This is a genomic window from Micromonospora sp. NPDC092111 (assembly GCF_044755745.1).
GTDB lineage: Bacteria > Actinomycetota > Actinomycetes > Mycobacteriales > Micromonosporaceae > Micromonospora.
The window spans coordinates 248,590-306,260 of sequence record NZ_JBIVRQ010000003.1; the positions used below are offsets into that span (position 1 = coordinate 248,590).

General features: G+C 74.2%; 53 protein-coding genes (1 of these 53 running past the window's edge). 41 read left to right on the forward strand and 12 right to left on the reverse strand.

Features of this window, described 5'->3' with window-relative positions; translation table 11 throughout:
- Positions 1-623 precede the first annotated feature (623 nt).
- The 3 genes from ACIQG9_RS09625 to ACIQG9_RS09635 are packed head-to-tail and all read right to left on the reverse strand — an operon-like array spanning position 624 to position 5,475.
- Positions 624-3,080 carry a DUF3488 and DUF4129 domain-containing transglutaminase family protein gene (locus tag ACIQG9_RS09625; protein ID WP_400399725.1) on the reverse strand — a complete coding sequence of 819 codons (2,457 nt, stop codon included), beginning with the start codon at positions 3,078-3,080 and terminating at the stop codon, positions 624-626.
- A 36-nt stretch (positions 3,081-3,116) separates the two neighbouring features.
- Positions 3,117-4,415, reverse strand: a complete 1,299-nt coding sequence (locus ACIQG9_RS09630; RefSeq protein WP_400399727.1) for a DUF58 domain-containing protein — start codon at positions 4,413-4,415, stop codon at positions 3,117-3,119.
- A gap of 1 nt (position 4,416) precedes the next feature.
- Complete coding sequence (locus ACIQG9_RS09635; RefSeq protein WP_400399729.1) at positions 4,417-5,475, reverse strand: AAA family ATPase; 1,059 nt, start codon at positions 5,473-5,475, stop codon at positions 4,417-4,419.
- A 418-nt stretch (positions 5,476-5,893) separates the two neighbouring features.
- Here ACIQG9_RS09635 and leuS point away from each other — a divergent pair, with 418 nt between their 5' ends.
- Positions 5,894-8,758 carry a leucine--tRNA ligase gene (leuS, locus tag ACIQG9_RS09640; protein WP_400399731.1) on the forward strand — a complete coding sequence of 955 codons (2,865 nt, stop codon included), beginning with the start codon at positions 5,894-5,896 and terminating at the stop codon, positions 8,756-8,758.
- Positions 8,759-9,345: 587 nt separating this feature from the next.
- Here the strand turns inward: leuS and ACIQG9_RS09645 are convergent.
- Genes ACIQG9_RS09645 through ACIQG9_RS09655 form a run of 3 tightly spaced genes read right to left on the reverse strand, consistent with a single transcriptional unit; the run spans position 9,346 to position 11,997 of the window.
- Positions 9,346-10,041, reverse strand: coding sequence for a TVP38/TMEM64 family protein (locus ACIQG9_RS09645; protein ID WP_400399733.1), 696 nt, complete (start codon positions 10,039-10,041; stop codon positions 9,346-9,348).
- Positions 10,038-10,760, reverse strand: coding sequence for a type 1 glutamine amidotransferase (locus tag ACIQG9_RS09650; RefSeq protein ID WP_400399735.1), 723 nt, complete (start codon positions 10,758-10,760; stop codon positions 10,038-10,040). Before ACIQG9_RS09650 ends, ACIQG9_RS09645 begins: the two co-directional genes overlap by 4 nt.
- Positions 10,750-11,997: a MurT ligase domain-containing protein gene (locus ACIQG9_RS09655; RefSeq protein ID WP_400400107.1), complete on the reverse strand. Its 1,248-nt coding sequence runs from the start codon at positions 11,995-11,997 to the stop codon at positions 10,750-10,752. Before ACIQG9_RS09655 ends, ACIQG9_RS09650 begins: the two co-directional genes overlap by 11 nt.
- A gap of 356 nt (positions 11,998-12,353) precedes the next feature.
- On the opposite strand from ACIQG9_RS09655, the gene mraZ reads away from it, so the two are divergent.
- The 25 genes from mraZ (at position 12,354) to ACIQG9_RS09780 (ending at position 38,973) form a co-directional block, all read left to right on the forward strand.
- The gene (mraZ, locus tag ACIQG9_RS09660) at positions 12,354-12,785 is read left to right on the forward strand and encodes a division/cell wall cluster transcriptional repressor MraZ (protein ID WP_400399737.1); all 432 of its coding nucleotides are present in this window, start codon (positions 12,354-12,356) and stop codon (positions 12,783-12,785) included.
- A 210-nt stretch (positions 12,786-12,995) separates the two neighbouring features.
- A complete protein-coding gene (gene rsmH, locus ACIQG9_RS09665) occupies positions 12,996-14,105 on the forward strand; it encodes a 16S rRNA (cytosine(1402)-N(4))-methyltransferase RsmH (protein WP_400400109.1) in 1,110 nt (369 codons plus the stop codon).
- Positions 14,102-14,698 carry a hypothetical protein gene (locus tag ACIQG9_RS09670; RefSeq protein WP_400399739.1) on the forward strand — a complete coding sequence of 199 codons (597 nt, stop codon included), beginning with the start codon at positions 14,102-14,104 and terminating at the stop codon, positions 14,696-14,698. The genes rsmH and ACIQG9_RS09670 overlap by 4 nt, the downstream gene beginning before the upstream one ends.
- Before the next feature lie 5 nt (positions 14,699-14,703).
- Entirely contained in the window at positions 14,704-16,902 is a 2,199-nt protein-coding gene (locus ACIQG9_RS09675; RefSeq protein ID WP_400399741.1) for a peptidoglycan D,D-transpeptidase FtsI family protein, read from the forward strand.
- A gap of 52 nt (positions 16,903-16,954) precedes the next feature.
- Positions 16,955-18,520 (forward strand): UDP-N-acetylmuramoyl-L-alanyl-D-glutamate--2,6-diaminopimelate ligase, encoded by a 1,566-nt coding sequence (locus ACIQG9_RS09680; RefSeq protein ID WP_400399743.1) that lies wholly within the window; start codon positions 16,955-16,957, stop codon positions 18,518-18,520.
- Entirely contained in the window at positions 18,517-19,923 is a 1,407-nt protein-coding gene (gene murF, locus ACIQG9_RS09685) for a UDP-N-acetylmuramoyl-tripeptide--D-alanyl-D-alanine ligase (RefSeq protein ID WP_400399745.1), read from the forward strand. Before ACIQG9_RS09680 ends, murF begins: the two co-directional genes overlap by 4 nt.
- On the forward strand, positions 19,920-21,053 hold the full coding sequence (gene mraY / locus ACIQG9_RS09690) for a phospho-N-acetylmuramoyl-pentapeptide-transferase (RefSeq protein WP_400399748.1): 1,134 nt from the start codon (positions 19,920-19,922) through the stop codon (positions 21,051-21,053). The genes murF and mraY overlap by 4 nt, the downstream gene beginning before the upstream one ends.
- A gap of 289 nt (positions 21,054-21,342) precedes the next feature.
- On the forward strand, positions 21,343-22,758 hold the full coding sequence (locus tag ACIQG9_RS09695) for an FtsW/RodA/SpoVE family cell cycle protein (RefSeq protein WP_400400111.1): 1,416 nt from the start codon (positions 21,343-21,345) through the stop codon (positions 22,756-22,758).
- A complete protein-coding gene (gene murG / locus ACIQG9_RS09700; RefSeq protein WP_400399750.1) occupies positions 22,758-23,864 on the forward strand; it encodes an undecaprenyldiphospho-muramoylpentapeptide beta-N-acetylglucosaminyltransferase in 1,107 nt (368 codons plus the stop codon). The genes ACIQG9_RS09695 and murG overlap by 1 nt, the downstream gene beginning before the upstream one ends.
- Before the next feature lie 31 nt (positions 23,865-23,895).
- The gene (murC, locus tag ACIQG9_RS09705; protein ID WP_400399752.1) at positions 23,896-25,386 is read left to right on the forward strand and encodes a UDP-N-acetylmuramate--L-alanine ligase; all 1,491 of its coding nucleotides are present in this window, start codon (positions 23,896-23,898) and stop codon (positions 25,384-25,386) included.
- Positions 25,383-26,201 carry a cell division protein FtsQ/DivIB gene (locus tag ACIQG9_RS09710; protein WP_400399754.1) on the forward strand — a complete coding sequence of 273 codons (819 nt, stop codon included), beginning with the start codon at positions 25,383-25,385 and terminating at the stop codon, positions 26,199-26,201. Before murC ends, ACIQG9_RS09710 begins: the two co-directional genes overlap by 4 nt.
- A 240-nt stretch (positions 26,202-26,441) precedes the next feature.
- A complete protein-coding gene (gene ftsZ, locus ACIQG9_RS09715) occupies positions 26,442-27,557 on the forward strand; it encodes a cell division protein FtsZ (protein ID WP_400399756.1) in 1,116 nt (371 codons plus the stop codon).
- Positions 27,558-27,566: 9 nt separating this feature from the next.
- Positions 27,567-28,313 (forward strand): YggS family pyridoxal phosphate-dependent enzyme, encoded by a 747-nt coding sequence (locus ACIQG9_RS09720; RefSeq protein ID WP_400399758.1) that lies wholly within the window; start codon positions 27,567-27,569, stop codon positions 28,311-28,313.
- A 193-nt stretch (positions 28,314-28,506) separates the two neighbouring features.
- Positions 28,507-29,196, forward strand: coding sequence for a cell division protein SepF (locus ACIQG9_RS09725; RefSeq protein WP_400399760.1), 690 nt, complete (start codon positions 28,507-28,509; stop codon positions 29,194-29,196).
- A 29-nt stretch (positions 29,197-29,225) separates the two neighbouring features.
- The gene (locus tag ACIQG9_RS09730) at positions 29,226-29,525 is read left to right on the forward strand and encodes a YggT family protein (protein WP_088975238.1); all 300 of its coding nucleotides are present in this window, start codon (positions 29,226-29,228) and stop codon (positions 29,523-29,525) included.
- Positions 29,526-29,577: 52 nt separating this feature from the next.
- Entirely contained in the window at positions 29,578-30,378 is an 801-nt protein-coding gene (locus tag ACIQG9_RS09735; RefSeq protein WP_400399762.1) for a DivIVA domain-containing protein, read from the forward strand.
- Between the two features lie 67 nt (positions 30,379-30,445).
- The gene (locus ACIQG9_RS09740) at positions 30,446-31,216 is read left to right on the forward strand and encodes a hypothetical protein (protein ID WP_400399764.1); all 771 of its coding nucleotides are present in this window, start codon (positions 30,446-30,448) and stop codon (positions 31,214-31,216) included.
- Between the two features lie 11 nt (positions 31,217-31,227).
- Complete coding sequence (locus ACIQG9_RS09745) at positions 31,228-31,533, forward strand: DUF167 domain-containing protein (RefSeq protein ID WP_400399766.1); 306 nt, start codon at positions 31,228-31,230, stop codon at positions 31,531-31,533.
- 22 nt (positions 31,534-31,555) lie between these two features.
- Positions 31,556-33,058 (forward strand): potassium/proton antiporter, encoded by a 1,503-nt coding sequence (locus tag ACIQG9_RS09750; RefSeq protein ID WP_400399768.1) that lies wholly within the window; start codon positions 31,556-31,558, stop codon positions 33,056-33,058.
- A 223-nt stretch (positions 33,059-33,281) separates the two neighbouring features.
- A complete protein-coding gene (locus ACIQG9_RS09755; RefSeq protein WP_400399770.1) occupies positions 33,282-33,713 on the forward strand; it encodes a TraR/DksA family transcriptional regulator in 432 nt (143 codons plus the stop codon).
- Between the two features lie 66 nt (positions 33,714-33,779).
- Positions 33,780-34,397 (forward strand): signal peptidase II, encoded by a 618-nt coding sequence (lspA, locus tag ACIQG9_RS09760; protein ID WP_400399772.1) that lies wholly within the window; start codon positions 33,780-33,782, stop codon positions 34,395-34,397.
- The gene (locus ACIQG9_RS09765; RefSeq protein WP_400399774.1) at positions 34,394-35,338 is read left to right on the forward strand and encodes an RluA family pseudouridine synthase; all 945 of its coding nucleotides are present in this window, start codon (positions 34,394-34,396) and stop codon (positions 35,336-35,338) included. Before lspA ends, ACIQG9_RS09765 begins: the two co-directional genes overlap by 4 nt.
- A 5-nt stretch (positions 35,339-35,343) precedes the next feature.
- Positions 35,344-36,315 (forward strand): hypothetical protein, encoded by a 972-nt coding sequence (locus ACIQG9_RS09770; protein ID WP_400399776.1) that lies wholly within the window; start codon positions 35,344-35,346, stop codon positions 36,313-36,315.
- A gap of 97 nt (positions 36,316-36,412) precedes the next feature.
- A complete protein-coding gene (locus ACIQG9_RS09775) occupies positions 36,413-37,942 on the forward strand; it encodes an AAA family ATPase (protein WP_400399778.1) in 1,530 nt (509 codons plus the stop codon).
- Positions 37,943-37,998: 56 nt separating this feature from the next.
- On the forward strand, positions 37,999-38,973 hold the full coding sequence (locus tag ACIQG9_RS09780; RefSeq protein ID WP_400399780.1) for a DUF2567 domain-containing protein: 975 nt from the start codon (positions 37,999-38,001) through the stop codon (positions 38,971-38,973).
- Here ACIQG9_RS09780 and ACIQG9_RS09785 read toward each other — a convergent pair.
- Positions 38,888-39,586, reverse strand: coding sequence for an LON peptidase substrate-binding domain-containing protein (locus ACIQG9_RS09785; RefSeq protein ID WP_400399782.1), 699 nt, complete (start codon positions 39,584-39,586; stop codon positions 38,888-38,890). The two genes, ACIQG9_RS09780 and ACIQG9_RS09785, sit on opposite strands and share 86 nt — an antisense overlap.
- Positions 39,587-39,693: 107 nt before the next feature.
- On the opposite strand from ACIQG9_RS09785, the gene hisD reads away from it, so the two are divergent.
- The 12 genes from hisD (at position 39,694) to hisF (ending at position 47,702) form a co-directional block, all read left to right on the forward strand.
- Positions 39,694-41,016: a histidinol dehydrogenase gene (hisD, locus tag ACIQG9_RS09790; RefSeq protein WP_400399784.1), complete on the forward strand. Its 1,323-nt coding sequence runs from the start codon at positions 39,694-39,696 to the stop codon at positions 41,014-41,016.
- Positions 41,013-42,101 (forward strand): histidinol-phosphate transaminase, encoded by a 1,089-nt coding sequence (locus ACIQG9_RS09795; protein WP_400399786.1) that lies wholly within the window; start codon positions 41,013-41,015, stop codon positions 42,099-42,101. Before hisD ends, ACIQG9_RS09795 begins: the two co-directional genes overlap by 4 nt.
- A 34-nt stretch (positions 42,102-42,135) precedes the next feature.
- Complete coding sequence (gene hisB / locus ACIQG9_RS09800) at positions 42,136-42,747, forward strand: imidazoleglycerol-phosphate dehydratase HisB (RefSeq protein WP_400399788.1); 612 nt, start codon at positions 42,136-42,138, stop codon at positions 42,745-42,747.
- Positions 42,748-42,814: 67 nt separating this feature from the next.
- Entirely contained in the window at positions 42,815-42,976 is a 162-nt protein-coding gene (locus ACIQG9_RS09805; RefSeq protein ID WP_400400138.1) for a hypothetical protein, read from the forward strand.
- Positions 42,976-43,602: an imidazole glycerol phosphate synthase subunit HisH gene (gene hisH, locus ACIQG9_RS09810; protein ID WP_400399790.1), complete on the forward strand. Its 627-nt coding sequence runs from the start codon at positions 42,976-42,978 to the stop codon at positions 43,600-43,602. Before ACIQG9_RS09805 ends, hisH begins: the two co-directional genes overlap by 1 nt.
- 45 nt (positions 43,603-43,647) lie before the next feature.
- Positions 43,648-43,971, forward strand: a complete 324-nt coding sequence (locus ACIQG9_RS09815; protein ID WP_400399792.1) for a hypothetical protein — start codon at positions 43,648-43,650, stop codon at positions 43,969-43,971.
- A gap of 17 nt (positions 43,972-43,988) precedes the next feature.
- Positions 43,989-44,717, forward strand: a complete 729-nt coding sequence (gene priA / locus ACIQG9_RS09820) for a bifunctional 1-(5-phosphoribosyl)-5-((5-phosphoribosylamino)methylideneamino)imidazole-4-carboxamide isomerase/phosphoribosylanthranilate isomerase PriA (protein WP_400399794.1) — start codon at positions 43,989-43,991, stop codon at positions 44,715-44,717.
- Complete coding sequence (locus ACIQG9_RS09825) at positions 44,714-44,836, forward strand: hypothetical protein (RefSeq protein WP_400399796.1); 123 nt, start codon at positions 44,714-44,716, stop codon at positions 44,834-44,836. The genes priA and ACIQG9_RS09825 overlap by 4 nt, the downstream gene beginning before the upstream one ends.
- Before the next feature lie 94 nt (positions 44,837-44,930).
- Positions 44,931-45,377 carry a MarR family winged helix-turn-helix transcriptional regulator gene (locus ACIQG9_RS09830; RefSeq protein WP_400399798.1) on the forward strand — a complete coding sequence of 149 codons (447 nt, stop codon included), beginning with the start codon at positions 44,931-44,933 and terminating at the stop codon, positions 45,375-45,377.
- A gap of 5 nt (positions 45,378-45,382) precedes the next feature.
- A complete protein-coding gene (locus tag ACIQG9_RS09835; RefSeq protein WP_400400113.1) occupies positions 45,383-45,811 on the forward strand; it encodes an organic hydroperoxide resistance protein in 429 nt (142 codons plus the stop codon).
- Positions 45,812-45,858: 47 nt separating this feature from the next.
- Complete coding sequence (locus ACIQG9_RS09840) at positions 45,859-46,857, forward strand: NADP-dependent oxidoreductase (RefSeq protein WP_400399800.1); 999 nt, start codon at positions 45,859-45,861, stop codon at positions 46,855-46,857.
- 77 nt (positions 46,858-46,934) lie between these two features.
- On the forward strand, positions 46,935-47,702 hold the full coding sequence (gene hisF, locus ACIQG9_RS09845) for an imidazole glycerol phosphate synthase subunit HisF (protein ID WP_400399803.1): 768 nt from the start codon (positions 46,935-46,937) through the stop codon (positions 47,700-47,702).
- A 311-nt stretch (positions 47,703-48,013) separates the two neighbouring features.
- On the opposite strand, the gene ACIQG9_RS09850 is transcribed toward hisF, so the two are convergent.
- Positions 48,014-48,472: a hypothetical protein gene (locus ACIQG9_RS09850; RefSeq protein WP_400399805.1), complete on the reverse strand. Its 459-nt coding sequence runs from the start codon at positions 48,470-48,472 to the stop codon at positions 48,014-48,016.
- A gap of 57 nt (positions 48,473-48,529) precedes the next feature.
- Positions 48,530-49,183, reverse strand: coding sequence for a YitT family protein (locus tag ACIQG9_RS09855; protein ID WP_400399807.1), 654 nt, complete (start codon positions 49,181-49,183; stop codon positions 48,530-48,532).
- A gap of 58 nt (positions 49,184-49,241) precedes the next feature.
- On the opposite strand from ACIQG9_RS09855, the gene ACIQG9_RS09860 reads away from it, so the two are divergent.
- Complete coding sequence (locus tag ACIQG9_RS09860; RefSeq protein ID WP_400399809.1) at positions 49,242-50,702, forward strand: PLP-dependent aminotransferase family protein; 1,461 nt, start codon at positions 49,242-49,244, stop codon at positions 50,700-50,702.
- Positions 50,703-50,760: 58 nt separating this feature from the next.
- The gene (locus tag ACIQG9_RS09865; protein ID WP_400399811.1) at positions 50,761-52,065 is read left to right on the forward strand and encodes a low temperature requirement protein A; all 1,305 of its coding nucleotides are present in this window, start codon (positions 50,761-50,763) and stop codon (positions 52,063-52,065) included.
- A gap of 58 nt (positions 52,066-52,123) precedes the next feature.
- Here ACIQG9_RS09865 and ACIQG9_RS09870 read toward each other — a convergent pair whose 3' ends face one another.
- The 3 genes from ACIQG9_RS09870 to ACIQG9_RS09880 form a co-directional block, all read right to left on the reverse strand.
- Positions 52,124-53,950: an AMP-dependent synthetase/ligase gene (locus tag ACIQG9_RS09870; protein ID WP_400399813.1), complete on the reverse strand. Its 1,827-nt coding sequence runs from the start codon at positions 53,948-53,950 to the stop codon at positions 52,124-52,126.
- Between the two features lie 142 nt (positions 53,951-54,092).
- On the reverse strand, positions 54,093-55,040 hold the full coding sequence (locus tag ACIQG9_RS09875; RefSeq protein ID WP_400399816.1) for a terpene synthase: 948 nt from the start codon (positions 55,038-55,040) through the stop codon (positions 54,093-54,095).
- A gap of 182 nt (positions 55,041-55,222) precedes the next feature.
- On the reverse strand, positions 55,223-55,852 hold the full coding sequence (locus ACIQG9_RS09880; protein WP_400399818.1) for a TIGR03085 family metal-binding protein: 630 nt from the start codon (positions 55,850-55,852) through the stop codon (positions 55,223-55,225).
- Between the two features lie 161 nt (positions 55,853-56,013).
- Between ACIQG9_RS09880 and ACIQG9_RS09885 the strand changes: the two genes are divergently transcribed.
- On the forward strand, positions 56,014-57,671 hold the 5' portion of the coding sequence (locus tag ACIQG9_RS09885) for an ABC transporter ATP-binding protein (RefSeq protein ID WP_400399820.1). The gene runs 220 nt beyond the window's last position; 1,658 of the gene's 1,878 nt are visible here — the first part of the coding sequence; it begins with the start codon at positions 56,014-56,016; its stop codon lies beyond the right edge, outside the window.

Below are 57,671 nucleotides of genomic sequence, written 5' to 3' on the forward strand. Positions count from 1 at the left end.
CGTTCGTACCGCCACGTCCGGATCCGGCTGGCCGCCCGGCGGTACCTGCTCGTGGCCATTCTCCCCGGTAAGGCGCATCGTTCCGACCAGAATCACAGAGCCGGCCCGGCCGGCAGCCTGGCCACGAGCCGGCACAACCGTCCTGGTGCGTCCTCCTACCCCTTCCCGTCGTTGTGCCCGGCCACGCGCTGGTCGTTGCCAGGTCGACGCGTGCTTGCCGCTTGACGCGCCGCCAGCCCAGCCGCCGGCCCCAGTCGCCGGCCGCCGGCCGCCGGCCCCAGTCGCCGGCCGCCAGTCGCCAGCCGCCGGCCCCGGTCACCAGTCGCCGGCCGCCAGCCGCCAGCAGGCGCCAGGCCCCGGTCGCCGGTCGCCGGTCTCGGTCGCCGGTTCGGCGATGTGGCGGGATCCGAGTGTCGCCGACACCGCCACATCGGCGAACCGGAGTGGATCTTTGTCGGGAGTGGCAGATTGCCTGGGCCGCTACATGCCTGCGCCTCAGCCCTTCCATGATCGTGCTCGATCGTGGATGTAGTGGCCTTCCCGTCGCGGGATACCACTACATCCAGGATCGAGCACGATCATGGCCGGCGAGGGCGAGGGCGAGGGCGGGTGGTGGGGCGGGGTCAGGCGCGGCGGGTGGCCAGTAGCCGGCGGGGGTTCCAGCGCAGCAGCACGCGGCGGACCTGGCCGGAGGTCGTCACCAGCCGGGACGAGGTGTTCCCCAGCGCCAGCCGCCAGCGCAGCAGCACCGAGGGTGGGAGTACGGCGGCGAGGAACCTGGTCCGCCGGTCCGACCGGGCGGCGAGGGTGCTGCGGACCGTGCGCAGGGCCGGGTGCAGCGGCTCACCGGTGAGCGGGTCGCGGGCGTACCGGGCCCGTTCCTCGGCCCGGCCGAGCAGCCGGACCGCCGTCGACGAGTCGGCGTCCTCGCTGACCGCGTCCCGGACCAGGCGTTCGGCGGTTGCCCGGGGGGTTTCCGTCCGGTCGATCGGGACCCGGTAGTCGACCAGGGTGTCCAGCAGTTCGTCCCAGGCGGCGTGGGCGTCCGCCCGGGCCCGTTCGGCGTCCGCGCCCACCACCACCATCGGGGTGCCGTCGACGGTGGGCGCACCGGCCAGCACCGGGGCGGGGCGGCTGTGCCGCCGTCGGCGCAGGGCCCGCCGGCGCAGCGCCGGTAGGGCCAGCAGCGCCAGCAGCGCGAGCAGTACGCCCACCGTCCACCAGGGCCAGCTCGGGACACGTTGGACGGGGGCGCCGGTGTTCGGGTCGAACCCGGTGTCGGTTTCCTTGTCGGCGGCGTCGTCGCGCTGTGGTCCGGCCGACGCGCCCGGGTCGCCCGGGGCGGCCGGGGCGGTGGTGTCGGTGGGCTCCGGGTCGGGGGCGTCGCTGTCCGGCGCCCAGGTCGACCGGGTGGAGCCCTGCACGCCGTACGCCGGGGTGGCGTCGAACGGCACCCAGCCCATCCCGTCGAAGTAGACCTCCGTCCAGGCGTGCAGGTTCCGGTTGGTCAGCGTGTAGGTGTCACCGTCGGTGTTGCTGCCGTTGGTGAACCCGAAGGCGACCCGGGCCGGGATGCCGGCGGCCCGGACCAGCCAGGCCATCGCCGCCGCGTACTGCTGGCAGTAGCCGACCTTGTTGGTGAGGAAGTCGACGATCTCCTTGCCGCTGGTGCCGCCCTTGGTGCTCAGCGAGTAGCTGAAGCCGTTCTCCCGGGAGAAGTAGTCGTAGATCGCCCGGACCTTGTCGTACTCGGTGGACTTTCCCTCCACCAGTCGGGTGACCAGCAGCTCGACCTCCCGCACGGCGGGGGTCTGGGTCTGTTGGAGGGTGATCGGGTGCTCGGCCGGCAGCGACCGGGCCGTCCGCAGCGCCGCCGGGGTGTACGTCGAGCGCAGGTACTCGAACGAGTAGCGCTTGCCCCGGGAACTGTCCCGGTTGGAGAAGATCACCCCGAGGTTGGCGTCGTACGACCAGTTGCCGTTGAGCCCCTCGACGGTGACCGGGTCGGCGTAGACCGGCATGAACGGCATGTTCAGGGTTCGGCTGACCTCCACGGTCGCCCGGTACGTCTGCTGCTCCACCCCCCGCCCGGCCCGGTCCGTCGGGTCGGTGAGCTGCCGGTTGACCGGCCGGCCGTTCGGCGTACGCACCCGGAACCCGTCCGGACGCAGTTCGTCGGCGACCCCGAAGCGCAGGTAGAACGGGCTCGGCTCGGTCGTGGTGACCTTGAGCATGTCGGTCACCTCGGACTGGTTGAGCTGCCCGCTGAGCGACGCGAAGAGGTCGATCCGGCCGGGGCTGCCGCCCTGGCCCGGCCGCCCGTTGCCGGTGCCGTCGCCGGCCGAGTTGAGCTGGTCCAGCAGCCCGCCGGTCATTCCTGGCACGGCCAGCGGCAGCGCCACGGCCAACGCCACCCCGACCACCGCCAGCCGCCGGCCGGCGGCGGCCAGCGGGGACGACTCCCAGACGTCCACGTCGCGTCCCTCGCCGGTGAACCGGCGGCCGAACCGGCGTACCCGGTCGACGTTGTCGGTGACCAGCAGCCACAGGTAGCCGCTGGCGCCGACCACGAACGGAATCGCGGGGACGCTGTCCACGTAGACCGCGACCGGCACCGAGTAGATGGCCAGCATGGGCAGCCCGGCCAGCGCCGGCCGGCGCAGCCCGACCGCGAGCAGGTCGACCACGACCGCCACCGCGCCCACCCCGAGCACGGTGACGAAGAGCAGCGGGTTGGTGTCCGGCACCTTGACCCCGTACGAGCGCATGTCCTGTAGGGAGCCCTGCAACAGCCCGCCGAAGTGGGCCAGGGTCGCCGGGGTGGGCAGGAACGCGATCAGCTCGCCGCCGCTGGGGAAGAGCCAGGTCAGGGCCAGCAGCAGGCCGGCCAGCATGCCCAGCACCTGACCCCAGAGCGGGGCCCGGACCAGCCGGGTCAACGCGGCCACGCCGGCCACCACGGCGACCGCGATGGCGGCCTGGATCAGCCAGGTCCACCGCTCGAAGATCGACGACAGCGGGGCCGCGGCGAGCAGGGTCGCCGCGGCGGCCACGAAGCCGAGGTTCCGGGACGCGATCACGACGTCACCCTCCTGTGGTCGTACGCCGGCGGCGACTCATCGCACGCCCCCGGCCACCGTCTCGGCGAGCGCCGCGCGCAGCGCGAAGCCCTGCGAACCGCGTCCCGCCTGTGGCCAGAGCGCCGGAAGCTGACCGTCGTGGTCCACCCCGATCACCCGCCACCCGCCCTGCAACAGGGTCAGCGCGGCGGCGGCGTGCGTCTGCTCGGCCTCGAACCGGGCCTTCTCCGGCAGGTTGAGCCAGGTGGAGCTGTTGAGCAGGAACCCGACGCAGGTCGCCCCGCTGCCCCGCAGCCCGCCGAGCAGCTCCGCCTCGGTGGCGTTCAGGGCGCCGAACAGGGCGATGATCAGGCCGCCGTCGGCGCGTTGGCGGACCCGCTGCACCAGGCTCGCGACGTCGCCGCGCTGGTCCAGCCGTACGTCGGCGAGGTGGTCGAGCAGCAGCCCGTCCCCGGCGGCCTCGGTGGCGTCGACGTCCGCCCCGGACCCGGTGACCAGGCGCAGCTTGTAACCGGCCTGCCGCAGGTGCGACGCGACGCTGGCGGCGGCGGAGACCGCCCACTCGAAGCTGGCCGTCGGGCCGTCGCCACGGTGGCCGTACGCCCGGGTGTCCAGCACCACGGTGGCCCGGCTCTCCCAGGGCTGCTCCTCGCGGCGCACCATCAGCTCGCCGGTGCGGGCGGTCGACTTCCAGTGCACCCGGCGCAGGTCGTCGCCCATCCGGTACTCGCGGGTGGCGGCGTCGTCCTCGCCGTGTACGGCCACCGACCGGGCCCGGCTGTCGCCGCTGCCGGCGTACTCGCCGGGCAGGCGTACCGAGGGCAGCGGGGTGACCTGGGGGATGACGGTCAGGTGGTCGGTGCTGGGGAAGGCCCGGCTCAGCTCGCAGAGCCCGAACGGGTCGGTCATCCGGACCACCAGCGGGCCCACCTCGTACCGGCCGCGCACGTCGGCGCGGACCGTGTACGCCACCGAGCTGGCCTGGTGTGCGCCGAGCCGCTCCAGCACCACCCGGGGGCGGCTGCCCAGCGCGTACGGCAGCCGGTCCTCCAGCAGCAGGGTGCCGGTGGGCAGCCGGGACAGGTTCTGCAACCGCAGCACCACCCGGGAGGCGGCGCCGACCGGCACCCGGTGCGGTTCCAGCGAGCGGTTGCAGGCCAGCTTGTACCGGGTCCGGCCGACGTAGAGCGCGGCCAGCAGCGGCAGGACGGCGAGCAGCACGGCCACCCGGAGCAGGTCCCGTTCGCCGAGGATGGCGGCGGAGATGGCCGCCGCGATCGCCGCCGCCAGGAACGAGCGGCCCCGGGTAGTCAGGCCACGCAGCCCGTCACGCACGTCACGGCCTCCGCGGCTCGAACGGGGGACGACCGTTGCCGGCGGCGGGCCGGGGCGCGTCGTACGGGGTGGCGCGCTTGCGGTCCTGTGGCAGGGCCAGCCGGTGCACCAGCTCGGCGACGATCGCGTCGGTGGTGCGCCGGGCCAGTTGGGCGTCGGCGGTGGGGATGATCCGGTGCGCCAGCACCGGCACCGCGAGGGCCTGGAGGTCGTCGGGCAGGACGTAGTCGCGGCCCTCCAGGGCGGCCACCGCACGGGCGGTGCGCAGGAGCTGGAGGGTGGCCCGGGGGGACGCGCCGAGACGCAGGTCGGGGGCCTCCCGGGTGGCGGTGACCAGGTCGACGGCGTACTGCTTCACCGCGTCGGCGACGTGCACCTGACGGACGGTGGCGATCAGCCGGCGGACGGTGTCGGCGTCGGACACCGGGCGCAGCTCCTGGAGCGGGTCGGCGGCGCCGTGGCCGTCCAACATGGCCAGCTCGGCCTCCGGGCCCGGGTAGCCCATCGCGATGCGCGCGGTGAACCGGTCGCGTTGCGCCTCGGGGAGGGGGTAGGTGCCCTCCATCTCGATCGGGTTCTGGGTGGCGATCACCATGAACGGCGTCTGGAGCTGGTAGGTGACGCCGTCGACGGTGACCTGCCGTTCCTCCATGCACTCCAGCAGGGCGGACTGGGTCTTCGGCGAGGCCCGGTTGATCTCGTCGCCGACCACCAGGTTGGCGAAGACGGCACCCGGACGGAACTCGAAGTCGTGCGTCTCCTGGTTGTAGACGCTGACCCCGGTGACGTCGCTGGGCAGCAGGTCGGGGGTGAACTGGATCCGGCGGACCGAGCAGTCGATCGACCGGGCCAGCGCCTTGGCCAGCTTGGTCTTGCCGACGCCTGGGACGTCCTCGATCAGCAGGTGACCCTCGGCGAGCAGGACGGCCAGGGCGAGCCGCACGGTCGCCGTCTTGCCCTCGATGACCTGCTCGATGTTGGCCACGATGGCCTCGCTGGCGGCGCGGAACTCGTCGTGGGGCAGCACGCCACCCACCTCGTCCCAGGTCTGTTGTGTCACGGGCCTCCTCCTCGTCGCCGGAACGGCAGCCCTGTTAAGAGCACCTGGACCCGCCGTTCGGTTCGCGACGGGAGAGCCTCGTCTGCCGCAGGAATCTCACTGGTCTCTCAGGCTAACCATGTTTACGGTGATCGCCGACCCCTGCCGGAAGACAGCCGGGTGAGCGCCGGATATTCGTCAGGTCGGGGGACGCTGACGCGTCGGGTGGTCACCGGCGGTGATCATGCGGACGGGCGGGCGACCCGCCGGCCGGCGGAGCGGGGTACACTGCCGTTCATGGCTGGAGTCTTCCTGCTTCTTACCGGGCCGTGCTGATGCGCTGACGCGCGACAGCACGGCGGCCCCTCCTGCGCGAGGGGCTTTTTTGTGCCCGCAGCAGGGCTCCCCATATCCGACATGACCGCGCCAAGGAGACGCCATGAGTGAGGCAGCCGCACCGGCGGGCGACATTCCCCCGTTCCGGTACACCGCGGCCCTGGCCGACGAGATCGAGCGCCGGTGGCAGGACACCTGGGCGCGGGAGGGCACCTTCCACGCTCCGAACCCGACCGGCCCGCTGGCCGATCCGGACCACCCGAGGGCGGGCGCGGACAAGCTGTACGTGCTCGACATGTTCCCGTACCCGTCCGGCGCGGGGCTGCACGTCGGTCACCCGCTGGGCTACATCGGCACCGACTGCTTCGCCCGCTACCAGCGGATGGCCGGCCGTAACGTGCTGCACGCGATGGGCTTCGACGCGTTCGGCCTGCCCGCCGAGCAGTACGCGGTGCAGACCGGCACCCACCCGCGCACCACCACGGTGGCGAACATCGAGCGGTACAAGGCGCAGCTACGCCGGCTGGGGCTGGCCCACGACGAGCGGCGCGCGGTGGCGACCATCGACACCGACTTCTACCGCTGGACCCAGTGGATCTTCCTGCAGGTCTTCAACTCCTGGTACGACGCCGACGCCCGCCGGGCCCGCCCGGTCGCCGAGCTGGTCGCCGAGTTCGCCGGCGGCACCCGGCCCACCCCGGACGGCCGCCCCTGGGCCGAGCTGACCGGGGCCGAGCAGCGGGCGGTCGTCGACGACCACCGGCTGGCGTACGTCTCGCAGGCGCCGGTGAACTGGTGCCCGGGGCTGGGCACCGTGCTGGCCAACGAGGAGGTCACCGCCGACGGCCGCTCCGAGCGGGGCAACTTCCCGGTCTTCAAGCGCAACCTGAAGCAGTGGATGATGCGGATCACCGCGTACGGTGACCGGCTGCTGGACGACCTGGACACCCTGGACTGGCCCGAGCCGATCAAGCTGATGCAGCGCAACTGGATCGGCCGGTCGCAGGGCGCACACCTCGACTTCCCGACCTCGACCACCGACCCCGGTGCGGCGGGCGACGCCCGGATCAGGGTCTTCACCACCCGCCCGGACACCGTCTTCGGGGCCACCTACCTGGTGCTGGCTCCCGAGCACGAGCTGGTCGACACGCTGGTGCCGGCCGCCTGGCCGGCGGGGGCGAAGGACGTCTGGACCGGCGGGCACGCCAGTCCGCGCGCGGCGGTCGAGGCGTACCGGAAGGCGGCGGCGGCCAAGAGCGACGTCGAGCGGCAGGCCGACACCAGAGAGAAGACCGGCGTCTTCGTCGGCGGGTACGCCACCAACCCGGTCACCGGCGGGCAGATCCCGATCTTCATCGCCGACTACGTGCTGGCCGGCTACGGCACCGGCGCGATCATGGCGGTGCCCGCCCAGGACGAGCGGGACTGGGCCTTCGCCGAGGTCTTCGACCTGCCGATCGTGCGTACCGTGCAGCCCTCGGAGGGCTTCGACGGCAAGGCGTACACCGGGGACGGTCCGGCGATCAACAGCGCCGCGCCCGACCGTGGCCTGGACCTGAACGGCCTGGGCGTCGCCGACGCCAAGGCGACGATCATCGGGTGGCTGGAGGCCAACGGCCACGGCACCGGCGCGGTCACCTGGCGGCTGCGGGACTGGCTGTTCTCCCGGCAGCGCTACTGGGGCGAGCCGTTCCCGATCGTCTACGACTCCACCGGCGCCGTCATCGCGCTGCCCGAGGAGATGCTGCCGGTCGAGCTGCCCGAGGTGGACGACTTCTCGCCGAAGACGTTCGACCCCGACGACGCCGACAGCAACCCGGAGACCCCGCTGTCGCGGCGGCGCGACTGGGTGGAGGTGGAGCTGGACCTGGGCGACGGGCCGCAGCGCTACACCCGGGAGACCAACGTGATGCCGCAGTGGGCCGGCTCCTGCTGGTACGAGCTGCGCTACCTGGACCCGACCAACACCGACCGGTTCGTCGACGCGGAGAACGAGCGGTACTGGATGGGGCCGCGCGGCGAGGGCGACTGCGGCGGCACCGACCTGTACGTCGGCGGCGCCGAGCACGCCGTGCTGCACCTGCTGTACGCCCGCTTCTGGCACAAGGTGCTGTACGACCTGGGCCACGTCTCGTCGTTCGAGCCGTTCCGCAAGCTGTTCAACCAGGGCTACATCCAGGCGTACGCGTACACCGACGCCCGGGGCGCGTACGTGCCGGCCGACGAGGTCACCGAGCGGGAGGGCGGCTACTACCTGGGCGACACCCAGGTCAAGCGCGAGTACGGCAAGATGGGCAAGTCGCTGCGGAACGTCGTCACCCCCGACGAGATGTGCGCGGCCTACGGCGCGGACACCTTCCGGGTGTACGAGATGTCGATGGGCCCGCTGGAGGTCTCCCGGCCCTGGGAGACCCGGGCGGTCGTCGGGTCCTACCGGTTCCTGCAACGGGTCTGGCGGGCCGTCGTCGACGAGCAGACCGGTGCGCTGCGGGTCACCGAGGCGCCCGCCGACGAGCCGACCCGCCGGCTGCTGCACAAGGTGGTCGACGGGGTCCGGGGCGACATGGAGGCGATCCGGTTCAACACCGCGATCGCCAAGCTGATCGAGCTGACCAACGGGCTGACCCGGCTGCCACAGACCCCACGCGAGGTGGCCGAGCCGCTGGTGCTGATGCTGGCGCCGTTCGCCCCGCACGTCGCCGAGGAGCTGTGGCGTCGACTGGGCCACGACGACTCGCTGGCGTACGCGGACTTCCCGACCGCCGATCCGGCCCTGCTGGTCGCCGAGACCGTCACCTACCCGGTGCAGATCAACGGCAAGGTCCGGGGCCGGGTCGAGGTCCCCGCCGACGCGTCCGAGGACGACGTCCGCACGGCCGCCCTGGCGGCGGTGGCCGCCGCGCTGGCCGGCAAGGAACCCCGCAAGGTCATCGTGGTGAGGGACCGGATGGTCTCCGTCGTCGTCTGACCCTTGCCGCCGGAGGCGCGCCCCCGCACCGGGTGCGCCTCCGGCCCTGTCCGGCTCCGGCCGGTGCGGCTCCCGCCCTGTCCGGCTCCCGCCCTGTCCGGCTCCCGCCCTGTCCGGCTCCCGCCCTGTCCGGCTCCCGCCCTGTCCGGCTCCCGCCCTGTCCGGCTCCCGCCGGGTCGGGGCTGGCCGGGTCGGGGGCTGGCCGGTGCGGGCTCGCGCTGGTGGACGTCGCCTGGCGACGAGTGCGGCGACGACCGGAGGGAAGGGGGCGCTGTGGATCGGCCGAGGTCGGCTGCTGGTGATACGGCGACGAGCGTTATGCCACAGCGGCATATTTATGCGTCTGCGGCATAACGCTCGTGGGGGCAGATGCTTCCGGGGTACGCGACGATGGTCGGCGGCGGAGCGGGTCACCCTCCGCGATCCCCTCTCCGGCCGGCCGGAAGGCGGCGACAGGAGGCCGACGGGGAGGTCCCGGCACACCGGGGCCGGTCACCGGGAGGCGCACCGGGGCCGGTCACCCGGGAGGCGCAGCCGTGGCCCGCGCGCGCCAGCACCGTCGCCGCACCCGGGTCCTCGGCCGCCGGTCACCGGGGCTGCCCGGCCGGGCCGAGCCGGCGCTGGCGTTCGGCCCGCCACCAGCGGTGTGCCAGCACCACACTGGCGATCAGGCCGAGGCCGGCGGGGGCGGCGGCGTACCAGTTGACCTGGCCCGGCGAGCTGACCGCCGCGCCGAGGGCCGCGTAGCCGAACGCGGTCGGGGCGGAGGCGAGCACGCTGCCGAGGAGGAACGGCAGCATCCGCGCGCCGGTGGTGCCGTAGCCGTAACTGACCAGCCCGAAGCCGGCGATCGGCAGCAGCCGTACGGTGACCACGCCGAGGACGCTCTGCCGGGTGAACCAGCCGTCGAGCCGGGCCAGTCGGCCGCGGACCCGCTCGGCGACGAACTCCCGGCCCAGCACCCGGCCCACGGCGAAACCGATCGCGGCGGCCAGCAGCGCCGCGCCGAGCGCGTACGCCGCGCCTTCGAGGGGGCCGAAGATGGCGCCCGCGGCGAGCGTGACGAAGGTCCGGGGGACCAGCGCCACCAGCAGCAGCGCCCCGGTGGCGATGCCGGCGACCGGGGCGTAGCCGCCGAGCGAGTGGGCCAGCCGGGGCAGGTCGGCGACGTTCGGCCGGGGCATTACCAGCAGCAGCCCGGCGAAGCCGGCCAGCAGGAGCAGCAGCAGGGCGAACCGACGTGCCGACGGCTGACCGAGCAGCCGCCGGACGGCGGGGATCATGCCCGGACGGCGGCGGCCACCGCGGCGCGGCGCTCGGTACGGAGCCGGTCGGCCCAGGTGTCGTCCAGCGGGGGGAGCCGGTGCGCGCCGGTGGCCCAGCGCAGCAGCAGGTCGGCCAGGGCCGGGTTGCGGGCCAGCGCCGGCCCGTGCGAGTAGGTGCCCAGCAGCTTGCCCCGCCAGGCCCCCTCGGTGACGCCGTCGTTGCCCACCCCGGCGCTGACCCGGGCCAGCGGCGAGACACCGGGGCCGAGGTGGGTCCGGCCGCCGTGGTTCTCGAACCCGGACAGCGCCGGCACGCCCAGCCGGGGGTCGATCTCGCCGGCCAGCTCGCCGACCGCCCGGGTCGGACCCCGGTCGGAGGAGAGGTCGAGCAGTTCCAGGCCGGCGCACCGGGTGCCCTTGGCGAAGAACGAGGTGCCGAGGAGCTGGTAGCCGGCGCAGACGCCGAAGACCACCGAGCCCTGGGCGACCGCCCGGTGCAGGCCGCCGTCGGCGAGCAGCCGCTGCGCGCCGAGCGCCTGCGGGCCGTCCTCGCCGCCGCCGAGCAGGTAGATGTCGGCGGTGGCCGGCAGCCGCTGGTCGGAGCGGACCTCCAGCACCTCGACCGGCATCCCGCGCTGCTGCGCCCGGCGGGCCAGGATCAGCATGTTGCCCCGGTCGCCGTAGGTGGAGAGCAGATCGGGGTAGATCCAGACGATGCGCAGGCTCTCAGTTGACACGGTCCAACTCCGCTCGGATGTCCTGGAAGGCGGTGTAGTTCGCGATGACCTCCAGCCGGCCCGGCGGGACCGCCCGGACCGCCTCGTCGAACGCCCGCACGTGCTGGAACGGCACGTCGTTGACGTCGAGCCGGACCGCCAGGTCGTACGCCCGGTCGCCGGTGATCAGCACCTGACGCCCGCGGAGCGGGGCGAAGTCGACGTCGAAGAGCCAGGAGGTGTCCAGCCCGTCGGGGTCGCGGGCGTTGATGGAGAGCAGCGTCGGCGCCTCGTCGGCCATGTCGAACGCCTCCAGCCAACTCGCCGGGTTCTTGGCCAGCAGCAGCCGGATATTGCGGCCGTCCCGGTCGACCTGGGCGTACCGGCCGGCGACCGAGGTGACCGAGCCGAGCCGGGAGACCGCGTCGACGGGGCGTACCCCGAACTCGGCGGCGACCGCGAGGGCGGTGGCCGCGTTGCCGAGGTTGACCTTGCCGGGAAGTTGGAGGGTGACCTTGTGCCAGGCGCCGGTGGGGTCGAGGACGCCGTCGTCCTCGACCGTCCACTGCGGGTCGGGGCGGCGCAGCGGACAGCCGGTGCACCACCACTGCTCGCCGGAGCGCTGGATGGTGGAGCCGCACTCGGGGCAGACCCAGGAGTCGTCGTGCCAGCGCTGGCCGGCGCTGAACCAGGTGACGTGCGGCGGGCGGATTCCCTGCGCCGGGTCGGCCGGCGGGGTGGCCGCCCAGACCACCATCGGGTCGTCGGCGTTGGCGACCACCCGTACGTCGGTGTGCCGGACCAGCGCGGCGCGCCAGAGCTGCGCCATCATGGCGACCTCCTTGGCCCGGTCGAGCTGGTCGCGGGAGAGGTTGAGCAGGGCCACCACGTGCGGCTCGGTGGCCTCCAGCACCTGGGCGAGGTAGTGCTCGTCGACCTCCAGCACCGCGTACGGGGTGCTGCCGGCCTTGGCCAGCGCCGAGGTGTGCCCGGTGGGCATGTTGGCGCCGAAGGAGTTGGTGGCGACCCGGCCGAGCACGCCGACCGCGGCGGCGCTGAGCCGGGTGGTGGTGGTCTTGCCGTTGGTGCCGGAGACCAGCGCGATGGCGCGGCCGGCCGAGAGGTGGGCCAGCAGGTCCGGGTCGATCTTCAGCCCGATCCAACCGCCGATCACCGAGCCGTCGCCCCGGCCGGCGGCGCGCGACAGCGCCGCGGCGGTCCGCGACACGGAGCTGGCCACCTTCGCCCGCAGGGGCATCTTCGCGTCCGTCACCCGAGCGAGGTTACCGGACCCCGGCACCCGCCAGATCGCCGCCGACGGCGAACCGTTCGGTCGGGGTGGGCCGGGCGTCCGGCTGGACCGCGCTCGGCCGGACGGAGTCGATCAATGTCGGGTAGCGGACCCGGCGTGTGGGGCGCTCCGGCCCTCCACTCCGCTCCACCCCGCCTGACGTGCGGTTTTACCCGCAGAAGCGCCGCGCCGGGCGGGCGATTCTGGTTGCAGGTGGAGGGAAGTGGAGTAGAGTGGGGCGCGATGGTGAGGCCGGGAGGGCCCACCGGCCCGGGGGGTCAGCGGCGACGCGAACGCCGCTAAAGGGCGAGGGGGTTGGGCCGATGTTTCTCGGCACCCACACTCCACGCCTGGACGAAAAGGGCCGGTTGATCCTTCCGGCGAAGTTCCGGGACGAGTTGGCGGGGGGTGTCGTGATCACCAAAGGGCAGGATCGCTGCCTCTACGTCTTCCCCACCCCCGAGTTCCAGCGGATCGCCGACCAGTTGCGCGCGCAGCCGATGACGAACAAGGCGGCCCGGGCCTACAGCCGGGTCTTCTTCGCCAGCGCGCACGACGAGGTCCCCGACAAGCAGGGTCGGGTCACCATCCCGGCGCACCTCCGCTCGTACGCGGCGCTCGACCGGGACCTGGTGGTGATCGGAGCGAGCACCCGGGTGGAGATCTGGGACCGGGCGGCCTGGGAGACCTACCTCGCCGAGAGCGAAGACGACTTCGCCGACATCGAGGAGGGGGTGCTGCCCGGCGGTCTGTAGGGCGTGGCGACGCCCGGCGTACGGCGAGATCTCCAGCCGCTTTCGAGTTCCTGGCACCCCTTCCCCGGTGCCAGGCGCACGATCTTCTCTCCGGGTCCGCGGTCCGGGGCGGGGCGGGAGCGGATGGGGATCTGGCGGTACGACGGTACGGCGTCGTCCGACGAGCAGGGCGCGGAACAGACAGGACGTTTTCAACCAGTGGGGGTCGACATGGGGGAGCTACGCGGCACGCACGTGCCGGTGCTGCTCGAGCGGTGTCTCGAGTTGCTGGCCCCCGCGCTGGACCGGGGCGGTCGTACGGTCCACGTCGACGCGACGCTGGGTCTGGCCGGGCACGCCGAGGCGGTGCTGGAACGGCATCCGCACACGGTGCTGATCGGCCTGGACCGGGACACCGAGGCCCTGGCGCACGCCCGGGTCCGGCTGGCCCGGTTCGCCGACCGGATCCACCTGGAGCACGCCGTCTACGACGAGCTGCCCGAGGTGCTGGAGCGGCTGGGTTATCCGGGCATCGACGGGGTGCTGTTCGACCTCGGGGTCTCCTCGTTGCAACTCGACGCGCCCGACCGCGGGTTCGCCTACGCCCAGGACGCGCCGCTGGACATGCGGATGGACCAGACCCGGGGGGTGACCGCCGAGGAGGTGGTCAACACCTACCCGCACCCGGACCTGGCCCGGGTGCTGCGGGTCTACGGCGAGGAGAAGTTCGCCGGCCGGATCGCCTCGGCGATCATCCGGGAGCGTGAGCGGGGCCGGATCACCTCCTCGGCCCGGCTCGCCGAGCTGGTCAGGGAGAGCATCCCGGCACCAGCGCGACGAACCGGGGGACACCCGGCCAAGAGAACGTTTCAGGCTTTACGGATCGAGGTAAACAGGGAGCTGGCAGTGCTGGAGACGGCGCTGCCGGCCGCTCTCGACACGCTCGACGTGGGCGGTCGCATGGTGGTCCTGTCCTACCACTCGTTGGAGGACCGGCTCACCAAGCAGGCGTTCGCCGACCGGGTCCGCAGTAAGGGCCCGGTCGAACTCCCGGTGGAACTGCCCGGGTCGGGTCCGACGTTCCGGCTGCTCAGCCGGGGCGCCGAACTCCCCGGGGAGGCGGAGGTCGCCGCGAACCCACGGGCCGCCTCGGTGCGGCTGCGGGCCGCGGAGCGACTCGACCCGACCACCGGTCAGCGGGGGACCGACCGCGAACGGTCCCGCCGACGGGTCAGGGCGATGCACCAACCGGGCACCGGGTCGACGGCGGGTTCCACAGTGGATCCGGCGGCACCGCCGGGGGACGGCAGAGAGACGGACGAAGAGGGGGAGGGGACATGAACGTCAACAAGCGCGACGGCCGGGACGCGGTCGTCGGGCAGCGCGCACCGCGGTCGGGGGGCCGGACCACGGCGCAGCGCACCGGCATGACGGCGGACCCCGCCGGTCGGCAGGGGGAGACTCGCGCCCGGGGGGCGCGCGAGTTCCCCACCCAGGGCAGTGCCGCGCTGCGGCCGGCCGAGAAGCCGGCGGCCCGGGAGGCCGTCACCGACGCCGGGTCGCCCCGGCTGCGGGTGGCGCCACCGCCGCCGGTCCGGGTGCCCCGGGCGCCGTTCGCGGCGCTGATCGTGGTGCTCGTGATCGGCGGGGTGCTCGGCATCCTGGCGATCAACACGAAGATCAACGAGAACGCCTTCAAGCTCCAGCAGCTCCAGCAGCAGCAGGCCCGCCTCGACGTGGACGAGCAGCAGCTCAACAAGCAGATCGAGGAGGCCAAGGCGCCGGGCAACCTGACCGCCGAGGCCCGCAAGCTGGGTCTGGTCGAGGCCGGCGAGCCGGCGTACATCCGGCTGCCGGACGGCCGGCTGATCGGGGTGCCGCAGCCGGCCGACGGTCAGCCGGCGATCACCAGCCAGCAGGGCAACGGGGGGTAACACCCGTGCCACCGAGGTCGGAGGAACCGCGCCGGGACGCCACAGGCTCCCGGCGCGGTGCTGCTCGTGGCGGGACCGGCCGGGGCGGCGAGCCGCGGACCGGGGACGTCGGGGGGATCTCCGACGCCCGGGCGTACACCCCCCGGGGGCGCACCATCCGGGAGAGCAGCGAGGAGCGGGGCGGGCAGCGCCGTACCCCGCGCGCCGGCCGCTCCGGCGACCCGTTCCGCCCGGCCCTCCAGGTGCTCGACGGTGGCCGGGCCGCCGCCAACCGGACCGGCCGCCGGGAGCCCGCCGCCGGTCGCGGCGGCGTCATCCGCACCGTGCCGCCGCGGGCCGCCCCCGACGACGACGACGAGTTCGCCGAGCCGGCGCCGCCGCGCCGCCGGCCCGGCCGTACCCCGCCGCGCCGGACCGAGGCCCCGCGCCGTACCGACCGGCCGGCCGGTCGGCGACCGGTGCGCAAGCCGCGCCGCCCGCCGACGCTCGCCGAACCGCGCCGCCGGCTCCGGCTGGGCACCATGCTGGTCCTGGCGATCTTCGCGACCATCGGCATCCGGCTGGTCTTCCTCCAGGCGGTGGACGCCCCGGCGTACGCCGGGGGCGGCGTCAACTCCCGGCTCACCCGGGTCGACCTGCCGGCCCCGCGCGGGTCGATCGAGGACCGCAACGGCGCGCCGTTGGCCCGCAGCGTCGAGGCGCGGTACGTCTTCGCCGACCCGACCATGGTCAAGGACCCGACGGCGACCGCGAAGCAGCTCTCCCCGCTGCTCGGCATCCCGGTCTCCGAGCTGGCCGGGAAGATGAAGCCACAGGGCAAGCTCCAGTTCCGGTACCTGGCCCGGGGCGTCGACATCACCCGGGCCAAGCAGATCGAGGCGCTCGACCTCGCCGGCATCGGCACCCACCGCGACGAACGCCGCGAGGTGCCCGGCGGCGACCTGGCCGCCAACCTGGTCGGCTTCACCAGCCAGGACATGGACGGCCTGGAGGGGTTGGAGGCCCGCTACGACGACGTGCTGCGCGGCCAGGACGGCCGACGGGTCTACGAGGCGGGCCTCGGCGACCTCAACGCGCCGATCCCCGGCGGCTACAGCCAGACCACCCAGGCCAAGCCGGGCAGCTCGCTGGTGCTCACCATCGACCGGGACCTCCAGTACCAGGCGCAGCAGATCCTCAGCCGGCAGATGGCCCCGACCCGGGGGGCGGTCGGCGCGGCCGTGGTGCTGGACGCCAAGACCGGCGAGGTGCTGGCCCAGGCCAGCAACCCCACCTACAACGCGGCGGCCCCGGAGCAGAGCACCCGGCCGACCGACCGGGAGGACGCGGCCACCAGCTTCGTGGTCGACCCGGGCTCGGTGCACAAGGCGATCACCTACGGCGCGGCGCTCCAGGAGGGTGTCATCACCCCGGACACCAGCCTGCCGATCGCCAACACCATCACCAGGGGCGACACCACGTTCCGCGACACCCACCCGGCCGATGGCCGGCGGATGAGCGTGGCCGGGATGCTGGCGTACTCGTCCAACGTCGGCACCATCGAGATCGCCGAGAAGCTCGGCCGGGACCGGCTGATCGACTACCAGAAGCGGTTCGGGCTGGGGCAGCGCACCCACGAGGGGATGCCGGGGGAGGCGGCCGGGCGGCTGCTCCCCGCCGACCAGTGGAGCGGTTCGTCGTACGGGTCGGTGCCGATCGGGCACAGCGTGGACGCCACCCCGTTGCAGATGGCCGCCGCGTACGCCACGATCGCCAACGACGGCACCTACGTCCAGCCACACCTGATCAAGGAGGTGGTCGGGGCGGACGGCAAGCGCACCCCGGCCACCGCCCCGGTCACCCGCTCGGTGCTCAGCCCGCAGAACGCCGCCGCGCTGCGTACCCTGCTGGAGGCGGTCACCACCGTCGACGACGCGACCGGCCTGGCCGCCGCGGTGCCCGGCTACCGGGTCGCCGGCAAGACCGGCACCGGCCTGCGCTACCTCGACGGCAAGCAGCAACCCGGCGAGGTCGGCTCGTTCATCGGGATGGCCCCGGCGGACAACCCCCGGTACGTGGTGGCGGTCTTCGTGTGGAACCCCGACGGTGGCGGCGGCGCGGTCGTCGCGCCCGCGTTCCGCGAGCTGATGGGCTTCACGCTGCGCCACTACCGGGTCCCGCCGTCGAGCGGGAAACCCCCCAAGTTCGAGGTCTTTCCGCGCTGAACGGGAACGGCGGGACATCATCGGTGAGTGCCGACGAACCACCGGGGCGGCTGTGCGGCCGGAACCGGACGACCGGGTAGGGTCTGACGCCGTGCCCGGCAATCCACGTCCCCGTACCGTGCCCGGAGTCCGGCTCGGCGACCTCGCCGACCGGCTCGCCGTCGCGTCGCCGGCGGGAGCCGCCGCCGAGGCGGTGGTCACCGGGGTGACCCACGCCAGCCAGGAGGTCCGCCCCGGCGACCTGTACGCCGCGCTGCCCGGCGCCCGCCGGCACGGCGCGGAGTTCGCCGCCGGTGCCGCCACCGCGGGCGCGGTGGCCGTGCTGACCGATCCGGCCGGTGCCGCCGCGGTCGCCGCGACGGGGCTGCCCGCCCTGGTGGTGCCCGACCCCCGGGCCGTGCTGGGCGACCTGGCCGCCGCGGTCTACGGCGACCCCACCGACGGGCTCACCGTGATCGGGGTGACCGGCACCGCCGGCAAGACCTCCACCGCCTACCTGGTCGAGTCCGGCCTGCGCGCCGCCGGCCACGTCACCGGCCTGATCGGCACGGTGGAGACCCGACTGGGCGACCTGGTGATCGACAGTGTCCGGACCACCCCGGAGGCCACCGACCTGCACGCCATGCTCGCCGCCGCGCGGGAGCGCGGGGTGACCGCGGTGGTCATGGAGGTCTCCAGCCACGCCCTGGCCATGGGCCGGGTCGGCGGGGTCCGGTTCACCGTCGGCGGCTACACCAACTTCGGCTCCGACCACCTCGACTTCCACGTCGACGCGGCGGACTACTTCGCCGCCAAGGCGAAGCTCTTCGACGGGCGCTGCCGGGTCGAGGTGCTCAACCACGACGACCCGGCGCTGCGCCCGCTGTTCACGCCGGCCACGGTCAGCTACTCGGCGGCCGGTGACCCGACCGCCACCTGGTGGGCCGACGGCGTCGGCGGCGAGGGCTACGCCCAGCGGTTCACCGCGCACGGCCCGGACGACCTCGTCCTGCCCGCCGGGGTGGCGCTGCCCGGCCGGCACAACGTGGCGAACGCGCTGCTGGCCGTCGCCAGCCTGGTGGCCGCCGGGGTCGACCCGGTGACCGCCGCCGCCGGAGTGACCGCCTGCGGCGGGGTGCCCGGCCGGCTGGAGCTGGTCAGCGGGGACGCCCCGGTGCGCGGGGTGGTCGACTACGCGCACAAGACGGACGCCGTGGTGGCCGCCCTGGCCGCGCTCCGCGAGACGGGCACCGGCCGGCTGATCTGCGTGATCGGTGCGGGCGGGGACCGGGACCGGGGCAAGCGGCCGGTGATGGGCGCCGCCGCCGCCGAGGGGGCCGACGTGGTGCTGGTGACCGACGACAACCCGCGTACCGAGGACCCGGCGACGATCCGGGCCGAGGTGCTGGCCGGGGCGTACGCCGCCGACGCCGCCGCCCGGATCGTCGAGGTGCCGGGCCGGCGGGAGGCGATCGTCGAGGCGGTCCGGCTGGCCGAGCCGGGTGACGTGGTGGCGCTGCTCGGCAAGGGACACGAGCGCGGCCAGGAGGTCGCCGGCGAGGTGCTCCCGTTCGACGACCGTACCGAGCTGGCGGAGGCGCTGCGCGTCCGCTTCGGGGACCTGGCGGGTCAGCGGTGATCCCGCTGCGCCTGGCCGAGGTCGCCTCGGCGGTCGGCGGCCGGTTGGTCGCCGTCGACGACCCGGACGCCCGGGTGACCGGCCCGGTCGAGTTCGACTCCCGCAAGGTCACCGCCGGGGCGCTGTTCGTCGCCTTCCCCGGCGAGCGGGTCGACGGGCACGACTACGCGGCCGGCGCGGTCGCCTCGGGCGCGCTGGCGGTGCTGGGCACCCGGGAGGTGCCCGGGGTGCCGATGGTGCTGGTGGACGACGCGCTGGACGCGCTGGGCCGGCTGGCCCGGGCCGTGGTGGACCGGCTGCCCGGGCTCACCGTGATCGGGCTGACCGGGTCGTCCGGCAAGACCACCACCAAGGACCTGATCGCCCAGCTCGCCGTCCGGCTCGGCCCGACGGTGGCCCCGCCCGGGTCGTTCAACAACGAGCTGGGCCACCCGTACACCGCGTTGCAGGCCACCGGGGAGACCCGCTACCTGGTGATGGAGAAGGGCGCCCGGGGCGTCGGGCACGTCCGTTACCTCTGCGACGTGGTGCCGCCCCGGATCTCGGTGGTGCTCAACGTCGGGGTGGCGCACCTGGGCGAGTTCGGCTCGGTGGAGAACATCGCCCTGGCCAAGGGGGAGCTGGTGGAGGCGCTGCCGGCCGACGGGCTGGCCGTGCTCAACGCCGACGACCCGCTGGTCGCCGCGATGGCGTCGCGCACCGTGGCCCGGGTGGTCCGCTACGGCGAGTCCGTCGACGCCGACGTCCGGGCGGTGGACGTCACCCTGGACGGGCGGGGTCGGCCGTCGTACACCCTGGTGACCCCGGAGGGGACCGCCCCGGTGCGGCTCGGCCTGACCGGCCGGCACCAGGTCTCCAACTCGCTCGCCGCGGCGGCGGTCGCCCGCGAGCTGGGTATGCCGCTGGCCGAGCTGGCGGCGGCCCTGGGCGAGCTGGGGCTGGTCTCCACCCGCCGGATGGACGTCTTCGAACGTCCCGACGGGGTGCTGGTGATCGACGACTCGTACAACGCCAACCCGGCGTCGATGGCGGTGGCGCTGCGGGCGCTGACCGGCCTGGGCGCGGGCGGGCGGACCTTCGCCGCGCTGGGCTACATGGCCGAGTTGGGCGACTACGAAGGTCAGGGGCACCGGGAGGTCGGCCGGCTCGCGGCCGAGCTCGGTGTCGACCGGCTCCTCGTGGTGGGTGAGCCGGCCGCGCCGATCCACGAGGGCGCGACAGCGGTAAGTGACTGGGGAGGAGAGTCGGTGCTGCTCACCGATCAGGCGGCGGCCGTCGAGGTGCTGCGGAGCGAGCTACGACCGGGCGACGTCGTCCTGGTGAAGGGCTCCCGGTACCGCACCTGGGAGGTGGCCGACGCGCTGCGCGTCGACGCCGCCGCGAGCGCGGGTGGTGCCGCGTGAGGGCGGTCATCATCGCCATCGGGGTGGCGTTCCTGGTCTCGCTGCTGGCCACCCCGCTCGCGATCAAGGTGTTCGCCCGGCTCAAGGCCGGCCAGCCGATCCGATCCCTCGGGCTCGCCAGCAACGAGGGCAAGAAGGGCACGCCGACGATGGGCGGCGTGGTCTTCATCCTGGCCACGGTGATCGCGTACGTCGCCGGTCACCTGGCCCTGACCACCCTGCCGGACGCGCAGATCGCCCAGGTCGAGCCGACCATCACCGCGTTGGTGCTGCTGGGGCTGATGGTCTTCTCCGGGGCGGTCGGCTTCATCGACGACTTCCTCAAGGTGCGCAAGCGGCACAGCGGCGGGCTGAACAAGCGCGGGAAGCTCTTCGGCCAGATCCTGGTCGGGGCGATCTTCGGGGTGATCGCGCTCTACTTCCCGAGCAGCATGACCGACGCCAGCGGCGCGACGACGAACACCGAGACCGTGGGCAGCACCACGCTGAGCTTCATCCGGGACATCCCGGCGCTGGAGATCGGCAAGATCGCCTCGGTGATCGTGATCATCCTGGTGGTGATGGCGGCGACGAACGGGGTCAACCTCACCGACGGCCTGGACGGGCTGGCCACCGGCGCCTCGGTGATGGTCCTGGCCGCGTACGCGCTGATCGCGTTCTGGCAGTACCGGCACTGGTGCGCCGACCCGACGTACACCGCCAACCCGAACAACTACTGCTACGCCGTCCGGGACCCGCTGGAGATCGCGTTGATCGCCGGTGCGGCGGCCGGGGCCTGCGTGGGCTTCCTGTGGTGGAACACCTCGCCGGCCCGGATCTTCATGGGCGACACCGGCGCGCTGGGCCTGGGCGGCCTGATCGCCGGGATGGCGATGTCCACCCGGACCATCCTGCTGCTGCCCATCCTGGGCGGGCTCTTCGTGATCATCACGATGTCCGTGGTGATCCAGATCATCTCGTTCCGGACCACCGGCAAGCGGGTGTTCCGGATGTCCCCGCTCCAGCACCACTTCGAGCTGGCCGGCTGGAGCGAGGTCAACATCGTGGTCCGGTTCTGGATCATCGCGGGCATCGGCGTGGCCATCGCCCTCGGCCTGTTCTACAGCGACTTCCTCGCCAGCATGGGCTGACCCCGGCGGGCCGAACCGGTCGCCGCACCGACGCTGGCGGCCGGTCGGGACGCCCGCGGCGACACCGGCGGGGGCTCCTCCTAGCGGAAGGGGCCCCCGTTCCGCATTCCGACACGCCGACCGGGCCGAACGGCAGGAACGCGCCGCCGACAGCGGCGATGATGGGCGGGTGGGGGAGGACCGAGGCACGACCGGAACGACGACGGAGACCCAGCCACGGCGGGTCGCGGGCGCGGGACGTACCGCCGACCCACCGGCGGCGCTGCCGGGGCTGGACCCGGCCGGCGGCCTGGCGGCGCTGCGTGGCCTGCTGGCCCGCCCGCTGGCCTCCTACTACCTGCTGCTGTCCAGCGCCGGCCTGCTGCTGCTGATCGGTCTCACCATGGTCTTCTCGGCCACCAGCGTGCGGGACTTCGCCGAGGCCGGCGACGCCGCGGCGTCGGTGACCAAGCAGGCGGTCTTCGCGGTGATCGGCATCGTCGCGTTCTGGGCCTGCCAGCGGCTGCCGGCCAGCACCTTCCGCTCGCTGGGCCGGCCGCTGCTCGGTGTCGCCGTGGTGCTGCTGCTGGTGCTCAACCTGCTGGTGGCGTTGGAGGCGCTGTTCGGGCTGAAGTCCCTCGGGCCGCTGCGGGCCAACCTGCTCTGGCTCTACCTCGGCCCGATCCAGGTGCAGCCCGCCGAGCTGGCCAAGCTGGCGCTGGTGCTCTGGGGCGCGCACGTGGTGGCCCGCAAGGGCGCCGCGCTGGGCTGGTGGAAGGAGTTGGCCACCCCGATCTTCCCGGTGGTCGGGCTGCTCTTCGTCCTGGTCGGCTACAACGACCTGGGCAGCATGCTCTGCCTGCTGGCGATCGTGGTCGGGCTGCTCTGGGCGGCCGGGGTGCGGCTGCGGGTCTTCGCCGTGCTGGCGTCCGTCGGCCTGCTCGGGGTCGGTCTGCTGGTCGCCGCCGCCTCGCTCGGCGCCGGCTCCGGCTCCCGCGACGCCGACAACTACCGGCTGACCCGGCTCACCTCGTTCCTCGACCCCCCCGACCCGAAGGTCTGCGTCGAGCAGCAACTGGAGGGCTGCTGGCAGATGGTCCAGGCCCGCAACGCCATCGAGCACGGCGGCTGGTTCGGCGTCGGGCTGGGCAAGAGCAGCATGAAGTTCGGCTGGCTGCCCGAGGCGCACAACGACTTCATCTTCGCCGTCATCGCCGAGGAGCTGGGCGTGGTCGGCTGCACCGTCATCCTGGTGCTCTTCGCCGTGCTGGCCTACACCGGCCTGCGGATCGCCCGCCGGGTCGCCGACCCGTTCCGCCGGCTCGCCGCCACCGCCGTCACCGCCTGGCTGGTCGGCCAGGCCGTGATCAACATCGGTGGGGTGACCAAGCTGCTGCCGCTGACCGGCGTACCGCTGCCGTTCATCTCCGACGGTGGCAGCGCCCTGGTCGTCACCCTGGCGGCCGTCGGGATGCTGGCCTCGTTCGCCCGCGCCGAACCCGACGCGGCCCGAGCCCTGCATGCCCGTCCGCCGGCCCGATGGGTCCGACTAGTCTGGGCCCCGTTGCCGCCACTTCCCGGCGCGCGGAGCCGACCGGCGCCGCCGCCGGCTGCCCGAGGGTCCGTACCCCGGTCGCGAGCGCGGCGACCCGACGACCAGGCCGCACCGCGCGGCGTCCGGCAGGACCGGACCCGGGGCGGGTCGGCGAGCGAGAGGAGACGCTGATGGGTCCGCTGCGTTCGGTGGTGCTCTGCGGAGGGGGCACAGGTGGGCACATCTACCCGCTGCTCGCCTTCGCCGACTGCCTGCGCCGACACGACCCGGGCGTCCGGATCACCTGTCTCGGCACCCCCAAGGGGCTGGAGAACGAGCTGATCCCGCCGGCCGGCTACGACCTGCGGCAGATCCCGGCCTACCAGCTTCCCCGCTCGGTCAACATGGGCCTGGTGCGCACCCCGGACCGGATGTGGAAGGCCGCCCGCGCCGCCGGCAAGGTGATCGACGAGGTCGGCGCCGACGTGGTCGTCGGCTTCGGCGGGTACGTCTCGGTGCCCGGCTACCTCGCCGCCTGGCGGCGTGAGCTGCCGATCGTCATCCACGAGGTGAACGTCCCGCCGGGGGTGGCCAACCGGCTCGGCATGAAGTTCACCAAGAACGTCGCGGTGGGCTTCCCGCACCAGCCGGCCCAGTCCGAGGTGCTGCGCGACGCCCGGGTGGTCGGCGTACCGCTGCGCCGGGGCATCGCCGGGCTGGACCGGGCGGCCCTGCGCGACGCCGCCCGCGCCCACTTCGGACTCCGCCCCGACCTGCCGGTGCTCTTCGTCGCCGGTGGCTCGCAGGGCGCCCGCTCGATCAACCTGGCGGTCTCCGGCGCGGCCAAGGAGCTGGCCCGCAACGGGGTGCAGGTGCTGCACGTGATGGGGGCCCGCAACGAGCCGGTGCCGATCCCCACCGACCTGCCGGTGCCGTACGTGGCGCTGCCCTACCTGTCCGAGATGGAGCTGGGCTACGCCGCCGCCGACCTGATGCTGGCCCGGGGCGGGGCGATGACCTGCGCCGAGGTGGCCGCCATCGGGCTGCCCGCCATCTACGTGCCGTACCCGCACAGCAACCAGGAGCAGAAGCGCAACGCGCTGCCCGTGGTGGAGGCCGGTGGCGGGCTGCTCGTTGACGACGCCGAGCTGACCCCGGACTGGCTGGAGCGCACGGTCATCCCGCTGGTCCGCGACCCGCGCCGGTTGTACGCGATGGGTGCCGCCGCCGCCGCGTACGGCCGCCGCGACGGCGACGTGGCCCTGCTCAACTTCGTCTACCAGGCGGTGGCCCGGTGAGCCGGACCACCGCGACGGGAAGGTGCCTTCCATGAACACCGTGCAGTTCACCCCGGCCGGCACCCGCACGGCGGAGGACCTGGGCCGGATCCACCTGATCGGGGTCGGTGGGGTCGGCATGAGCGGCCTGGCCCGGCTCTTCCTCACCCGGGGCCTGCCGGTCTCCGGCAGCGAGCTGCGTGAGTGGCCCTCGCTGGCCGGGCTGCGGGCGCTGGGCGGCACGATCCACATGAGCCACGAGCCGGCCAACCTCGACGGGGTCGACACCGTGGTCTACTCCTCGGCCATCCCGCAGGACCACCTGGAGATGGTCGAGGCACGCCGGCGCGGGCTGCGGGTGCTGCACCGCTCCGAGGCGCTCGCCGCCGCGATGACCGGCCGCCGCACGGTGGCGGTCGCCGGCACCCACGGCAAGACCACCACCACCTCGATGGTCACCATGGTGCTCCAGCAGGCCGGCGTCGACCCGTCCTTCGTGATCGGCGGGGAGATCTCCGAGGTGGGCTCCGGCGCGCACCACGGCACCGGCGAGCACTTCGTGGTCGAGGCGGACGAGAGCGACCGGTCGTTCCTGATCTACCGCCCGTACGTCTCGATCATCACCAACATCGAGGCCGACCACCTGAACACCTACGGTGACCTGGCCAACCTGGAGGCCACCTTCGCCGAGTTCGCCCGGCTCACCGACCCGGCGGGGTTCATCATCACCTGCGCCGACGATCCGGGTGGCCGGCGGCTGGCCGAGACGCTGCGCGCGGAGGGCCGCCGGGTCTGGACGTACGGCGAGGCGGCCGACGCCGACCTGCGGCTGACCGAGATGGCCTCGTCCGCCCAGGGGGTGCGCTACCTGGCCGCGATCGACGGCCGTTCGCTGGGCGAGATCCGGCTGCCGGTGCCGGGACGGCACATGGGGCTCAACAGCGCCTCCGCCGTGCTCGCCGCGTACCTGCTGGAGCTGCCGGTGGAGGCGGCCGAGGCGGCGCTGGCCGCGTTCCCGGGGGTGCGTCGACGCTTCGAGCGCAAGGGCGTCGCCGACGGCGTCATCGTCTACGACGAGTACGCGTACCACCCGACCTCGATGACCCTGGCCCTGCGGACGCTGCGCGAGGTGGCCGGCGACGGCCGGCTGGTCGTGGTCTTCCAGCCGTACCGGCTGTACCGGACCCGGGACCTCCAGGCGGAGATCGCCGCGGCGCTGGGCATCGCCGACGAACTGGTGCTCCTGGAGGTCTTCGGCCCCGGTGAGCTGCGCCAGCCCGGCGAGGGGTCGGCGGCGCTGGTCGAGGCGGTGCCGCTGGACGCCGCGCACAAGGTCTTCGTGGACTCGTGGGACGACGCGCCGGTCGAGGTGGCCCGGCGGGCCCGGCCGGGTGACGTGGTGGTGACCATGGGCGCCCCGCCCATCTCGCTGATGGGCGACCAACTGCTCGACGCCCTGCTCGCGCGGACCGGGGAGGCCGCCGACGGGACGGTCCTCGGCGCGGCCGTCGACCCGGACGGCGCGGCCTCCACCGCCGGATGAGCCCGGGTCCGGCGCGGGGCCGTACCGCCGGCCCGGACGGCGGCGGCCCCCGACGCGGCCCGGCACGCCGCTGGCAGCTCGTCCGGGCCGGCAGCGACGCGGTCCCGGCGTCCACCCGGCGGTTCATGGCCCGGGCCCGGCAGCGGCGGATGCGCGCCGCGCTGCCCTGGGCGATGGCCGCCGGGCTGCTCGCCGTCGCCGGGCTGGTGGCCTGGGCGGTGCTCGGCTCCGGCCTGTTCGGCGTGCGGGAGGTCCGGGTGGTCGGGGCGCGCCTGGTCACCGCCGTCGAGGTGCGTGACGCGGCGGCGGTGCCGGACGGGGTCCCGCTGGCCCGGGTGGACCTGGCCGCCACGGCCCGGCGGATCGGCGCGCTGGCCCCGGTGGAGCGGGCCACGGTCACCCGGGACTGGCCGGGCACCCTGGTGGTGACGCTGGTGGAGCGGACCGGCGTGGCCGCGGTGCCCCGGGACGGGCGGTTCGCGCTGCTCGACCGGGCCGGGGTGGTGTTCCGTACGGTGCCCCGCGCCCCGGACGGCCTGCCGGTGGTCCGGCTGGCCACCCCGGGACCGGACGACCCGGGCACCCGGGCGGCGCTGCGGGTGCTGACCGTGCTGACCCCGCAGCTCCGGGCGGTGCTCGCCGAACTCACCGTGGAGGGGTTGGCCCGGATCACCCTGACCCTGCACGGTGACCGGACGGTGTTCTGGGGCGACGCGACCCGGGGCGAGGACAAGGCGAGGGTGGCCACCGCGCTGCTCGGTCGGAAGGCCGACAGGATCGACGTGAGCGCCCCGGACGTGGTCACCTTCCGGTGAGGTCCCGGGGGAACGTGAGTCGTTACGCTCCCGACGGCGACACGCCGGAGAGGTCCTTGGCTCTCGGCGTGGAGGCGCTTACGTTGCCCCGAAGAGGATCAGTGGTTGACATAACCGTAAGCCTCTAGTAGAGGGTTAGGGTTCACCCCTGGTCCTCGCTGGTGACAGCTCGTCGACCACCGGTTCTGGCCACGCCGTACCGGGGCGGTGCGAGCCAATCTCGAAGGGAAAGGACCGGAGATGACACCTCCGCACAACTACCTGGCGGTCATCAAGGTCGTCGGCATCGGCGGCGGCGGCGTCAACGCCGTCAACCGGATGATCGAGGTTGGGCTCAAGGGCGTCGAGTTCATCGCGATCAACACCGACGCGCAGGCGTTGCTGATGAGCGACGCCGACGTCAAGCTCGACGTCGGCCGGGAGTTGACCCGGGGGCTCGGCGCGGGGGCCAACCCGGACGTCGGCAAGAACGCCGCCGAGGACCACCGCGACGAGATCGAGGAGGTGCTCAAGGGCGCCGACATGGTCTTCGTGACCTGCGGCGAGGGCGGCGGCACCGGCACCGGCGGAGCGCCGGTGGTGGCCAACATCGCCCGTAAGCTCGGCGCGCTGACCATCGGTGTGGTGACCCGCCCGTTCTCGTTCGAGGGCAAGCGCCGCCAGGTGCAGGCGGAGGCCGGGATAGACGAACTGCGCAACCAGTGCGACACGCTGATCGTGATCCCCAACGACCGGTTGCTGGCGCTCGGTGACCGCAACATCTCCATGATGGACGCCTTCCGCACCGCCGACCAGGTGCTGCTCTCCGGTGTCCAGGGCATCACCGACCTGATCACCACCCCGGGCCTGATCAACCTGGACTTCGCCGACGTCAAGAGCGTGATGAGCGGCGCGGGCAGCGCCCTGATGGGCATCGGCAGCGCCCGGGGCGAGAACCGCGCGGTCGAGGCGGCCGAGGCGGCCATCTCCAGCCCGCTGCTGGAGCAGAGCATGGACGGCGCGCGCGGCGTGCTGCTCTCCATCGCCGGCGGCTCCGACCTCGGCCTGTTCGAGATCAACGACGCGGCCCAACTGGTCACCGACGCGGCCCACCCGGACGCCAACATCATCTTCGGCGCGGTCATCGACGACGCGCTCGGCGACGAGGTGCGGGTCACCGTCATCGCCGCCGGTTTCGACGGCGGCACGCCCGCGTACAAGGCGACCGAGTCGCCGCGCAAGAGCAACCAGAACCAGCCGACGCCGCAGGCCCCGGTGGTCACCCCGCCGACGAGCATGCCGGCGCCGCAGCAGTCGCCGCGCCGGGTGCTCTTCGACGACGTCGACGTGCCCGACTTCCTCAAGAACGGGTCCTGAGTCCCGCCGATGACCGATCAACCCGCCACGGTGCGCCCGGACCGACGTGCCGAGATCGCGGCCGGGCTGGCCCAGGTCCGGACCAGGATCGCCGACGCCTGCGCCGACGCCGGCCGGGACCGCGCCGACGTCACCATGATCGCGGTGACCAAGACGTACCCGGCCGGCGACGTGCTCGCGCTCGCCGGGCTCGGGGTCACCGACCTGGGGGAGAACCGTGACCAGGAGGCCGCCCCGAAGGCGGTCGAGGTGGCCGCGGCGGGGGTGACGGCCCGGTGGCACTTCATCGGCCAGTTTCAACGCAACAAGGCCCGCTCGGTGGTCCGCTACGCCGATGTGGTGCATTCCGTCGACAGTGTCCGGTTGGCCCGGTCGCTGGGCGCCGCCGCCGAGGCCGGACGGGACCGTCCGTTGGAGACGTTGGTGCAGGTCAGCATCGACGGCGACCCGGCCCGGGGCGGCGCGTTGCCGGATTCCGCCGACCCCGACCGGGGCCTGGGCCCGGTGGCCGAGGCGCTGGCCGGGGCGGCCGGGCTGCGGCTGGCCGGGCTGATGGCGGTGGCCCCGCTGGGCTGGCAGCCGGACCGGGCGTTCGCCCGGCTGGCCGAGGTCGCGGCGGCGTTCCGGGTCGGGCATCCGACGGCCACCGCGCTCTCCGCCGGGATGAGCGGCGACCTGGAGGTGGCGATCCGGTACGGCGCGACACATGTCCGCGTCGGCAGCGCGTTGCTCGGAATGCGCCCCACGCTGCGGTAGCCTGACCGCGATAGAAGCAAATTACATCAGTGTTGTTCAGGAGCGGCGTCCCGTGGTCGGGGGCCACGGCGGGCGAGCCGCGAATCGCGCGTCGGGGGATTGCCAATCCGATCCGGTGGGCATGGGAGTCCACTCGCGATCAAGGCGACACGGCACGGGGGTGCGTGCCGCACGGCGGACGGAAGGGCGCGGGATGGGTGCACTGCGCAAGGCGGGGGTCTGGCTCGGTCTCGTCGAGGAGGATGACGAGCGGGGCTACGACGAGGGCTACGACAAGCCCGGCTACCGCGAGTCGCGGTACCGGTCGAGCCGGTACGCCGAGGAGTTCGCCGACGACGACGAGGACGACGTGGAGGAGCCGCCGGCACCGCGTCCCCGGCTCGGTGAGCGGGGCCGGCTGACCGAACGGTCGAGCCGGGCGGCGGAGTCCGACCGCGCCGCCGACGAGCGTCCGGAGCGGGTCGAGCGGTCCAGCGTCCGGTCGATCACCCGGTCCGGGGCGTCGGAGACGTCGGGGGCGCTGAGCTACCACACCCGGGACAACCTGGCCCTGGCCCCGCAGACGCAGCCCCGCGAGCGTCCGGTGGTGGCCGAGGAGGAGCAGCGTTACCAGATCACCACGCTGCACCCGACCACCTACCGCGAGGCGCGGACCATCGGCGAGCACTTCCGCGACGGTGTCCCGGTGATCATCAACCTCACCGAGATGGACGAGGCCGATGCCCGCCGGCTGGTGGACTTCGCCGCCGGACTGGCGTTCGGGCTGCGCGGTACGATCGAGCGCGTGACCAACCGGGTGTTCCTGCTCTCACCGGCCAACGTCCAGGTCACCGCGGAGGACAAGGCCAAGATCGCTGAGGGCGGCTTTTTCTCGCTGAGCTAAGTCCGCCCGACCGAGGGACGTCACCTGCCGTGTTGTCGATCGTGCTGCAAGTTCTGTACCTGATCCTGTACATCTTCCTGATTGTGTTGTTGGCCCGATTCGTTCTCAGCGCCGTTCTCCAGTACGGTCGCCGGTGGCAACCGGGGCGCGGAGCGTCGGCGGGACTGGAATCCGTGTGGAGCGTCACTGATCCGCCTCTCAAGGCGTTGAGGCGTGTGATCCCCCCACTGCGAATTGGTACCGTGAGCATCGACCTGGCCTCCCTTGTGCTCCTGGTTATCCTGTTCGTGCTGATGGAGTTCGTGTTGAAGCGGTTGATCATCGGGTGACAGCCCGGTGACCCAGCCCGCTACGCGGCCGCAACTGACCCGAGGAGTTTCGATGCCGCTGACCCCGGCCGACGTCCACAACGTCGCCTTCAAAAAGCCGCCGATCGGCAAGCGGGGGTACGACGAGGAGGAGGTCGACGCTTTCCTGGACGAGGTCGAGCGTGAGCTTGCCCGTCTGATCGAGGAGAACAACGAGCTGCGCGCCCAGGTGGAGCGCGGCGGCCGTGGCGGGGCCCCGGCCGGCCCCGGCGGCGACGCCCGGCTCGCGGCGGAGCTCAACGACGTCAAGGCCCAGCTCGACCGGGTCCAGCGGGACAAGGCCGCGGCCGAGCAGGCCGCCCGGGCGATGCAGGCGGAGCTGGAGCAGGTCCGGGCCGCCGGTGGTCCGGCCGGCGGCGCCGACGGCGAGCAGCAGGCGCTGCGGGTGCTCATGATGGCCCAGCGCACCGCCGACGACCACGTCTCCGACGCTCGCCGCGAGGCCGACCAGCTCCTCTCCGAGGCCCGCTCCAAGGCCGAGGAGGTCACCCGCGAGGCCCGCGCCAAGGCCGACGCGCTGGAGCGCGACGCCCGTCAGCGGCACCAGGAGGCGATGGGCGGCCTGGACGCCAAGCGCACCGCGCTCCAGAAGCACATCGAGGAGCTCAAGCAGTTCGAGCGGGAGTACCGGACCCGGCTCAAGGCGTACCTGGAGAGCCAGCTCCGTGACCTCGACGGTCGGGGCCAGGGCCTGGAGGCCGAGATGACCCGTGGCGATGGCACCCGGGCCGCCGGCGGCAACGGTCTGGCCGCGGCCGGCCTCGCCGGCTCGTACGGCGGCGGGCGCTCCGGCGCTCTCGAAGCCGGTCGCTGACCCACGGTCGGCGGCCGTCGAGCCGGTCGCCGACCAGCCACACCACACGACGCGGCGGGGGTGAGCCGTGATAGTCGCAAGTCTGCTGCTCATCCTCGTCGCGGTCGTAATGCTGGTGTTCGGCCTCGCCGAGGGCTCCAGCACGCTGTTGACCAGTTCCATCGCGGCCAGTCTGCTGGCCGCCGTCGCGTTGGTGACGGGTGCCCGCCAGGCAGCCAGCACCCGGGCGAGGGCGGAGCGGGCCGAGTCGCGCGGTCGGAGCGCGGGAACACCCCCGACGACGCCCGCATCGGCCGCGTCCGCGGGTTCGGAGACTCCCGTCCCGCACGTATCGACGATCGGCACCGGCGACGGGTGGCGGCAACCGCCCGACCCGCCGGTGACCGGTCCGCCGGTCGACGCCCCCGGCCGGCCCCCCGCCGGTTCCTGGGAGCCCGACACCGAGATTCCCTGGGAGCCCGTTGTCGCGCCCCCTCGGCAACCGGACGACGCGCCCGGGTGGCAGCCGGATCCGGTGATCCCGGGGCAGCCGGTGGCCGACCCCGGGGACTACCCGGACGACCTCGCGCCGCCCTGGGAGCCGTCGGCCGACGCCGCGTCGCCGTGGGACCCGCCGGCCCAGCGGGTACCGCCCGCCGACGCCGCGCGGGTGGCCCGGCTCGACGCCGAGGTCCTGGTGGTCGACGGCCACCCCCGCTACCACCTGCTCACCTGCGCCCACCTGATCGAGCGGGAGCACGAGCCGCTGCCGGTCTCCGAGGCGATCTCGCTCGGCTTCACCCCGTGCGCTCTCTGCTCCCCGGACACTGCCCTGCTCGCCGACACCTACCCGCGCTGAGGCCGGCGTCGATGCCCACGGACGACACCTGCACCGTCGCGGTCCGGGTCAAGCCCGGCGCGTCCCGGGCCCGGGTCGGTGGCCGCTTCGACGGTCCGCACGGTCCGGCCCTGGTGATCGCCGTGCACGCGCCGGCGGTCGACGGCCGGGCCACCGAGGCGGCCCGCCGCGCGCTGGCCGGGGCGCTGGGTGTCCGTCCGGCCGCCGTGTCGTTGCGCGCCGGGGCGGCGAGCCGGGACAAGCTCTTCCTGGTCGAGCGTCCGACGTCCGGCCTGGCCGACCTGCTGCGGCGGCTGCGCGACGGATCGGCCGGGTGACGGCGCCCCGGGTCGGGCACCCGTGACGCCGGGGCTGGATCTCGCCCTGCTCCTCGGGGCGGCCGTGCTGCTGGTGGCGGTCGGCGCGGTGCGTTTCTCCACCCGGCTGGGCGTGCCCAGCCTCCTGGTCTACCTGGCGCTCGGGGTGGCGATCGGCGAGGGCGGGCTCGGCATCCGGTTCGACGACGCGGAGCTGACCCGGATGCTCGGCTTCTGCGCGCTGATCGTGATCATCGCGGAGGGCGGGCTCACCGCGCGGTGGAGCACCCTGCGTCCGGTGCTCGGGCTGGCAAGCGCGCTCTCCACCGTCGGGGTGCTGGTCAGCATCCTGGTGGTCGGCCTGGTGGTGCACCTGCTGCTCGGGTTGGACTGGCGGCTGGCCCTGCTCTACGGGGCGGTGCTCTCGTCCACCGACGCGGCGGCGGTCTTCGCCACCCTGCGCCGGCTGCGCCTGCCGCCCCGGCTGGTGGCCACCCTGGAGGCCGAGTCGGGCATGAACGACGCCCCGGTGGTGATCCTGGTGGTGCTGCTCTCCCGCAGCGGGCCGGTCGAGCACCCGTGGTGGTTCGAGGTCGTGCTGGTCGGCTACGAGTTGGGCGTGGGCGCGGCGGTGGGGCTGGCCGCCGGGCTGGCCGGCCGGTTCACGCTGCGCCGGGCGGCGTTGCCGTCGTCCGGGCTCTACCCGATCGCCGCGGTCGGCTTCACGGTGTTGGCGTACGCCGCCGGGGCGGTGCTGCACGCCTCGGGGTTCCTCGCCGTCTACGTGGCCGGGGTGCTGCTCGGCAACGCCCGGCTGCCGCACCGGCAGGCGATCCTGGGGTTCGCCGACGGGCTGGCCTGGCTGGCCCAGATCGGCCTCTTCGTGCTGCTCGGCCTGCTGGCCACGCCGACCCGGCTGCACACCGCCGTACTGCCGGCCGTGGTGACCGGGCTGGCCCTGCTGTTGCTGGCCCGGCCGCTGTCGGTGCTGGTCTCCGCGTTGCCGTTCCGGGTGCGCCTGCGGGAGCAGGCGTTCCTGTCCTGGGCCGGGCTGCGCGGGGCGGTGCCGATCGTGCTGGCCACCATCCCGCTGTCGGCCCGGGTGCCGGGGGCGGACCAGCTCTTCGACGCGGTCTTCGTGCTGGTGGTGATCTTCACGCTGCTCCAGGCCGGCACGCTCGCGCCGGCCGCCCGCCGGCTGCGGGTGACCGCGCCGGCGGAACTGGCGGAGATCCGGGTGGAGACCGCGCCGTTGGAGCGGATGCGGGCGGATCTGCTCCAGCTTGAGGTGCCGGCGGGGTCTCGGCTGGCCGGCGTGCACGTGGACGAGCTGCGGCTGCCGGTGGGCGCGTCGGTGACCCTGGTGCTGCGCGACGGGGTGGGTTTCGTGCCCGGTCCGGACACCCGGCTGAAGACGGGGGACAGCCTGCTGATCGTGGCGACGGCCGGGGTGCGGGACGAGACGGAGCGGCGGCTGCGGGCGATCAGCCGTCGGGGTCGACTGGCCAGGTGGTTTGGCGAGTACGGCGAGGATCGGGACCGCTGACCTGCTAGCGTTCCTTTTGCCCTGTTTAGGGCTTATTAGGGGCTGAATAGCGGTGCGACGGTGCGGCACGTTGTCGGACGCCTGTACGTTCCGTATTCTTGCCACCCTCCGGAGTGCGCGGCCGACGTTGCCGTGCGCCCGTTTTGTTACACGGGGACGCCAGGTCGGCGGACCCTGTCCAGGCACCGCCGACCGCCGCGTCCCGCGGCCGAGGGAGCTGACGATGGCGAAGCCAGCCGACACCAGGATTGCCGGTCGCAAGCCGGCGGCGAAGGCCACCCCGAAGGCCACCCGCAGCGCGGCCGAGACCGAGAAGATCCGGGCGGCCCTGGCGGCCCGTCGTGACGAGCTGCGCGCCGAGTACGATCAGACGCTGAGCGAGATCACCGAGCTGCAGCGCGACCGGCTGACCGACTCGGCCGGGGACGACCAGGCCGACACCGGCACCAAGACGTTCGAGCGTGAGCAGGAGATCTCCCTCGCCAACAGCATCCGGGAACGGATCACGCAGGTCGAGCGGGCGCTGGAGCGGCTCGACGAGGGTGGCTACGGATGGTGCGAGCGGTGCGGGAACCCGATCCCGGTGGAGCGGCTCGCCGCCTTCCCGTCGGCGACCCTCTGCGTGACCTGCAAGCAGCTGGAGGAGCGGCGCTGACGTCCGCTCCCCGGTGACCGCGCGAGACGGCGGACCGCCGCCGTCGCCACAGTCGATGGGGAGTCGATGACCACAGCACCGACCGCCGGATCCGGCACCACCGAGCCGGGCGGCGGCACGCCCCGCCGCAGGGCGGTCGTGGTCCTCGTCAGCATCGCGCTGGTCGCGCTGCTGGCCGATCTGCTCACCAAGCACCTCGCCCTGCTCACGCTCGACGACCGGGGCCCGGTACGCCTGCTCGGCGGGGCCGTCTACCTCACCCTGACCCGCAACAGCGGGGCGGCCTGGAGCATCGGCGCCGGCCACACCTGGGTGTTCCCGCTGATCACCACCGGGGTGGTCGGCTGGATCGTCTGGATGGCGCTGCGGCTGCGCTCCCTGCCATGGGCGGTCTCGCTCGGCCTGGTGCTGGGCGGGGCGCTGGGCAACCTCACCGACCGGATCTTCCGCGCCCCCGGCCACTTCGTCGGCCACGTGGTGGACATGGTCAGCCTCTTCGACCCGTACGGCCAGGTCTGGCCGGTGTTCAACCTGGCCGATAGCTGCCTGGTCTCCGGCGTGGTGCTGGCCGTGCTGCTGGAGCTGACCGGACGCCAGCGGGACGGGCGGCGGGTCGGGCCCCGGGGCGACGACGCGCCGGCCGAGAGCGCCACCGCCGGCGCCGAGCCGCGGGAGCGGGCGTGACCGCCGCCTTCGCCGCCGGCGGCGACCACCGCTCCCTGCCCGTCCCCGACGGTCTCGACGGGATGCGCCTGGACCAGGCCGTGTCCCGGCTCTTCGGGCTCTCCCGTACCGCCGCCGCGGCCCTGGTCGATGCCGGTGACGCGCTGGTCGACGGCGTGGTCCGGGCCAACTCGCACAAGGTCAAGGCCGGTTCCTGGCTGGAGGTGACGCTGCCCGCCCCGGCCGCGCCGCCGACCGTGGTGCCGCAGGCCGTGCCGGGCCTGACCGTGGTCCACGCCGACGACGACATCGTGGTGGTGGACAAGCCGGTCGGGGTGGCCGCCCACCCCAGCCCCGGCTGGACCGGGCCGACGGTGATCGGCGGGCTGGCCGGCATCGGGCACCGGATCTCCACCAGCGGCGCGGCCGAGCGGCAGGGCGTGGTGCACCGGCTCGACGTGGGCACCACCGGGATCATGGTGGTGGCCAAGAGCGAGCAGGCGTACACCGCGCTCAAGCGGGCCTTCAAGTACCGCGAGGTGGAGAAGCGCTACCACGCGGTCGTGCAGGGGCACCCCGATCCGCTGCGCGGCACCATCGACGCCCCGATCGACCGGCACCCGCACCACGACTACCGCTGGGCGGTGGTCTCCGGCGGCAAGCCGAGCATCACCCACTACGACACCATGGAGGCGTTCCCGGCGGCCAGCCTGCTCGACGTCCGGCTGGAGACGGGACGCACCCACCAGATCCGGGTGCACTTCTCGACGTTGCGCCACCCGTGCGTCGGCGACCTGACCTACGGCGCCGACCCGACGCTGTCGGCCCGGCTCAAGCTGGACCGGCAGTGGCTGCACGCCCGGTCGCTGAGCTTCGCCCACCCGCGCACCGGCGACCAGGTCACCTTCGTCAGCGAGTACCCGGACGACCTGGCCCGCGCGTTGACGATCCTGCGCGACTGACGCCCGTGCCGAGCCGTTCCCCGGGCCCCCGCCCGCCGGCCGCCGGGCCGTCGGCTGCCGATCCGTCGCGGGCCCGGGCACCGGCCGCCGGGCCGGCGCGCGTCGACCCGGCGCGCGCCGGTCGACGGCCGGGCTGGCTGGTGACGGCGGCGGTGCTCGGGGTCGGCGCGGTGCTGCTCACCGTCGGCTGGGCGGGCCGGCAGGACGCGCCGGTGGGCGACCGCACCGTCGGGCAGGTGGAGCGGGTCGGCGTCGCGCCGGGGGACGCCCTGCCCGGCTACGTCGCCGCCGCCGCGACGGAACTCACCGCGCTGACCGCCGGGGCGTACGCCCTGGTGCCGTTCGACGCGTACCTGACTCCGGACCGGCTGCCCGCGCTGCTCGCCGGCGTCGAGGTCTCGGCGGTGATCACCCGGGTGCCGCTGCCCGACCGGCAGACCGAGGTGATCCGGCTGCCGGCCCGGCTACTGCCGGGAGACGTGACCGCCGGGATGGCCGGGGCCGCCGCCCGCAAGGACCGGGAGGCCGCCGACTACCGGATCCGGGCGGCCGGCACCGCCGATCCCGAGCTGCGCCGGGTGTACGACACCGGGGCGCGGGTCGCCGCGCGGGAGGCGGACGCCTACCGGTCGGCCTGCGGCTGCGTCTACGCGGCCGTGGTGCGGGCCGAGCCGGCCGCCCTGCGCGCCCTGGCCGGGCGGGCCGGGGTACGCGCGGTCGACCCGGCCCCGGAGGTGACCCGGCTGGACCGGACGGTGTTCACCCCGCCGCTGCCGGAACAACGGGACGTGGCCCGCCCGCCCGCCGACACGGCGCTGGCCCCCACCCGGTCGGTGGGCGATTCGTCGGAAGCGGCACCGGCCGTGATCGGGTCCGTACGGCCGGGTCCCGGGGCCGGATCGGATCCACCTCCACCGACCCCCGTCCCCACCTCGCCGGACTCCCGTCGCGATGGGTCGCCGATCCGGTCGCCGTGAGTATTCCCCCCGGGTAATGTGCGCGGACCGGTGTGGTCCGAATAGGGTTTCGTTCGTAGCCTGTCAGGCGGAGATCGATGCGCGGGGAGGGCGAGCCTTGGACGGCACCGAGACCGGCTGGGGTCGGTCGGCCGAACCGGCACCGCGATGGCGTGCGCTCCTCGACCGCGCCCGCCTCGGCGGGCGCACCGCCGAACAGGCGGAGGCCGACCACCGGAGCGAGGACGCGTCGCCGCGGGAGTCGCTGCCCCGCCGTGGGTCCGGCGGCGGCTGGTCCGGTCGCGGATCGGCCAGCGTGCCCCCCGCCGATCCCGGGTACGGCCCCGACCCGGGCTACGGCCCGGACCCCGGCTACCGCGCCGAGGCCACCTACCGGGTCGACCCGGCCTACCGGGTGGAACCCGGTTACCAGGCCGACCCCGGTTACCAGGCCGACTCCGGTTACCAGGCTGAGCCCGGGTACCCGCCGGATCCGGTGGCGGAGTCCCGCTACGCCCTGCTGGACAGCGGCTACCGGCCCGAGCCGCCGCCCGAGTCCCGGTACGCGCTGCTGGACAACGGCTACCGCACACCCGGCTACGCGCCGCCCGAGCCGGCGTACCCGCAGCCGCAGCCGGCCTATCCCGAGCCCGGCTATCCGGTCGAGCCGGCGTACCAGCCGCCGGAGCCGGCCTACCCGCCGGCGGTGCCCACCGACCGGGGCTACCCGGCCCGGATCGAGCCGGCGCGGATCGAGCCAGCCCGGATCGAGCCGGCGCGGATCGAGCCGGCGCGGATCGAGCCGGCCCGGATCGAGTGGCGCCAGCAGGCCCCGCGGGACGAGCAGGAACGGGCCGCCGGGATCCTCCGCCGCGATCTGGGCACCCCCCGGGTGCTCGCCTTCGCCAACCCCAAGGGCGGGGTGCACAAGACCACCGCCACCGTGCTCGCCGCCGCCACCGTCGGCAGCGTCCGGGGCCGGGGCGTGCTCGCCTGGGACGACAACGAGCTGCGTGGCACCCTCGGACTGCGCGCCGGCAGCGCCCGGCACGCCCGGACCATCCGGCACCTGATCAGTGACCTGGCGCACATCGAGATCCGCGACGGCGCCGAGCTGCTGGAGTCCCTGGACGACTACCTGCGGCACGCCTCCGACGGCTCGTACGACGTGCTGGCCGGCGAGGAGAGCCCCCGGTTCGCCCAGCGGCTGGACCAGTTCACCGTCAAGCGGGTGCTGGAGCTGCTGCGGCGCACCCACGACGTGGTCTGCGTGGACACCGGCAACAACGTGGAGAGCGCCAACTGGCGCACCGTCATGCAGGCCGCCGACCAGCTCGTGGTGACCACCGTGCCGCGCGAGGACGCCGCGTTCAGCGCCGACTGGATGCTCGACCTGCTGCACGAGGTGGGGATGGGTGAGCTGGCCGACAACGCGATCACCCTGATCTCCTGCCCGACCCCGGGCCGGTCGCCCCTACAGGACGACCTGGAGCGGCACTTCGCCACCCGGACCAGGGCGGTCGCGGTGGTGCCGTACGACCCGGCGCTGGAGACCGGCTCCTCGATCGAGTACCACCAGCTCCAGCCGGAGACCCGGGCCGCCTGGCTGCGGGCCGCCTCGGTGATGCTGGAGCCGTTCGCCCGCTGAGGGGGTCTGCGGCCTCCGCCGCCCCGCCGCACAGCTTGGCCTGAGAGGATCACCGGGTGAGCCCGGACACCCCCGATCCGCACCGTCCCGCCGTCCCTTCCGACGCCCCGGACGGTGCCGCTCCCACCCCGGGCGGCCCCGCCCCGACACCCGCCGGGCCCGCCCTGACACCCGCCGGGCCCGCCCCGACACCCGCCGGGCCGCACCCGGGCGCTGCGGTACCGGGGCCGCACCCGGACGCCCTCACCGCCGGCCCGCAACCGGGCGGGACCCCGCCGGCACCCGGGTACGACCCGGCCGGGTCGTACCTGGCGTGGCCGCCGCCGTACGCCGGCCTGCCCGAGCCCCGTGCGGAACGGCCCCGGCACACCCCGGCGGTGGCCCTCGCCACCGTGCTCGGGCTCACCGTGCTCGGGGCGCCGCTCGGGCTGCTCTGGGCGGCGCTGGCCCCGGACACCCCGGTGCTGAAGACGGCCGAGGGGGCCGTCTACGCGCAACCCCAACCGGAGCAGCCGATCGCCGCCGACGGCTGGTTCAGCCTGCTCGGGCTCGGCTTCGGGGTGCTCGCCGCGATCGGGCTGTGGCTGCTGCTGCGCCGTCGGCGCGGGCCGGTGGGCCTGGTCGCGGTCACCGTCGGCGGGCTCGGTGCCGCGCTGGTCGCCTGGCAGGTGGGCCGCCGGATCGGGCTGGACGCCTACCAGCGGCTGCTCGCCACCGCGCCGGCCGGGACGCCCTTCGGCAAACCAGCCGACCTGCGGGCGGGCGGCATCGAACGGGTCTTCGGCGTGCTGCCGGTGCCGTACGGCAACGTGCTGCTGCCGGCGTTCGCCGCCGCCGTGACGTACACCCTGCTGGCCGGCTGGTCGCGCTGGCCGTCGCTGCGCCCGGAGCCGGAGCCGCTGGACGACCCCTACCGGGCCGGTGCCGCCGGCGGACCGGACGGGGTCAGTTGGGGGCCGGCGGCGACGCCAGCTCCGACAGCGGCACCGGAACCGCCCGCACCTGACGCAGCAGGGCCGACTCGCGGTTGAGCAGCCGCAGCTCGGCCCGGAGCCGGGCGGCGGTGTCGTCGATGGCGAGCAGCCGCTGGCGGTCCGCCACGGTCAGCACGGCGGTGGCCGCCACCAGGTGGGACAGCACCGTCGGATCCTCCGGTAGCTGCTCGGAGATCTCCTCCGGGTCGGCCCGGACCAGCCCCAGGTACTGCCGGAAGACCGAGATCACCCGGGCCGCCAGCAGCTCCGCCGCCTCGTCGGGACCGGCCGGCTCGGGCAGCCACTCCACGGCGGCGGTCAGGTAGGGGCCGGCCTGCCGGTCCACCTCGGCGATCCGGAACCGGCGCCGGCCCACCGTGACGATGTCGAAGCCGCCGTCGTCCAGCTCGGTCACCTGGCGTAGCTCGGCCGTGCAGCCCACCTCGTGCAGGGTCACCTCGCCGCCGCCCGGGGTGGGCCGGCCCGGGCCCGGGGCGACCTCCCAGCCGGCGCGGATCGCCACCACGCCGAACTCCCGGGGCGCGCCCTCGGGCCGCCCGACCAGGTCCCGGATGAGGGCGCGGTAGCGCTCCTCGAAGATGTGCAACGGCAGCACCAGACCGGGAAAGAGCACCGTTGCGAGCGGGAACACCGGCAGCCGTGCGGTCACGCGTCCGAGCGTAGCCCGATCCGTCGCGTCCGGCGTGTCCCGGCTCACCGTCCCGCCGTACGGGCGGCGCCGGCCGGCTCCCGGCGGCGCCGCCTAGACTCGCAGGGGTGTTGAACCGGATCGACCTGCGCGGTGGTGTCCGTGACCCGCGCCGCCTGCTGCCCCGTGCCCAGCTCGACGTCTCCGTGGCGGTCGAGCGGATCCGCCCGCTGGTGGAGGCGGTCCGGGAGCATGGGTACCCGGCGATCCGGGAGGCCAGCGAGCGGTTCGACGGCGTCTCGCCGGAGGTGCTGCGGGTTCCGGTCGAGGCGATCGCCGAGGCGGAGGGGACGCTCGACCCCGAGGTGCGGGCCGCCCTGCTGGAGTCGATCGCGCGGACCCGTCGGGTGCACGCCGACCAGCGCCGCACCGACCACACCACCCAGGTCGTGCCGGGCGGGACGGTGACCGAGCGCTGGGTGCCGGTCGACCGGGTCGGCCTCTACGTCCCCGGCGGGTTGGCGATGTACCCGTCGACCGTGGTGATGAACGTGGTCCCGGCCCAGGCGGCCGGGGTCCGGTCGCTCGTGGTGGTCAGCCCGCCGCAGCCGGACAACGGCGGCCTGCCGGACGCCCGGGTCCTCGCCGCCTGCGCGCTGCTCGGCGTCGACGAGGTGTACGCCGTCGGCGGCGCCCAGGCGGTCGCCATGCTGGCGTACGGTGCGGCGGTGGACGCCGGGGGCACCCGGCACTGCGACCCGGTCGACCTGATCACCGGGCCGGGCAACATCTGGGTCACCGCCGCCAAGCGGCTGCTGCGCGGCGTGGTCGGCATCGACGCCGAGGCCGGCCCGACCGAGATCGCCGTCCTGGCCGACGACACCGCCGACCCGGCGCACGTCGCCGCCGACCTGATCAGCCAGGCCGAGCACGACCCGCTGGCGGCCAGCGTGCTGGTCACCCCCTCGGTCGAGCTGGCCGACGCGGTGGAGCGGGAGCTGGCCCGGCAGGTGCCGGCCACCAAGCACGTCGAGCGGGTCACCACCGCGCTCACCGGCGAGCAGAGCGGCGTCGTGCTGGTCGACGACCTCGACGCCGGGCTGCGGGTGGTCGACGCGTACGCGGCCGAGCACCTGGAGATCCAGACCCGGGACGCCCGGGAGTGGGCGCTGCGGGTGCGCAACGCCGGGGCGATCTTCGTGGGCGCCTGGTCGCCGGTGTCGCTCGGCGACTACTGCGCCGGCTCCAACCACGTGCTCCCCACCGGCGGCTGCGCCCGGCACTCCTCCGGCCTGTCGGTGCAGTCCTTCCTGCGCGGCCTCCACCTGGTGGAGTACACCCGGGAGGCGCTGCGCGACGTCGCCGGGCACGTGGTGACCCTGGCGAACGTGGAGGACCTGCCGGCACACGGCCAGGCGGTCGGCGTGCGCTTCGCCGGGGAGCTGTCGTGACCACGCTGGACGACCTGCCGATCCGCGCCGACCTGCGGGGACTGACGCCGTACGGGGCGCCGCAGCTCGACGTGGCGGTGCGGCTGAACACCAACGAGAACTCGTACCCGGTGCCCGAGCCGGTGGTGGAGGCGATCGGCAAGGCGCTCGCGGCGGAGCTGCGCGACCTCAACCGCTACCCGGACCGGGACGCGCTGGCGCTCCGCGCCGACCTGGCGGAACACCTCGGCCACGGGCTCACCGCCGACCAGGTCTGGGCGGCCAACGGCTCCAACGAGATCCAGCAGCAACTGCTCCAGGCGTTCGGCGGCCCGGGCCGCACCGCGCTGGGCTTCGTGCCGGCGTACTCGATGCACCCGCTGCTGTCGCTCGGCACCGGCACCCGCTGGGTCCCGGCCCGGCGCGGGGTCGACTTCGGGCTGACCGCCGACGAGGCGGTGGCCCAGGTCCGCGCGCACGCCCCGGACGTGGTCTTCCTCTGCTCGCCGAACAACCCGACCGGCACCGCGCTGGACCCGGCGGTGGTCGCCGCGGTGCTGGCCGTCGCGCCCGGCATGGTGGTGGTCGACGAGGCGTACGCCGAGTTCGCCCGACCCGGCACGGTCAGCGCCCTCGCGGTGCTGCCCGGCCACCCGCGCCTGGTGGTGACCCGGACGATGAGCAAGGCGTTCGGCTTCGCCGGCGGGCGGCTGGGCTACCTGGCCGCCGACCCGGCGGTGGTGGCGGCGGTGCAGCTCGTGCGGCTGCCGTACCATCTCTCGGCGCTCACCCAGGCCGCCGCGCGGGCGGCGCTGGCGCACCGCGACGCCCTGCTCGGCACGGTCGACGCGATCAAGGCGCAGCGGGACCGGATCGTCGCCGAGCTGCGCGCCCGGGGTCACCGGGTGGCCGACAGCGACGCCAACTTCGTGCTCTTCGCCACCGGCGGCGACCAGGCGGTCGCCTGGCGTGCCCTGCTGGACCAGGGCGTGCTGGTCCGCGACGTCGGCCTGCCCGGCTGGCTGCGGGTCACCGCCGGCACCCCCACCGAGACCGACGCCTTCCTCCGCGCGATGGAGACCCTCCGTCCAATGGAGGCCCGGTGAGCGGGCAGAGCGCCGAAACGAAAGGTTGCACAGCATGAGCCGGACCGCCCGGGTGGAGCGGATCACCAAGGAGACCAAGGTCCTCGTCGAGATCGACCTCGACGGCACCGGCCAGGCCGAGATCACCACCGGCGTCGGCTTCTACGACCACATGCTGCACCAGATCGCCCGGCACGGTGGTTTCGACCTGACCGTACGCACCGTCGGCGACCTGGAGATCGACGCCCACCACACGATGGAGGACACCGCGCTCGCCCTGGGCGCCGCGTTCGACCAGGCGCTGGGGGACAAGGCCGGCATCCGGCGGTACGGCTCGGCCACCGTCCCGATGGACGAGGTGCTGGTCCGGGCGGCCGTCGACCTGTCCGGCCGCCCGTACGTGGTGCACGACGAGCCGGCGCTGGCCCCGTACATCGGGCCGGTCTACCCGACGAGCATGACCCGGCACATCTGGGAGTCCTTCGGCCAGGCGGCCCGGGTGACCCTGCACGTGGACGTGCTGCGGGCGGCCCGGCCGGGCGGCCACCCGGACGCGCACCACGTGGTGGAGGCCCAGTTCAAGGCGGTCTCCCGGGCGCTGCGCGAGGCCACCGCCCTCGACCCGCGCAACGCCGGCGTGGTGCCCAGCACCAAGGGCGCGCTGTGACGGGCCCGGGCCGGGCGACCCGGCGGGGCCGCGCCGCCGGTGACGGGCGGCGATCCTGATGGGGCCGGTGCTGCCGACGTTGCTGCTGATCCTCGCCGGTGTCCTGGTCGGCGGGGTGTGGTCGTTGGTCCGGCAGGGCGCGCCGCGCGGGGCGATCGTGATCACCGGCCTGCTCGCCGTGCTGGCCACCGTCGGCGGGGTGCTCTGGCTGCTACCCGGGGAGGGCTGATGGGCCGCCGGATCGTGGTGCTCGACTACGGCTCGGGCAACCTGCGCTCGGCCGAGCGGGCGTTGGCGCACGTCGGCGCGGACGTGACGGTCACCGACGACCTGTCCGCCGCCGCCCGGGCCGACGGCCTGGTGGTGCCCGGCGTCGGCGCCTTCGCGGCCTGCATGGCCGGGATCGAGGCGCTGGGCGCCGGCCCGGTGATCGCGGAGCGGGTGGCGGCCGACCGGCCGGTGCTCGGCATCTGCGTGGGCATGCAGGTGCTCTTCGCGCACGGTGACGAGCACGGCGTGGTCACCAAGGGGCTCGGGCTGCTGCCGGGCGGGGTGACCCGACTGCCCGCCGACCGGCTGCCGCACATGGGCTGGAACACGGTCACGCCGCCGGCCGGCTCGGTGCTCTTCGCCGGCCTGCCCGCCGACAGCCGGTTCTACTTCGTCCACTCGTACGGGGTGGTCGACCCGGCGGGGTTGGCCGGGGCCGGTGCCCGGGTCACCACCGCGCACCACGGCACGGACTTCGTCGCCGCGGTGGAGCGGGGGGCGCTGTCGGCGGCCCAGTTCCACCCGGAGAAGTCGGCCGAGACCGGGGCCGCGCTGCTGCGCAACTGGCTGGCCACGGTTGACTGAGCAGGTGGGCCGCCGCCGGGTCGTCCGTCCCGGGCCGGGTGCGCGGTGAGCAAGGAGCGGGCCCGCCGGCGGGCGGCCCGGGAGGCCGAGGTGGCCCGGGAACGGGTCGTCCGGCAGCGCAAGCTGGCCCGCCGGCAGCGTCGCCGGGCCCTGGTACGCCGGGTCACCCCGCAGTTCCGGCGGGGCCGTACCGGCCGGCTGGCCCGGCGCAGCCGGGGGGAGCGGGCCGCCATCGTCGGGTTGACCGGGGCGGCCCTGCTGCTGATCTGGACGTTCGTCGACGACCTGGCGCTGCGGCTGGCGTTGGTCGTGCTGTTGCTGCTGGTCCTGCCGGCGGTCGTGGTGATCGCCCTGGACCGTCGGATCTGACTGCGAGGAGAAGAGACGTGAGCCTCACCCTGTTGCCCGCCGTGGACGTCGCCGACGGCCAGGCCGTCCGGCTCGTGCAGGGCGCCGCCGGCAGCGAGACCGCGTACGGCGAACCACTCGACGCGGCGCTGGCCTGGCAGGCCGACGGCGCGGAGTGGATCCACCTGGTGGACCTGGACGCCGCCTTCGGTCGGGGTACCAACGCCGAACTGCTCGCCGAGGTGGTCGGGAAGCTGGACGTGCGGGTGGAGCTGTCCGGCGGGATCCGGGACGACGCGTCGCTGCGCGCCGCGCTCGGCACCGGGGCGGCCCGGGTGAACATCGGCACCGCCGCGCTGGAGGACCCGCAGTGGTGCGACCGGGTCTGCGGCGAGTACGGCGACCGGGTGGCGATCGGTCTGGACGTGCGGGGTCGTACCCTCTCGGCGCGGGGCTGGACCCGCGACGGCGGTGACCTGTGGGAGGTGCTGGCGCGGTTGGACGCGGCCGGGGCGTCCCGGTACGTGGTGACCGACATCACCAAGGACGGCACCATGCGCGGGCCGAACCTGGAGCTGCTGCGGGAGGTCTGTGCCCGGACCGACGCCCCGGTGATCGCCTCCGGCGGGGTCTCGACCCTGGACGACCTGCGGGCGCTGGCCGGTCTGGAGGAGGCCGGGGTGGAGGGTGTGATCGCCGGCAAGGCGCTCTACGCGGGGGCGTTCACGGTGGCCGAGGCGCTGGCGACGTTGCGGGCCGGCGCGTGACGGACGTGCCGGCGGGTGGCGCCGTCCGCCCCGCCGCGACGATGGTCGTGGTGGCCGGTCTCGTCGACCCGGACCTGCTGGTCGAGGTGGAGCTGGAGGCGTACCTCCCCGGCGGCTGAGCCGCCCGCCGTTTCGGACCGGGCGGTGGGTGGGGGCGGCCACACTCCCCGCAGATAGATTGCGCACAACTCAATTGCGCGCTACGTTTCGATGGTGACCGATGATCTGGTGCTCCGTCGACAGGTGTGCTTCGCGCTCTACGCCGCGTCGCGCGCCGTCACCGACGTCTACCGGCCCATCCTCGACGAGTTCGGCCTGACCTACCCGCAGTACCTGGTGCTGCTGGTGCTCTGGGAGCGCGGCGACGCCGCCCCCACGGTCTCCGAACTCGGTGCCGCGCTGCGGCTGGACTCCGGCACGCTCTCCCCGCTGCTCAAGCGGCTGGAGGCGGCGGGCCTGCTGGTCCGGACCAGGGCGGCGCGCGACGAGCGCCGGGTGGAGGTGGGGCTCACCGCCGACGGTGCGGCCCTGCGGCAACGGATGGACGAGGTGCCGCTGCGGGTCGCCCGCGCCACCGGCCTCACCGAGGCCGAACTGGTCGGCCTGCGCGACACCCTCACCCGGGTCACCGAGACGATCCACCGACAGAAGGAGCAGTGATCCCCGTGCAGGTGCTCTACACCGCGTCCGCGCTCGCCACCGGTGACGGCCGGGACGGCCACGTCCGGACCGCCGACGGCACCGTCGACCTCGACCTGGCGATCCCGAAGGAGATGGGCGGCACCGGCCGCGCGGCCAACCCCGAGCAGCTCTTCGCCGCCGGCTACGCGGCCTGCTTCCACTCCGCCCTGCGGCTGGTCGCCCGCAGGGCCAGGGCCGACGTCACCGGCTCGGTGGTCGAGGCCGAGGTCGGCATCGGCCCGCACGGCGCCGGCTTCGGCCTGACCGTGGCCCTGCTGGTCGACCTGCCGGCCGTCGAGCGGTCCGCCGCGCAGCAGCTCGTCGAGGCCGCCCACCAGGTGTGTCCCTACTCGAACGCCACCCGGGGCAACATCGAGGTCGCCCTCACCGTCCGCGCGGCGGCGTCGGCCTGAGCGTCGCCCCAGGCCGTTCACCATCGGGTACGAAAGGACGACATCGCATGAGCACCAACCGTGAGATCCACCTGGCCTCCCGCCCCCAGGGCTGGCCGACCGCCGACAACTTCCGCCTCGTCAGCACCGAGGTGCCCACCCCGGGGCCGGGCCAGCTCGTGGTCCGCAACCAGTTCATCTCGGTCGACCCCTACATGCGGGGCCGGATGAACGACGCCACGTCGTACGTGCCGCCGTTCGCCCTCGACGCGCCGCTCGACGGTGGGGCGATCGGCGAGGTGGTGGCCGGCGAGGCCAACGGGATCACGGTCGGCGACACGGTGCTGCACGGCCTCGGCTGGCGCGAGTACGCGCTGCTCGACGCCCGGGCGGCCCGGCCGGTCGACCCGACCGTCGCGCCGGTCAGCGCGTACCTGGGCGTGCTCGGCATGACCGGGCTGACCGCGTACGCCGGCCTGCTGGAGGTGGCCGCCATGAAGCCGGGCGATACCGTCTTCGTCTCCGGCGCGGCCGGCGCGGTGGGCAGCATGGTCGGCCAGATCGCCAAGCTCAGGGGCGCCGGCCGGGTGGTCGGCAGCGCCGGCTCGAAGGCCAAGGTGCAGCGGCTGGCGGCGCTCGGCTTCGACGCCGCCTTCGACTACCACGACGGTCCGGTGCGGGACGCGCTGAAGGCCGCCGCCCCGGACGGCGTCGACGTCTACTTCGACAACGTCGGCGGGGAGCACCTGGAGGCCGCCATCGCCGCGATGAACCTGCACGGCCGGGCCGCCATCTGCGGCATGATCGCGCAGTACAACGCCGACCAGCCGCCGGCCGCGCCGCGCAACCTGGCACTGGTCATCGGCAAGCGGCTCACCCTGCGCGGCTTCCTGGTCGGCGACCACGGCAACCTGCGCGGCCAGTTCGTCACCGAGGTGGCCGGCTGGCTGCGCGAGGGCAAGCTCTCCTACGACGAGACGGTCGTCGACGGCATCGAGAACGCCCCGGCGGCGTTCCTCGGCCTGATGCGCGGCGAGAACCTGGGCAAGATGCTCGTCCGGGTGTGACCCCCCGGTACGACGGGTGGCGGTGGCTGGCCTCACCGGTCGGTCACCGCCAGGTGCCCGTTGGATAGGCTCGCGGCATGACGGTGGCGGTACGGGTGATCCCGTGTCTGGACGTGGACGCCGGTCGGGTGGTCAAGGGGGTCAACTTCCTCGACCTGCGCGACGCCGGTGACCCGGTGGAGCTGGCCGCGGCGTACGACCGGGCCGGCGCGGACGAGTTGACCTTCCTCGACGTCACCGCCTCCGCCAGCGACCGGGGCACCATGCTCGACGTGGTCCGCCGCACCGCCGAGTCGGTCTTCATCCCGCTGACCGTCGGCGGTGGCGTGCGTCAGGTCGCCGACGTCGACACCCTGCTGCGGGCCGGGGCCGACAAGGTGGGGGTGAACACCGCCGCGATCGCCCGGCCCGAGCTGATCGCCGAGATCGCCGACCGGTTCGGCCGGCAGGTGCTGGTGCTCTCGCTGGACGTCCGGCGCGCTCCGGCCGGCACCACGCCCAGCGGGTTCGAGGTGACCACCCACGGCGGTCGCCGGGGCACCGGGCTCGACGCCGTCGAGTGGGCCGCCCGCGGCGCCGAGCTGGGCGCGGGGGAGATCCTGCTCAACTCGATGGACGCCGACGGCACCAAGGCCGGCTTCGACCTGGCGCTGATCGAGGCGGTCCGGGCGGTGGTCGACGTGCCGGTGATCGCCAGCGGCGGTGCCGGCGAGGTGGCGCACTTCCCGCCCGCCATCGGGGCGGGCGCCGACGCGGTGCTCGCCGCCAGCGTCTTCCACTTCGGCGAGCTGACCGTCGGCGAGGTCAAGGCCGCGCTGCGCGGGGCCGGCCACCCCGTCCGCTGACTCGGCCACCCGGCCACCCGGTCCGCTGACCCGCCTCGCCCGGTCCGCTGACCCGCCTCGCCCCGGTCCGCTGACCCGGCTCGCCCGGTCCGTCGATCCCGCCGGCCCGGTCCGTCGTTCCCCGGCCGGGACCGTGATCGACTCCACCTCGGGGAGATGGCGGTGTCCGGCGGGGTAGGACACCGCCACTTCGGCGAAACGGCGAGGCGTGCCGAAACGGCGAGGCGTGCCGAAACGGTGAGGCGTGCCGGAATGGCGAGGCGTGGCGGGACGGCGAGGCGTGCCGAAATGGCGAGGCGTGCCGGGACGGATCAGCGGCCGGGATGGGCCTCCGGGGAGCGACGCGGGGCCGGGATCGACCGGACGACGTACTCCTGCACGGCGGCGGCGTGGTCCTCCTCGGGCAGGTGCCACTCCGCGCTGCCCGGGGCGTGCCGCCGGACGAGCACCCCCTGCACGCTGTCGACCGTGCCACCCACCCCGGCCCGGGGCCGGGTGCGCCAGAGCCGTTCACCGTCCGGGGTGATCCGGAACCAGCCGTCGGAGACCGTCACCAGCCCGGCCCCGACCAGCCGACGGACCGCCGTCTGCACGTCGTCCCGCTCGGGTATCGCCTGGTTGAGGTGGTCGGCGGTGGAGATGACGTCGGCGAGCCGGACGCCCTCCGGACGCCGGGAGTCCGCCGCGCGGCGGTGCCGTCCGGCTCCGCTCGCGATCACCAGTGACACGAAGATCCAGGCGTCCGTCCACCGCCACGCGTTCTCCCCCATGCAGGAATGATGCCCGGAGGTTTCCGTTGAGGAAACACCTACTTTCCCGCTGTCGTGTCAGCGCAGCTCAGCAAGGGTGCCCGACGGGACGTCCGGGGTGGACTCCGCCGGGACGGCGAAGAGCGGGATGAAGAACTGGGCCAGCGGGCCGATGGCGAGCGCGTACGCGACGGTGCCGACGCCCACGGTGCCGCCGAGCAGCCAGCCCAGGGCCAGCACGGTGATCTCGATGACGGTGCGGACCAGCCGGATCGAGCGGCCCGGACGGCGGGCGACGTACCCGGTCATCAGGCCGTCGCGGGGGCCGGGGCCGAGGCGCGCGCCCAGGTAGAGGCCGGTGGCCGCGCCGTTGGCGACGATGCCGCCGACCAGCAGGCCGATCCGGGTCGGCAGCGGCAGTCCGGCCGGCAGCAGCGCCAGGGTGGCGTCCACCACCAGACCGACCACCACCACGTTGCTCACCGTGCCCAGCCCCGGCCGTTGCCGCAGCGGGATCCAGAGCAGCAGCACCACCGCGCCGACCGCGATGGTCGCGGTGCCGAACGACAATCCGGTCTGCCGGGCCAGCCCCTGGTGGAAGACGTCCCACGGGTCCAGCCCGAGGCTGGAGCGGATCATCATGGCCATGCTGACGCCGTAGAGCACCAGCCCGGCGTAGAGCTGACCGAGCCGTCGGGCGGGACGGTGTCGCAGATTGCCAATCGCTGCCATGCATGCCACCCTAGGGTCCAATATCGGGCATGGAAGAGCCAATTGCGGAGGGGTGGCCGTGACCAGCCAGGTGCGAGGGGTCCAATTGGCGCGTCTGCTCGGCCAGTGGCATGCCCTCCCCGGCCGGCGGCGCAGTCCCGACTACGCCGCGCTCGCCGCCGCCGTCCGGGGTCTGCTCTCCGACGCTCGGCTCCCCCTCGGGGTACGCCTGCCGGCCGAGCGGGAGCTGGCCGAGGCGCTGCGGATCAGCCGGACCACGGTCACCGCCGCCTACCGTGAGCTACGCGAGACCGGCCACCTGGCCAGCCGGCGCGGCGCCGGGAGCTGGACCATGCTGCCCGGCACCCACCGGGTCGCCAGCACCGGCCTGTGGACCCCGCTGGACGACCGCGACATGATCGACCTCGGCGTCGCCGCGCTGGCCGCCCCGGCCGAGCTGGTGCCGGCCGCCCGGGCCGCCGCCGAGGACCTGCCCCGCTACCTCGCCGGCGCGGGCTACCACCCGACCGGCATCATCGAGCTGCGCGAGGCGGTCGCCCGGTCGTACACCGAGCGGGGTCTGCCCACCAGCGCCGAGCAGATCATGGTGACCAGCGGCACCCAGCACGCGCTGGACCTGGTGCTGCGGCTGGCCCTCGCGCCCGGCGGCAGCGTACTGGTCGAGTCGCCCACCTATCCCAACGCGCTGGCCGCGCTCGCCGCCCGGCGGGCCCGGATCAGCACCCACGGCCTCGCCACCGACGGCACCGGCTGGGACGCCGACCTGCTGCTGGGCAGCATCCGGCAGACCCGGCCCAAGCTGGCCTACCTGATCCCCGAGTTCCAGAACCCGACCGGTCACCTGATGCCCGCCGAGCTGCGCGAGCCGCTGGTCGCCGCAGCCCACGCCGCCGGCACCGACCTGGTGGTCGACGAGTCCTTCGTGGACCTGCCGCTGGACGGCACCACACTGCCCCCGCCGATCGCCGCCTTCGACCGGCACTCCCGGGTGGTCAGCATCGGCGGGATGAGCAAGCCGTACTGGGGTGGGCTACGGATCGGCTGGGTCCGGGCCTCCGCCCCGCAGGTGCAGCGGCTGGCCGCCGCCCGGGTCGGGGTGGACATGGCCAGCCCGGTGCTCGACCAACTCGTCGCGGTGCACCTGCTCGGCCGGGCCCCAACCATCGTCGCCGCCCGTCGGACACAGCTCGCCGCCCAGCGGGACGCCCTGCTCGGCGCGCTCGCGCAGCGGCTGCCGGACTGGCGGGTCAGCGTGCCGCGCGGCGGCGTCACCCTCTGGGCCGAACTGGACGGCCCGATCTCCAGCGCGCTGGCCCGCGCGGCCGAGGAGGTCGGCGTACGGCTGGCCCCCGGCCCCCGGTTCGGCCTGGACGGCACGCTGGAGCGCTTCCTGCGGCTGCCCTTCACCCTGCCCGCCGCGGACCTGGTGGAGGCGGTCGGGCGGCTCGCCGCCGTCCGGTACGACCTGGACCGGGGCACCGGTCGGCCGCGCTGGCGGGAGCCGGCGGTCATCGCCTGACCGACCTGGTCGGGCCGATCCGGCCTGCCGGCCGGGTGCCGGCTGGGACACTGCCGGTGTGGGCAGCCCGGGATGGTCGCGCTGGGTCCGGCCCGGCGCGCCCGGCTCCCGGGCCACCCGGCTGGAACTCTTCTACGACCTGGTCTTCGTCTTCGCCTTCCTCAACGTCACCGCGCTGACGTCCACCGAGCCCAGCGCCACCAACCTGTTCCGCTGCCTGCTGGTGCTGGGGCTGCTCTGGTGGTGCTGGACCGGGTTCGCGGGGCTGGGCAACACGGTCCGCGCCGACCAGGGGCTGCTGCCCATGATCGGCTTCCTCACCATCGCCGCCACCTTCCTGCTCGCGTTGAGCATGCCGGGGGCGTTCACCGACCGGCCGGGCGGGTTGGACGGCCCGTTGGTCTTCGCCGGCTGCTACTTCCTGGTCCGGGCCTCGCAACTGGCCGTCTTCGGCTGGGTGGCCCGGGGCGATCCGACCCGGCGGCGGCAGTGGCTGCTGCTCGCGCTGCTGCCGGTGGCCGCCACCGGCCTGCTGGTCGCCGCCGCCCTGCTGCCCCGGCGGGTCGCCGAGCACAGTACGGCGGTCGCCCTCCAGTTGACCCTCTGGACGGTCGCCCTGGTGCTGGAGTACGTGGCCGGGGTGCGGCTGGGCGGGTCGTACTGGGCGGTGATCTCCGCCGGGCACTGGGCGGAGCGGCACGCGCTCATGGTGCTCATCGCGCTCGGTGAGTCGATCATCGCGCTGGGGATCGGCTCGAAGTTCGTCACCGGGCTGCCGCTCACCTGGCCGGTGGTGATCGCCGCGGTGCTCGGCATCGCGGTCGCGTCGGTGCTGTGGTGGGCCTACTTCGACACCCTGGCGCTCGCCCTGGAACAGGCGCTGCACCGCAGCCGCGACCCGGTCGCCCGGGCCCGGCTGGCCCGGGACGCCTACACCTACCTGCACCTGCCGCTCATCACCGGGGTGATCTTCTTCGCCCTCGGCCTCAAGGACCTGCTCACCGAGGTGGCCGACCCGGCCACCCCGGAATGGGGGGTGCCGTTGGGCTGGTTCTGGATCCTGGTGCTCTACGGCGGGGTCGGCCTGTTCCTGCTCAGCATCGTCGCCTGCGGGTTGCGGGCCACCCGGGTGCTGCGTTGGCCGCCGGTGCTGGCCGTGCTGGTGCTGGGTCTGCTCACCCCGGTCGGCGCCGGGGTGCCCGAGGTGGGCGCGCTGGCCCTGCTGGCGCTGGTGTGCGTCGTCCTGGTGCTGGTCGAGACCCCGGGCCAGGGCCGGCGGCGGCGTCGGGTGCGGCAGTTGGCGCTGGAGGAACAGCGGGCCGCCGAGATCGAGGAGAGCCGCTGGCGTGGCGAACACCTGTGACCGGCCGGCGGCCGTGTCCCGGGACGGGGGGACAGGGACGCCGGCCGGTCCGGGCGGATCAGATCTCGGCCAGGCTGCCCTCGTACATCTTGTCGATCTCGGCGGCGAAGTTGCCCTCCACCCCGCGCCGCTTGATCTTCATGGACGGGGTCATCTCGCCGTCCTCGATGGTCAGGTCGCGCGGCAGGATGGTCACCTTCTTGATCGTCTCCCAGCGGTTGAGCCGGGTGTTGAGCTGGGCGACGTACTCCTCGACCATGGCCCGGGCCTCCGGTGAGGCGACGATCTCGGCGTACTCGCGCCCCTCCAGCGGGCCGCCCGCCGCCCAGCCCCGGACCGCGTCCGGGTCCAGGCTGACCAGCATGGTGCAGTAGTTGCGGGCCTGGCCGATCACGATCGCCTGCGAGGTGTACGGGCAGATCGCCTTGAACATGCCCTCGATGTGCGACGGCGCGATGTACTTGCCGCCCGAGGTCTTGACCAGGTCCTTCTTCCGGTCGGTGATGCGCAGGTAGCCGTCGTCGTCGAGGCTGCCGATGTCACCGGTGCGGAAGAAGCCGTCGGCGGTGAACGCGGCGGCGGTCTCCTCCGGCAGGTGGTGGTAGCCGCGCATCACCGGTCGGCCCCGGACCAGGATCTCGCCGTCGGTGTCGATCCGGCACTCCAGGTCGCCCATCGCCCGGCCGACGGTGCCGATCCGCAGCCCGTCCGGCGGGTTGACGAAGTTGCCGGCGCTGGTCTCGGTGAGGCCGTACCCCTCAGAGATCGGCAGGTTCGCCGCGGCGAAGAAGGTGGCGATCTCCTTGCTCAGCGGGGCGGCACCGGAGACGAGCACCCGGATCCGGCCGCCGAGGCGGGCCTGGAGCTTGCTGAAGACCAGCTTCTCGGCCACCGCGTACTTCAGCCTCAACCCGGTCGGGACCGACCGGCCGGCCTGCTCCAGGGCGACCTTCTGCTTGCCGACCGCGACGCCCCAGGCGAAGATCTTCGCCTTCGCGCCACCGGCGTCCTGCGCGGTGGTGACCGCCTTGTTGTAGACCTTCTCGAAGACCCGGGGCGCGCCGCACATCAGCGTCGGCCTGATCACGGCGAGCATGTCGACCAGCTTGTCGACCCGGCCGTCGACGTACGTCGGCAGGCCGACGTGCGTCGAGCCGCAGAGCAGCGTCTTGCCGAACGAGTGGGACAGCGGGAGCCAGAGGTACTGCACGTCGTCGGGGCGCAGCAGACTCGTCTCGGCCTGCACGACCGCCTCCCAGCACCAGCCGCCGTGCAGCAGTTCCACACCCTTCGGGCGCCCGGTGGTGCCCGAGGTGTAGATCAGGGTGGCCAGGTGCTCCGGGCCGATCGGGGCGACCAGCCGGTCGATCAGGTCCGGCTCGGCGGCGAGCGCCCGCGCGCCCCGCTGCTCCAACTCGGCGAGGGTGAGCTGGGGTACGGCCGCGGCCGGGTCGGCGGTGCCGTCGAAGAGCACCACGTGGGTCAGCGCGGGCAGTTCGGCCCCGGCGATCTTCGCCGCCTGGGCCGGGTCTTCCGCGAACAGCACCCGGGAGCCGGAGTCGGCGATGATGTAGGTCGCGTCCTGGGGCTCCGTGGTCGGGTAGACGGTGGTGGTCGCGCCGCCCGCGCACATGATGCCGAAGTCGGCGACCACCCAGTCCAGCCGGGTGTTGGCCAGGATCGCCACCGGATCCTCCAGACCGACGCCCAGGCCGTGCAAGCCGGCGGCGACCGCCCTGGCCCGCTGCCCGACCTGCTCCCACGTCAGCCAGACCGGGCCGGAGTCGTCCGATGCCGGGTGGGCGAACGCGTGCTGGTCGGGGGACGCGGCCACGCGCTTGAGGAACATGTCGGGAATGGAACGGTACGGTACGTCGAGAGCCATCGCTGTAGCCGCCTTCAGGGGGTGGGTGACGTGACGGGGGTCACGTCGCTCTGCGGTTACCGAAGGGTATTGCCTGCACCGGGGCATCGGCTAGCCCTCGAACCTGTGAGCCGGCTGAGCCCGGCGAGGTGGCACCGGTCGGTCAGGCGTACCGGTCGGCCCGCAGCGACCAGTCGTAGGTGGCCCGCAACCACGACCGCCGGGCGGCGAGGTACGGCTCCAGCCCGGCCTCCAGGCGGGCCACGAGCGCCGCCTCGCGGACCAGGTACCGGGCCAGACCGTCGTTGAACCACCCGGTGGCGAGGTCGAACGCGGCCTGCTCGCTCCGCCCGGTGTGCGCGGCGAGGACGGTCACCAGATTGTGCGGGTCGGCCGCGGTGTCCTGCTCCTTGCGGTGGGAGAACAGGTCGTTGCACCAGCAGACCAGGTCGACCGCGAGGTCGTCGAGCGCGGTCAGCGCCGGGTCCACCCGTTGGCCCGGATCGGGCAGCCCCGCGTACGCCAGGTCGGTGAGGGTGAGGCTGGGGCGCACCCCGCCGGTGTGCCGGCGCATCTGGAGGTACTCGGCCACCCCGGGCACCCGCTGCTGCTCCCGGTTGGACGCCTCCCACAGCAGCGCGAGCAGGTACTCCCGCAACTGGCTGACCAGGCACAGCAGCAGCTCCGGCCGCCGCTGGCCGCGTACCCGCCGGCAGATGTCGGCCAGCGCGACCCCGAGCCCGCCGGCCGCCGGGACGGGCTCGGCGGGGACGCCGTGCCGGTCGAGCACGTCCAGCAGCGCGGCGACGGTCGGTGCGAGCCGGGTCGGCGCGTTGCCGAGACCGTCGTCGTCGCAGGCGTCGTCCACCACGAAGAGCCAGGAGAACAGGTCGGTGAGCAGCCGTAGCCGGTCCACCTGCGCCTGCGGGCAGGCCCGGCCGGCCAGTTCGGCGGCCCCGGCCCGGCGTAGCCGGTGCTCCGACCGTCCGGCCCCGATCAGGTCCAGCCGGCGGGCCCATTCCAGGCTCTCCGTGGCCACCCGGTCGGTGGCGGGGTGCCGCCGCGCCGCGAAGGGCGGTTCGAGTAGCCCCGATAGGTCGAACCTCCGCATGGTCCCCCCAGTCGGCCTCCCCGGCGGGGCGGCGTCGCCGCAGAGTACGGCAGAAGGGATCGGTACAAATCACTGGGCGCGGGAGGTGGACGACCGATCCCGCCCCCGGCAGCCAGCAGCCACCCGGTCCGTTCCGCGCGGTGATCCGGCGGGTGCGGAGGGTGTTCGCCCGACCTGATCCGTCAGAGGCCGAGCCGGGCCGTCCGCAGCCGCTCGGCCACCGTCGGCGGGCCGTCGAGCTGGACCCGGGCCACCCGCTGTCGCCCGGAGAGGAAGAGCGCCAGCTCACCCGGCGACCCGACCAGGCGGACCCGGTCACCGCCCCGGCCCACGGTCAACTCGCCGTGGCCGGGCGCCTGGACCAGCAGGTCCGCCGGGAAGCGGCGGGCCGTCGTCCGGGCCAGCAGGGCGGCCGACCGCCACAACCGGACCGCCAGCCCGGCCGGGACGTCCCGCGGCTGCCAGCCCGGCCGGGCCCGCCGCACGTCCTCGTGGTGGATGAAGAACTCCATCGTGTTCGCCAACTCGTCGGTGAGCGGGTTGCTCAACGGGCTCCACACCGGCGGCCGGCGTACCTGCCCGACCAGCTCCGGCCAGGGCCGCCCGGCGGTTCGCAGGCGCACCCGCTCGCCGTACCCGCGCAGCGGCGGCAGCAGGATCCCACCGGCGGCGTCCGGGCGGCGCTCCCGCACCACCAGGTGGGCGGCGAGGTCCCGGGTCGTCCACCCCTCGTCGAGGGTGGGGGCGTCCGGGCCCAGGTCCAGCATCAGGTCGGCGAGCGCCGCGCGCTCCGCTCGGGCGTACCTCGGCATGTAAGCGATCGTAGGTCGGGACGGCGTCGTCGGCGCGTCGCGCGTCCGGCGCCCCCACCCGGCCCACTGACGTGACGGTGGACATACGGTTCCGGGGCGGCGGAGGTGGTCGCGACCGGTAAGGATGAGGGAGATAATTGCGGCTTACGGCGGGGGAGAGCGTGGCGAGCGGGACGAGTCGGGACGTGATCCACCGGGGACTGGCGGTCCTCGGCCGGGCGATCCGTGAACAACCGCGCATCTTCGCGGTGGCGGTCGCCGGCAGCGTGCTCTTCGGGTCCCTGGTGATCGTCAGCGCGTACGTGGTCGGCGCGGTGGTCGGCGAGGTGGTGGTGCCGGCCGTCGCCCGGGGCTCGGTGGGCACCGGCGCGCTCGCCCTGGCCGCCGTGGCGCTGCTCGGGATCAGCGTGCTGCGGGTGGTCGGCATCTTCGGCCGCCGGCTCGGCGCCGGCTACATGCAGTTCCGCCTCCAGGCCGCCTACCGGCGCCGGGTCACCCGCCGCTACCTGGACCTGCCGCTGTCCTGGCACCACCGCAACGCCACCGGCACGCTGCTGTCCAACGCCAACTCCGACGTCGAGGCCGCCTGGTACCCGATCGCGCCGCTGCCGTTCGCGGTCGGCACGCTGGTGATGCTGGTCGGCGCGATCGTCTCGCTCTTCCTGACCGACTGGGCGCTCGCCCTGGTCGGGCTGGCCGTCTTCCCCGCCCTCTTCGCGCTCAACGTGGTCTACTCCCGCCGGATGGCCCCCCGGCAGGCCCGCGCGCAGCGGCTGCGCGCCGAGGTCAGCGGCATCGCGCACGAGAGCTTCGACGGGGCCCTGGTGGTCAAGACGATGGGCCGCGAAGCCCAGGAGACCGCCCGGTTCGCCGGCCGGGCCGGGGAGCTGCGCGACGCGCTGATCTCGGTCGGCCGGCTGCGGGGGGTCTTCGACCCACTGCTGGAGACGCTGCCCAGCCTCGGCACGCTGGCCGTGCTCGTGGTCGGCACGGTCCGGCTCAGCCAGGGCGCGATCAGCGTCACCGACCTGGTCAGCGTCGCCTTCCTGTTCACCGTGCTGGCCTTCCCGGTGCGGGCCATCGGCTGGGTGCTCGCCGAGTTGCCGCGCAGCGTCGCCGGCTGGGACCGGCTCAGCCGGGTGCTCGACGCCACCGGCGAGATGCCCTACGGGGACGGCACCCTCGACGATGCCGGGGCCGGGCCGGCCACCCTCGCCTTCCACGACGTGCACTTCGGCTACGAGCCCGCCGAGGCGCACCTGCCCGGGGCGCAGGTGCTCGGCGAGGTCGCCTTCACCGTGCCGGCCGGGCGGACGGTGGCCCTGGTCGGGCCGACCGGCGCCGGTAAGTCCACCATCGCCTCGCTGGCGGTCCGGCTGGTCGACCCGCAGACCGGCACGGTCACCCTGGACGGCGTGGACGTCCGGGGGCTGACCGCCGCGTCGCTGGCCTCGACCGCCGCCCTGGTCGCCCAGGTGCCGTTCGTCTTCGACGACACGGTCCGGGCCAACATCACCCTGGACCGGCCCGGCATCGGCGACGACGACGCCTGGGCGGCGCTGCGGCTGGCCGAGGCGGACGGCTTCGTCGCCGCCCTCCCCGCCGGGCTGGACACCATGGTCGGCGAGCGGGGCACCTCCCTCTCCGGTGGCCAGCGGCAGCGGCTCACCCTGGCCCGGGCGCTGGCCGGCCGGCCCCGGCTGCTGGTCCTCGACGACGCCACCAGCGCGGTCGACCCCCGGGTCGAGGCGGCCATCCTGGCCGGGCTGCGCGGCCCGGCCCCCGGCCGGCAGGCCGCCGCGTCGATCCTGGTGGTGGC

Excerpts from the sequence above, each read along its gene's own strand:
- leuS (WP_400399731.1), top strand. The coding sequence starts at position 5,894 with ATGAGTGAGGCAGCCGCACCGGCGGGCGACATTCCCCCGTTCCGGTAC.
- ACIQG9_RS09645 (WP_400399733.1), bottom strand. The coding sequence starts at position 10,041 with ATGATCCCCGCCGTCCGGCGGCTGCTCGGTCAGCCGTCGGCACGTCGG.
- ACIQG9_RS09655 (WP_400400107.1), bottom strand. The coding sequence starts at position 11,997 with ATGCCCCTGCGGGCGAAGGTGGCCAGCTCCGTGTCGCGGACCGCCGCG.
- mraZ (WP_400399737.1), top strand. The coding sequence starts at position 12,354 with ATGTTTCTCGGCACCCACACTCCACGCCTGGACGAAAAGGGCCGGTTG.
- rsmH (WP_400400109.1), top strand. The coding sequence starts at position 12,996 with ATGGGGGAGCTACGCGGCACGCACGTGCCGGTGCTGCTCGAGCGGTGT.
- ACIQG9_RS09670 (WP_400399739.1), top strand. The coding sequence starts at position 14,102 with ATGAACGTCAACAAGCGCGACGGCCGGGACGCGGTCGTCGGGCAGCGC.
- murG (WP_400399750.1), top strand. The coding sequence starts at position 22,758 with ATGGGTCCGCTGCGTTCGGTGGTGCTCTGCGGAGGGGGCACAGGTGGG.
- murC (WP_400399752.1), top strand. The coding sequence starts at position 23,896 with ATGAACACCGTGCAGTTCACCCCGGCCGGCACCCGCACGGCGGAGGAC.
- ACIQG9_RS09710 (WP_400399754.1), top strand. The coding sequence starts at position 25,383 with ATGAGCCCGGGTCCGGCGCGGGGCCGTACCGCCGGCCCGGACGGCGGC.
- ftsZ (WP_400399756.1), top strand. The coding sequence starts at position 26,442 with ATGACACCTCCGCACAACTACCTGGCGGTCATCAAGGTCGTCGGCATC.
- ACIQG9_RS09720 (WP_400399758.1), top strand. The coding sequence starts at position 27,567 with ATGACCGATCAACCCGCCACGGTGCGCCCGGACCGACGTGCCGAGATC.
- ACIQG9_RS09725 (WP_400399760.1), top strand. The coding sequence starts at position 28,507 with ATGGGTGCACTGCGCAAGGCGGGGGTCTGGCTCGGTCTCGTCGAGGAG.
- ACIQG9_RS09735 (WP_400399762.1), top strand. The coding sequence starts at position 29,578 with ATGCCGCTGACCCCGGCCGACGTCCACAACGTCGCCTTCAAAAAGCCG.
- ACIQG9_RS09745 (WP_400399766.1), top strand. The coding sequence starts at position 31,228 with ATGCCCACGGACGACACCTGCACCGTCGCGGTCCGGGTCAAGCCCGGC.
- ACIQG9_RS09755 (WP_400399770.1), top strand. The coding sequence starts at position 33,282 with ATGGCGAAGCCAGCCGACACCAGGATTGCCGGTCGCAAGCCGGCGGCG.
- lspA (WP_400399772.1), top strand. The coding sequence starts at position 33,780 with ATGACCACAGCACCGACCGCCGGATCCGGCACCACCGAGCCGGGCGGC.
- hisB (WP_400399788.1), top strand. The coding sequence starts at position 42,136 with ATGAGCCGGACCGCCCGGGTGGAGCGGATCACCAAGGAGACCAAGGTC.
- hisH (WP_400399790.1), top strand. The coding sequence starts at position 42,976 with ATGGGCCGCCGGATCGTGGTGCTCGACTACGGCTCGGGCAACCTGCGC.
- ACIQG9_RS09840 (WP_400399800.1), top strand. The coding sequence starts at position 45,859 with ATGAGCACCAACCGTGAGATCCACCTGGCCTCCCGCCCCCAGGGCTGG.
- hisF (WP_400399803.1), top strand. The coding sequence starts at position 46,935 with ATGACGGTGGCGGTACGGGTGATCCCGTGTCTGGACGTGGACGCCGGT.
- ACIQG9_RS09850 (WP_400399805.1), bottom strand. The coding sequence starts at position 48,472 with ATGGGGGAGAACGCGTGGCGGTGGACGGACGCCTGGATCTTCGTGTCA.
- ACIQG9_RS09855 (WP_400399807.1), bottom strand. The coding sequence starts at position 49,183 with ATGGCAGCGATTGGCAATCTGCGACACCGTCCCGCCCGACGGCTCGGT.
- ACIQG9_RS09870 (WP_400399813.1), bottom strand. The coding sequence starts at position 53,950 with ATGGCTCTCGACGTACCGTACCGTTCCATTCCCGACATGTTCCTCAAG.
- ACIQG9_RS09875 (WP_400399816.1), bottom strand. The coding sequence starts at position 55,040 with ATGCGGAGGTTCGACCTATCGGGGCTACTCGAACCGCCCTTCGCGGCG.
- ACIQG9_RS09880 (WP_400399818.1), bottom strand. The coding sequence starts at position 55,852 with ATGCCGAGGTACGCCCGAGCGGAGCGCGCGGCGCTCGCCGACCTGATG.